A 57,671-nucleotide genomic window follows, 5' to 3' on the forward strand; every position below is an offset into this window, starting at 1 on the left:
TTTGCGGGAATGACATTAATCCCTACAATAATTTATAATTTATTACTTCCCATAATATTATAACCGCAATCTACATAATGGATTTCACCGGTAACACCTTTAGATAATTCACTAAATAAATATACTGCTGCTCCTCCTACATCTTCTTGGGTAGTATTACGTTTTAACGGTGCGGTTGCAGCGTGAGATTTAAGCATAGTACTAAAATCACCTATTGCACTAGATGCTAAAGTTTTGATAGGTCCTGCCGAAATAGCATTTACCCTAATATTATTTTCTCCCATATCGTTTGCTAGATATTTTATACTAGCCTCAAGTGCAGCTTTGGCTACTCCCATAACGTTATAATTAGGTATAACTTTTTCAGCGCCGTAGTAAGTTAATGTTACAATGCTTCCGCCGTTATGCATTAAGGTTTCTGCAGACCTTGAGAGTTCTAAAAGAGAGTAACATGATATATGTAAAGAATTATGAAAATTTTCTAAGCTAGTATCAGCATAACGTCCTTTTAATTCATTTTTATCGGCAAAAGCCATACCGTGAAGTAAGAAATCGAAGCTACCCCATTTCTCTTTTATATCATCAAATAAATTACTAATTGATTTTGGCTTCGTAACATCAAGTTCGCTAACAAAATTACAACCTATTTCCTCAGCAAGTGGTTTAACTCGTTTTTCTAGTACTCCCGATTGATAAGTAAACCATAGCTCTGCTCCGTGTTTTTTAGCAAGCTGTGCAATCGCCCACGATATTGACATATTATTTGCAATACCTGTAATTAAGCCTTTTTTTTCTTGTAGTAATCCTGTAGTCATTTATTTACTCATTATATTAAAACTTGCTGAAATGATAGCATGATGTATTATTTTGTAAACAAATAATCGATAAAAATGAATAAACCTAAAATCATATGTTTACTGCTAGGGATATTAAGCGGTTTAGTTTTTGCTCCGACTTTCTTTATACCGGCATTATTAACGTTATCTTACTTATGTTATATAGTTCAAAAATCCGAAAATTGGCAAGAAGCCACAAAATTTGGTTATTTATTCGGTTTTGGGCATTTTTTAAGTGGAATATATTGGATAAGTATCGGTGTTAGCGTTTATATTGCAGATTTTTGGTGGGCAATTCCTTTTGCGTTATTTGGACTACCTATAGTTTTAGCTTACTTTATATCGGCAAGCTGCACGCTTAGTTTTTTTGCTAAAAATAATAAATATTACCAATTTATATTCTGTTTATGTTGGGTATTATTTGAGTGGGTACGTTCATGGATTTTTACCGGTCTTCCTTGGAATTTGATTGGTTATGCTTTTTCGTTTTCAGATATTTTAATACAGCCTTTAAGTATAATAGGGATATATGGGCTTAGTTTTATAGTTATATATATTTCTACATCAGCTTATCCTTTATTTAGCAAGCAATTTACTCAGTTAAAAATATTACTAGCTAGTTCAGTCCTAGTATTAACCATCATTGTCATTTATGGAGCAGTAAGGCTAAGTAATAACCATACAAATTTCACTGATATAAAAGTACGATTAGTGCAACCTTCAATACCTCAAACCGAAAAATGGAATGAAGAAGAATTTTGGCATAATTTAATGCTACATATTAATTTATCGGAAAATTTGGAACCTACCGATTTAATTATTTGGTCTGAGGCAGCATTAGTAGTACCTGATGATATACCGCAAGTTAAATCAAAATTATTAAAAATGCTAAATTCTACAAATGCTATTTTGATAACAGGAGGAATTTCGGATAATAAAAAACAAGGTGATGAGTTTGAACTTTACTCAGCTATGTATGCTCTTGATAAAAATAATCATAAATTATTTGAATACCATAAATCACATTTAGTACCTTTCGGTGAGTATATGCCCCTTAAAAAGATACTACCGTTTAAAAAATTAACTCATGGTTTAATTGATTATAAAGAAGGAAACGGAGGGCTTGTTTATCTTGAAAAATATAATCTTAAAATTAAACCTTTAATTTGTTATGAATCTATTTTTCCTGATTTTGTACGGACGAATAATGAAATAGCCGATGTAATAATTAATATTACAAATGATGCATGGTATGGTAAATCCAGCGGTCCATATCAGCATTTTCATATTAGTAGAAGTAGAGCCGTAGAGAACGGTTTACCTATGATTAGAGTAGCGAATAACGGTATTTCAGCTATAGTAGATCCTTTTGGTAGAACAATAAAAAAACTAAATCTAAATGAAATAAATGATACTCAAGGTTTAATTCCTAAAAAACTAATCTCTCCCACTATATTCTCGCAATTCGGTAATTTTACTATTTTATTACCTATCGTTTTTATACTTTTAATTAATTATTTATTAGCCTTGATTCTTGATAACCAAAAGTTGAATAGCCTCTATTAATAATTAATTTTTAATTAAAGCTTATTGTTAAAATGAATGATTCAATAAAACATCCAGACAAACTCGCAAGTGAACGTTTAAAAGAACGACGTCTTGCTGTAGGTATTATCCAAAAAGAATTAGGGCAAGCTTTTTCGATATTAGTGCTCTCCAAGTTAAAAAATATGAAGAAGGTTTAAGTAATATACCTATAAGTAGGTTATATGTTTTTGCAAAAGTTTTAAATACGCCTTTAAAATATTTCTTTAATAGTTCTGAAGAAGAAAAGTTAAAAGCTGACAATGAAAATACTCCTAATAATAAAATTGAATATCTATTCAAAGAAATAGAAAGTGATTTCTTAAATAATATTGCTGAAGCAGAAGGGCAATATGAACATGACGTCTCTTTTGATTATAAAGAATTATCAAGGACTATGGAAAGAGCACTTTTATCGTTAACTAGAGCATTTACTACAAATATTAGAAAAATAATCATTGAACGTGTCAGATCAGTATCGATACCTTGTGAATAATATTTAAATTTTCATTGACTTAGCATTACCAAAGTATTAATTTTTGTTAAGGTTTAGTAAATTCTGAACCGTCAACAATTATTAAATATATTGGAGGAAGGTTATGAGTAAAAGTAAGGCTATTGAAAATAACGGTATTAGTAATACCAATAGTCCAAATGGTAAATATATGGCCCCAAGACCGGAAGGAGTAAAACCTACCTGTGTAGTAATTACTTATTCTGTAAGCAAGGATATTAAGGCTGTTCGTGAAGTATTGGATGAGCGAGGTGCAAGTGTTCATTACATAATTGATAAGGATGGGACTCAAAAAGAATATCATAATGATTTAACAGATCAAGCTTTTTATGCAGGCAAGAGTAGTTGGAAAGGAGAAGTAGGTGTTAATAAGTTTGGTATTGGAGTCATGCTTATTAATGATGCAAAAAGTGATTTTCCTGAAGAGCAAATAGGGAAATTAAAAGAATTTCTTAAGGATGTAACAGAAAGATATCCAAATTTAGATTTAAAACATGATTTAGTCGGTCTTGGTGAAGTAACTGTAAACCGAGAAGGCAATGCTCATATAGCTCCTGGATCAAAATTTCCTTGGAAAGAATTAGCTGAAGCTGGTTTTGGTAGATATTTTGAGACTACGCAAGAGCAAAAGAGTAAATTATTATTAAGTCTTGATAGTACTGGAGAAAAAGTTAATACTTTACAGGAAAATTTAAAAGAATATGGTTATGGAGTAGAATCCACAAGTACATTTGATCAATTTACTCAGCAAGCAGTGAGAGTATTTAATGATCGTTATGGTACAGGTTTACCAAACGAAGAGCCACCTGTAAGTTGGACTGAAGCAGGTCAAGATGTTCTATCGCAATTACTAGGGCAAACGGTATTAGAACAAACAGAAAATGCATAGTTTAATAAATGAATTCCTTTTTCATTTTGCAAGCCTTGCTGCATGGGTACTGAATCGTCATTAAGAGGATTAATGGCTTGTTTAGGTCATTCCTGCGTGGATCGATTCCACCCCTGTCATCCCGCGACTTGATCGCGGGATCCAATTTAAAATACTAAAAATTTAGTATTTTAAAGTTACTTTTATGGATGCCGTGGTCAAGCCACGGTATGACACCAAATACATTTTTCGATCCACGCAACAATGTTATGCGGGGATGACATCGAGTAGGTTGCTTGTAGCCGTGCAACAACTTTATGCAATAATAACGTTTCGTAAAAGCGGTCATTACATCGAAGTATAGGCTATCTCAAGTAATTTTTTAGTACTATTTATTGGTATTGACATAATCTAAAAATAGTGCTAAACGTTAAAAATTAAGAGGCTATCTGTAAATAAGTTTTTAATTGGTAATTAAATTATTTTTTACGCAAATTGTAAGACTTTTTTGAAATATAAAGTAATATTCTTTCAAAAATCTTATCAATTTTCACTAAAAAAAGCTCTTTAATTACCAATTAAAAACTTATTTACAGATAGCCTCTAAGGTAGAGTTTTCTTGACTATTTAGCTTCTATTCAAAGAAAGCTAAGTTTTTTATCTTTACTTTATATTTCTACAGTTAAAAATATTTATGATATCTTTAAAGGTTAATAGTTTAATACAAAATTGGCGTTGGCGTAGATAATTTTTTGCGTTTATGTGTTTGCTATATGCAAATTTAAATTTTGAGTATTAAATTATAACTTATAACAGGGTATGAAAATGTTTATCTCTAATATTTTTCAAAAATTTTTTTCTTTTCTTTTTGTTTTATTCATCACAGCTGCAGTTTATGCGGATCAAAAAAAAGTAGCAGTCATTGTTCCACTTGAACATGCCGCAATGACTGAGATTATATCAGGAATTAAAGAGTCGCTAAAAGATATAGATACAGAAATTATAGTTAAAAATGCTCATGCTGATTCTAATATTTTACTTGCCATTATAAAGCAAATAACAGATCAGGATATTGATGTAATAATTCCAATAGGCACGACAGCCAGCCAAACTGTTATTTCTCATATAACAAATAAACCGATTGTTTGTGCTGCTGCTATGATTAATAGTAAAAACCTACCTTTAGTTACTGGTGTTAACGATGAGATAAAAATCACTGACACCATTAGTAAATTACCTTTTTTACAGAATATCACTTTAATTTATAGCAGTAGCGAGAAAGTTATACCTGAAGTAGAAATGTTAAAATTATATGCTGGAAAAAACAATATTTCTCTGCACACGGTAATGATACAAAATTTCAATGATATGCCTGTGGCTGTAAAAAATGCTCCTGAAAATACGCAGAGTTTTATAATTTTGAAAGATCATTTAATAGTCAGTGGGATTAATATTTTAAAGCAAGAAGCATTTAAACGCCGTATTCCGATAATTGCTTCCGATGAAGGTTCGGTAATTAGCGGGGCAACTATTGCGGTCGGAGTACAAGAGAAACAAATAGGCGTAGAAGCAGGTTTAATGGCAAAAAAAATCTTACAAGGAATAGAACCGAAAGATATTCCATTTGGGGATATGAAAGACTTAACTTTATTTATTAACCTTAAATCATTTGTTAAACAAGATATTCTTACTAAAGAAAATTTATCCGTACTTCCTTTCGCGCGTAAAGAACTTGAAGAGTAGTAACATGAACATTTTAGTTACTGCTCTTGAGCAATCCTTAATAATGCTGCCGCTTATTTTAGGGATGTATATAAGTTATCGGATTCTCAAAATTACCGATCTTACCGTAGACGGTACTTATGTACTTGGTGCGGCAGTGTTTGCCCGCAGCCTTTCATTTGGGTTATTTCCTGCATTAATATTTGCCGTAATAGCAGGCGGAATTATAGGCAGTATAGTTAGTGTTATGCAGAAGAATAACCGCATTAACGGGCTTATAGCCGGAATACTTGCAAGTTTTATGCTTTATTCGGTTAACTTACAAATTATGCAGCGTCCTAATATATCGGTTCTTGGTATGCCGAATCTATTATCTATATTAGATCGCGAAAATTGGTTAATACCTTTAGTAATAATCAATTGTCTTATTATATGTTCAGTTATAATTTTATTAAAAGGTAAGCTCGGTTTATTTCTTCGTGCTTTTGGTTTTAATAAAGATTTATTGATTAATTTAGGAAAACCTGCTGAGCTTTACCGTACTATCGGTTTTAGTATAAGTAATTGTTTGGCTGCTTTAACCGGTACTTTATCTGCACAAGTAAATGGTTTCGCCGATATTAATATGGGTTTTGGGGTGGCACTAGTCGGTATTGGTGCAATTGTTATAGGGCGTCATATTTTAATCCATGCTAATAATTTTAATGTGTTTAAAGAGATATTGTCTTGTTTGATAGGTCTATTATTTTACTTTATTGCTCTGGGCTTTTTACTCCGAATTGGAATCGATCCCATAAATCTTAAGCTTATTTTAGGTATAGTATTGTTTATTTCGTTGAGTTCTGTAAAAAGAGAGGCTTTATGAAACCTTATTTATATGCAGAAAATATACAGTTCAAAGTTAAAGAAAGAACCGAACCTATAATTGCTGAAACTACTTTAAATATTGCTAAAGAAGAGTTTGTTGTAATATTGGGTCATAACGGTAGCGGTAAGTCTACTTTAGCTAAAATACTTGCCGGCTATTTAAAACCTACTAGCGGGAAAGTGTGTCTAGATCAAGTCAGAATCGATAAAATACCTAAAGGACAAAAAGCTTCTACATTAGTTACATTAACACAAAAAGCTGAAGAGAGGCTATTTACCGAGCTAACCCTTGAAGAAAATATCATTTTGTGGGAAAGTAGATTCTCTAGTAATGAACGGTTAGCAAGTAGCGAGTTGTTAGAGCTTACAGGTGCGCCTAAACGCTTTTTGCCTTTACTTTCACAGCCATTAGGTAAATTTTCCGGTGGAGAAAAGCAGATTATACTGCTGGCACTTATCATAGCTCATCCACCTAAAATATTATTTCTAGACGAACATACAGCAAATTTAGATCCGAAAGCTTCTTTGGAAGTGATGAAAAAAACAGCAGAGATTATAGAGAAACATAAGATCACTTCCGTTATGATCACGCATAATTTAGAAGATGCTGTAAATTACGGCAAAAGGCTTATAGTCTTAGATAGTGGTAAGGTAGTACTAGACTACCTAAAACCAGCGGGTTTTTCTTTAAAAGAACTTAAAGAGATTTTAAATTAGAATTGAATATCTGCACCTATCTGTCCGGCTAATTCAGTATCGAAAGAATATTCACAGATATAATCTATTAACTCACTTTTTACATTCTCGTTAGTAGTCTGATAAAGAAGCACGAAATTAATAATATCATCCTTATTTTCCCTATTGTAAGGTGTGTCTTCACTTCAGATAACTTTTCTTCTGTTGAAGTTGATGGAGCCGGTACTACTATAGGGGTTGCTACAGGAGTAACTAATGCTGGAGCTGCTACAGGATTATTATCATTAACATTATAATTTAAAACTTTTTCTATTAACTCTGTTCTTGTATCTTCATTAATACTAATCTCAATTAATGTATTAATAATGCCATCTGTATCTTCACCGTTGTTAAGACGTTGCATAACATCTTTGAATAATTTTTCGTGTGTATTTTTTGCAAACCCTTCTTCATCCGGTAAATCATAATTATAATCATTAACATCCATGTCTTTATAATTGTTAGCTGATTTTGCACCCAAGTATTTTTGTATGGTGTTAATTTTGAATTGCTCATTAATATGAGAATTATATTTTTTAATGCATAAATTATCTTTTCTTTATCAACACCTATCTTTACAAGTTCTGCTATACTGTGATCGAATGGATTATGCAATAGAACGCCTTGTCGTCCTATATCAGCACTTTTAGATATTAACTTCTCAAGTAACCATTTATCTCTTGATGTTAGTGCGTGATTAAAAATTGACTCACCACACGCATTAATCTTAAGATTAACGTTATTATTTAAAAAGAAGTCCAGTAACGTTTTATTTTGACCTGATTCATGCTTTAGTAGCAAATAGAACAAAGGTGTGCCGCCATAATTGTCTACTGTATCAATTTCACTGCCGGGTTGTAATAAAATTTGAGTTATTTCGTGCTGTTTAGAATAAGTTGCATAATGTATAGGTATACGTCCCTTGCCATCTTTAGTATTAACATCCACATTTTTTTTAAGTAAAAAGCTTCTTATTTCCTATTGTTACCGCATAATGTATAGGTGAGTATAGATATTTATGCTCAACTTCAAAACTTGTCCCTTTGTCTAATAAAATTTTAGCTATTTCTTTAGTGCTTGCATAAAATAATGCCGTATTTCCTTGCTATCCTTAGCATTGACATTATGACCTTGCTCAATTAATTTTTGAACAATATTTGCATTTCCAGCTGAGGCTGCTATACTAAACGGTGTACGGTTCTTCAGCTTCAATTAAGGTGTCATACATTTCAGGGGTTGGTGCACGTACATTGTCCTCTGCTGCGATTTCTGTAGAAGTAGTGGTTGTTACTGGTACCGGTGCTGCTACCGGAGCTATTACTGGATTATTATCGTTAAATTATAATTAAAAAGTTTTTCTATTAATTTCTCTCTTGTAACATCATCTATATCAGAATAAAATTCAGGATTCATAATTAATCCGTTGATAATTTTATTTTTATCATCCTCATTTTTAATATTTTTCTTCATCTCAGCAAGCTTTTGTTCTGCTTTGAATTCAGGTAGTGCTGAGCGTGCATTAGCGGAATCAGCTAGTATTTTTTTTAATTTCTAGTTTAGATGCATAATCTATAGTTTTTTTCCTTTAGCATCTAAAGCATTAACATTGGCACCTTGTGAAAGTAAAAGTCTAACATTATTTACATTCCCTATACGTTGCTGCATTATGTAAAACCGTACTACCGTTTGGAAGTCTGTAATTAGCATTATTTGTTGGTGGATTCATCATATAAATATTCCTTTATGTTTAAATATTATTTTGTCGTGCGAGCATTATACATAATATTTTGAATTTCTGCAATCTAATAGTTAATTTTAACTATTTATTAGATTTTGGATAAAACCAAACGAGGAGTAAACAGATTAGAAGACCGATATTTAAGAGTAGATTATACTCTGTCATAGAAATACCAAAGATTTTGATGGCGGGTTTCATGCAGGACGTGATTGGCTGCGAGTAGAACATTTGTTTGATGTGTTGTATAGACAAGCCTTTCGGGATATGAAGCATTGATGAACAAAGAGCACTTGGTTGTACTATGCCTCTTTCTACGAAGCTATGATAGGTTGATAATATACAAGAGCTAAGGATAGTTAGGAGAATGAATATTAAATTATACTTACTTAACTGTCGGATGATTAAAGCAGTTAAGCAAATTTTGATTAGGGTTAAATAGGGAAATCGTTCGTAAACGCATAAAGGACAGGGTGTATAATGGAATATATATTCAGCAATATAAGCGGTAGAAAGTGCTATTATAGAAATTGCAATTAGTCCTAAATGTAGAACTTTATAGCTATCTTTTCTGATGTAATTTATAATAGTATTAAATGGCATGGTTTTTTTGTTCTTAATGTCATTGCGAGCGACTGCCAGGAGCGTGGCAATCTCGGGAAGTTTGATGAGATTGCCACGTCGCTTCTCTCCTCGCAATGACGGCGTTTAATTTGATATTTTACAAATAAATAAATTTAGTATATTGTCACTGATTATTAATTAAAGCGCAAGAAAAATCAATGTCAGAAATTTGGGAAGATGCTATTAAGTCAAACGCGTGGCCTTTTGTTGAGGCTAAGAAGATATTAGATAGCTTAAACGGTCAAATTCCTGAGAAGGGGTATGTATTATTTGAAACTGGTTACGGTCCTTCAGGTTTACCTCATATTGGTACTTTTGGTGAAAATGCCCGTATGGTGATGGTACAGAAAGCATTTGAGCAATTATCCGATATTCCGACTAAACTAATTTGCTTTTCCGATGATATGGACGGGCTTCGTAAAGTACCTAGCAATATCCCAAATCCTGAAATGGTGGCACAGTATATGGATATGCCGCTTACTTCTATCCCTGATACATTCGGTGAATATGAAAGTTATGGGCATTATATGAATGCAAAGCTTCGCTCATTCCTTGATAAATTCGGCTTTGAGTATGAATTTTATAGCAGTACTAACTGTTATAAAGCTGGTATGTTTGATGAGATGCTGATAATGGTGCTTGAGAAATATGACGAGATAATGGAGCTAATGCTACCGACTTTTAGAGAAGAGCGCAAGGCTACCTATTCACCTTTCATGCCTATATGTCCGAAAACAGGTAAGGTACTGCAAGTACCTATAGAGAAATGGGATGCTAAAGCAGGCACTGTAACGTATAAAGACAAAGCCGGTAATTATATAGAAGTACCGGTAACGGGAGGGCATTGCAAATTACAGTGGAAGCCGGATTTTGGTATGCGTTGGGCTGCGCTTAAAGTCGATTATGAGATGTACGGCAAAGACCATTTGGCAAATGCTCGTCTTTATTCGGAAATTTGCCGAATCCTAGGAGGAAAGCCGCCGGTGCAGTTATGTTATGAGTTATTCTTAGATGAAAATGGTGAGAAAATATCAAAATCAAAAGGTAATAGTATTAGCATTGATGATTGGCTTAAATATGCTCCTGTTGAAAGTATGGCATTATTTATGTATCAAAATCCGACTAGAGCTAAGCGTTTGTTTTTTGATGTAATTCCTAAAAATGTTGATGAATATATTACTTTTAACAAGAAATATCATTTAGAAGAGGACAGGGCAAAGCGTTTTGCAAATCCCGTTTATCACATCCATCACGGAAATGTACCGAAAATTGAGACTTTTGGAATTACCTATTCGTTGCTTTTAAATCTTACTTCTGTGTGTAATCCTTCAGATAAATCGGTGCTTTGGGGATTTATTAGCAAATATGAGCCACAAGCAACTCCAAATACTAACCCTTATCTTGACCATTTAGCAGAATTTGCTATAAGATATTATAATGACTTTATTAAAGCACATAAATCATATTTATCTCCTTCTGAAAAGCATAAGGTTATTTTGCAGGATATATTAGATATGTTATCTGATATAGCTGATCAAACCGAAGCTGAAGCAATTCAGAAAGCAATATATGATATAGGAATGAAAGCAGGATATGAAAATCTGCGTGATTACTTCAAAGATTTATATCAAATATTGCTTGGACAGAATGAAGGTCCAAGACTTGGGACTTTTATAAAGCTTTACGGGGTGCAGGAAATGAAAAAGCTGGTTGAAGGGCAGTTGTAGCCTATATATCATTCCCGCATGGGTATCTAAGCGTCATTGCGAATGAAGTGAGTGTGGCAATCTCAGGAAGTTGGACGAGATTGCCACGTCGTTTCGCTCCTCGCAATGACGTTAAAATAAAAACTATTAACACATGAATGAAATTTTTTGTAGTACGTTACCTATTTTTTTAATTATGCTGCTTGGTAGTATTATCAAAAATAAATGGTTAACTTCAGAAGAATTTTGGCGTGGTATTGAGAAATTATCGTATTTTGTACTATTTCCTGCCATGTTGTTTAGTTACTTATCTACTGCAGATTTAAGCATTGCACCCATAATTAAATTAGTAGTCGCTCTTATTATATCCACTATTCTTGTATCGATCGGTCTTATAATTTACCAAAAAAAATACAACATAGATAAAGTCCAATTTACTTCCATTTTTCAAGGATCGATTCGTTATAATAGCTACATTTTTTTTGGGGTAAGTAGCCCCTTGCTTGGTTCTAGCGGGCTTTCAATCGTTGCCATTATTTCTTCTTATATGATTATTTTTACCAATATTTTATCGGTAATGATTTTCGCTTATTATATCCCTAATAAATCCGTTACTAATACTATTAGCACTAGTTTTGTTTTAATGATGAAATTAATTGTGCGTAATCCGTTAATTATCGCAAGTTTAGTAGGATTCGTTTTTAATTACTCAAATCTTGAATTACATTTAGGGCTTAAGAAAACGTTAGATAGCCTTTCTAATGCCGCTTTAGCTATCGGTATGCTAAATGTTGGGGCAGGGCTTAATTTTACTATTAGACAAGAGCTTTTACATAATGTAATGTTTACAAGCTTTGTTAAATTAGTTGTATTTCCTCTAGTTAGTGTAGTAGTACTATGGTTAATGTCTATTGACGGATTAGATAGATCGGTAGGAATATTATATAGCTGCCTTCCATGTGCGAGTACGGCTTATGTTTTATCTCGTCAACTTGACGGTGATCCTGATTCTATGGCGTCGATTATAACATTTACTACTTTTTTCTCGGTAGTTACTATATCAATTATTATGTATATAATGGGGTGAATTTACCACGTCATTGCGAGCGACTGAAAGGAGCGTGGCAATCTCAGGAATGTTGCCTGAGATTGCTTCGTCGATGCCTATTGCGTCTGCTCGCAATGACGAAAAACTAAAACAAACAAATAAAACAGGAATTTCTAAAATGGATGAAATGAATAAAATAAATTATGCTGAGGCCCTTGAATATCATGAAAAAGATAAGCCTGGTAAGATCGCTATTTCTGCAACAAAGTCTTTAGTTACTCAGCAAGATTTATCACTTGCTTATTCCCCAGGGGTTGCGGCTCCTTGCCTTGAAATTGCTAAAAATTTAGAGGATGTATATAAATATACTGCTCGCGGTAATTTAGTTGCCGTAATCTCTAACGGTACTGCCGTACTTGGGCTTGGTAATTTAGGAGCTGCCGCTTCAAAACCGGTGATGGAAGGTAAAGCGGTACTATTCAAAAAATTTGCTGATATTGATGCAATTGACTTGGAAGTGAATACGGAAGACCCTGAAGAATTTATTAATGCCGTGAAGTATCTCAGTTATAGTTTTGGGGGTATTAATCTTGAAGATATTAAAGCTCCGGAATGTTTTATTATAGAAGAAAAATTAAAATCTTTAATGGATATACCGGTCTTTCATGACGATCAGCATGGAACAGCGATTATCACCGCCGCAGGGCTAATAAATGCTGCGTATCTTACTAATCGCAAGCTTGAAGACTTAAAAATCGTAGTTAACGGAGCAGGTGCAGCAGCTATTGCTTGCATTGATTTATTAATTGCTCTTGGAGCTGATAAATCAAAGATTATTGTATGTGATACTAAAGGCGTTGTTTACAAAGGACGCCTAGAAGGTATGAATAAATGGAAAGAGCTATATGCAAGTGATACCAAGTTTAGAACTTTAGCGGAAAGCTTAAATAACGCTGATGTATTTATAGGATTATCGGTAAAAGGGGCAGTAACTAAAGATATGGTGAGTAGAATGGCAAGTAATCCGATTATTTTTGCTATGGCTAACCCTGATCCAGAAATTACTCCGGAAGATATAAAACTTGTACGCGATGATGCGATTATAGCAACAGGGCGATCTGATTATAATAATCAGATTAATAATGTTATGGGATTTCCTTATATTTTTAGAGGAGCATTAGATATAAGAGCTAAGACTATTAATACGGAAATGAAAATAGCTGCAGCAAAAGCCATTGCAGGTTTAGCCCGTAGACCTGTACCGGAAGAGGTGTATAAAGCTTATTCAGGGCGTAAGATGGTTTTTGGTAAGGAATATATCATTCCTGTACCGTTTGATCCTCGTTTAATTACCGTAGTAGCAGCGGCGGTTGCCGTTGCTGCAATAGAAAGCGGCGTTGCTAGGGTTAAAGATTTTAGTATAGGTAAATATAAGAAAGAATTAGGTAGCAGATTAAATCCTACTGCTAACTATATGAATTTCTTAGCTGAAAAAATTCATAATGCACCGCTTAAACGCATTGTTTTTGCTGAAGGTGAAGAAGAAGAAGTAATTTCTGCCGCTCTTATGATGCGAGACAAGAAATACGGTCATCCGATTATAATTGGTCGTGTTGAACGAATTGAGGCTATGTTAAAAAAGATAGGTCAAGATATTAGCTTAGACGGAATTCAAATAATGAATGCGGCCTTAAGCGATAGTTTAGAGAAATATACTGATTATTTATATAAAAGACTTCAGAGAAAAGGTTATTTATACCGTGATTGTGCAAAGCTTGTTAAAACTGATAAGAATATTTTCGCTGCTTGTATGTTAGCATGCGGTGACGGTGATGCTCTTCTAACCGGTGTTACGCAAAGTTATATCGATAGTTTAGAAGATATCATGAAAGTCATTTCACCAAAAACTAATCGTAGCATCCTTGGCTATTCAATTATGATTGCTAAAGATAATAATATTATTATTGCCGATAATTGTATTACAGAATATCCAAACAGTTGGGAACTTGCACAAATAGCAACCCAAACTGCAGAAATTGCTAAAAATATGGGAATCACGCCTCGTGTTGCACTTCTTTCTTTTTCAACATTCGGTAATTCTTCTAAGGCAGAAACAGCTCGTATTCGTGAAGCAGTAAATATACTAGATAATTTTAGCAAGGACAAAGAAGAGCTGAGCGGCATGAAGGTAGATTTTGAGTATGACGGAGAGATGTCGGTTAAAGTGGCTTTAGATGGTGATGTACGTAAATTATATAAATTTTGTAGATTATCAGGATCTGCAAATGTATTAATTATGCCTGGTTTAAATTCAGCTGCTATTTCTACTGAGTTGTTACAAGAATTTTCGTCAAACAGCTTTATAGGTCCTATAACAAACGGTTTTGAAAAACCCGTTCAAATACTTCAAGCTGCAGCAACAGCTAATGAAATACTAAAAATAGCAACTTTTGCTTGCGTTGAAGCTATAAAAGAGGTTTAATTACTATATCTTTAAAATCAATTAACTTGTGAGAGGTAAAGTGGCGTCGATTACAGAACTTCATAAAAATATACAAGAAATTACAAAAGATTTACGAAAACATGATCCTCAAATACCTGATACCAGTAAAAAAACGTTAGCTTCTAGAGAAAATTTTGACGATCTAATACATTCTGATTTAGGACAGCCTGTACGAAATAAACCGCTTTCTTTTGATGAAGAGGTAAAGAAAAAAGTTCAAAGCAGACAAATACAGGATTCTTTCGAGCAGCAAACAAAGAGTACAGAAGAAGAAATAGATAATCATGCAAAACGTATAGAAGAATTAAAGCAAAAACAGAAAGAACTAGAAGAGAGGAAAAAGGGGCTTGAAGAAAAAAAAGCTAATTCTAATATTACTAGAGAAGAAAGATGGAAAATCGCTGCAGAATTAGAAGCTATTAATAATCAATTTAAGGCTATAGAAAAAGAACATAATACTATTAATAGTGCTTCCGATAGAGAACAAAAGTTTGATAATAAAAATAAACACTTAACTGCTACAAAAAGAGAGCCGATAGCTGCAGATTTATAGCAACAAGGAGCATTAGCAGCTATAAAACGTATGAAAAAAGAGATAAAGCAGCAGCAAGCAGAAGCTGTTAATCAATCTTCAAAAAATACTCCAACTATGCCTAGCGGTACTATACCGATGCCGCCTCTAATGCCTGGAAGCGGTATTCCTATTCCCCTATCGCCTCCGCCACCACCTATATCAATTCCAAAAACTATAAAAAAAGAGGCAAAGGATGTTGGTAAACAAATGCCTCAAGGAGGAGATCAGCGTAAAGAAGAACTAGCAAAGGCTATGAAAGCACGAAGAGCAAAAATAGAAAAGCAAAACTCAGGAAGAGGAAGGTAATTATTATAGTATCATAATGGCTCTTTTTTCAAATTTTATCATAAAATGAGCTGTTAGTCTTTATGAAGATTTCTAAGAAGATTTAATTTTGGTTATTTTTTGCTGCAAATTATAAGGTTTCTTTGAAATAGGAGTAGCTATTCTTTCAAAAATCTTATTAATTTTCGCTAAAAAATACCTCAAAATAGCAAATCAATTAGAAATCTTCGTAGAGCCTAGCGAATTAGAACGATTTTACAATTTAATTGCAGTTTAGCCCAAATTTTATCTGCAGTATATATAGGATAGCCTGTAATTAATCCTAGGCTAATGCAAGCTCTGTCACCAAGAGATAAGCCAAATTGTTCTGTTTCTTTCTTTAAGCGTCCAATTTCTATAGCTTGATCAAAATCTAAGGCTACAATTTTATTTATGGCAGCTGAGATCATTTCTTTACTTTGAATAAAAGATATGTTCAATTTTTTATCTAGTTCAGCTACTATTTCTGCTATATTTACTGTAGACATAATAGATAACGGTAATAATTCTTCGACCTTGTCACTACCAGTTTCTAAGTTAAATAATGCAAGTAAAGCAGATGAATCTAAAATATATTTATTCATTATTAAATTCCTTTCTTCTTGATTCAATTAAAGAGTCAACTAATGATATGTTATCTTTATTTCTAGATTTTACTAATGCTTGAAATTCTTTAATTTTATTTTTTAGAGGAATCAATGTTAATTCTTTATCAAGTATTAGCATTAACTGATCTCCTGAAGCAAGATGTAATTGATCACGAATTTTTGCAGGAATATTTATCCTGCCATTTTCAGATATAGTAACTTTATATTCTAAGTGCATATTTTTAAAACGGTTAAAAATTGAATATATACCAAATATAAAATATTATAATTAAAACTACAATAGTAAAATAAATATAAAAGATTTCTATATTGAAATTATGCTGTAGTTGTTCCTATTTCAAAAAAATCTTATAATTTGTAGACACAAAGAGTAAAAATAGATTAAATTAATTTTCTTTCACATAGCCTAAATAGTTGGTATCATATGCTGTTGCCACAAAAAGAAAATATTATATGTCTAATTCAGCTTTTTTAGTTGCATTTTTTACAACGATTATCCGTTATTATGATTATGCTCTATTCGGTTTATCGGCTAGTATTCTTGCACAAAATTTCTTACCTAATATAGAGCAGGATAAACAACTACTTGGTTTTTTTGCTATTCTTAGTGCAGCCGTTATAGTACGACCTTTAGGGTCCTTAATTTTTGGATTTATCGGAGATAAATACGGGCGTACTAAATCTATCAAGATATCAATGTGCATGAGTAGCATTGCTACCGGATTAATTGCTATTACTCCTTCCTTTGAGATAATAGGTATTTTTGCTACGGTAATACTAACATTATGTCGAATGGTTTTTTTAGTAAGCCTTGCCGGAGAAGTTGACGGAATAAAGGTTTATGTAGCTGAAAAAACAGGAGATAATCAGAAAAATTTAAATATAGGAATAGTTTCATGTTGTAGCCAAATAGGTGCATTACTTGCAGCTATAGCTTATTATTACGCTAGTAATTCCGATATCCAATATTTATGGCGTTTTAATTTCTTTATTGGTGCAATATTTGGTTTATTTGCTATTTTGATGAGAAATTTTTTTAAAGAAAGTAGCGAGTTTTTAAGAACGTCATCAAAAAGTACCTTGCAGCAAATTATATGGAATAATAAACTATCCGTTATAATAGCATTACTAATAAACGGTGCTATTGGAGGAGTGTATCACTTTTTAGTAATTTTCTTAGGAGTTTTTTTAACAAAAATAGCTCTTATAAATCATCCTGAAATAAGATTTATGAATATAGCTCTTACTACTACCTATGGAATATCAGCTGTTTTTGCAGGGCTGTTTGCCGATAAAATCAACCCTTTAAGACAGATTACATGGGCTTTATTTGTCAGCATTATTGTTGCTTTAGGAATGCAAATAATGTTATACAAACAAATATTTAATATTCTATGTCCCGTTATATTAATAGGACTTGCAGCATTTTATGCAGTACCGCTACAAATTATTGTTCAATCCTTATTTAAGACTAATGTTAAAATGAGGCTTTATAGTCTATCACATTCTTTTGGAGGTATTATTCTATCCTCAACTACTCCTTTCTTTAGTATGTTGTTATGGCAAAATTTTAAGTCACTATCTCTCACTTTAAGCTTTTTCATATTTTTGCTTATAATATTAATGAGTACAGTGTTGGTTTTACGTAGGATGTCATCCTCACAACAGTAAAGTCTTGTTGCATGGCTTGAAAAACCTACTCAATGTCATCCCCGCGAAAGCGGGGATCTAGAAAAATAACTTCAATATTGATATATTTGACAAAATAAACACATAAAAAACTTGTTTTTTTATGTGTTTTACTGGAGTCCCGCCTCCGCGGAAATGACATAAACGAGCCATGCAACAAGACCCAAAAACAAGAATAAAATCAATTGCCTTATATATTTCTTCCGTCTTTACTGCAACCTGTAGGTTTTATGCTAGGACTACTTGAAGATTTGGAGCTTTGCTGTGCTTGTGTCCCAATTTGCTTCGCTTCTTTTGCTAAGTTTTCAAATTTGTCTTTTAAGTTTTTTGTATTGCCTTTTAGCTTTAAATCGTGAGTTATTTCGTTAATATTCAATTTTTCAGGAGTTGGATGATATATAGGCTCTTTAGATTGAGTATGTTTAGAATGTTCTATTGCAAATTTTGTACGAGGTCTTATTAGTTCATTCTCTTTTCCTATACCTTTCTGTTTTTCTTCCTCCCCTTTATCCTATCCCGCCGGTGATGTCCAGTATCTTGTTGTTTTACTATCAAAGCCTTTTTCAAATTTGTTTATTAAATTTTTGGTACTATTCTCTTTAATTTCTTTACCTAGATTTTCAAACTCAAAATTTTTCTGAGGAGTTATATAGTCAGATTGAGTATTTTCATGTTGTTTTTCTACAGTCTGTTTCTTTTCTTCTGTCCAGTATTTTTTGATTTTGCTGTCAGAGTCTGCTTCAAATTTTGCTATTCTATCTTTTATACCGGTAACTGCTCCTGTAGATATTTTAGGTTGATCTTTTGGGTTGATTGCTTAATATGTTTCGGAGATGTATTTTTAGATAATTCATAAGTCAAAGATTCTAAATTAGATAAATTCTTTTGAACTTTTTCTATATTGGAATTTAAATATTCTATTTCGGGTCCTTTATATTCCATTATATTTTTTAATGTGGTATTAATTTCTACAAAAGATGCTTTAATCTCTTTATTAAATTTATCATCATTATTACTTATCTTACTACAATTAGTAGAAATTTCTTGAAGTTTATCTAATATATCATTAATTCTCTCATCTTGTTGAGAAGCCATACTTGCTAAAAATTCACTTCTTCCTAAATTTCTATTAACATTATTTCAATATAGAGGTATGGTAGAGGCTTTAGTATAATCTTGTGGAAATTTATCGATCTCTTCTTTAAACCTCTTTAAGAACTTTATTGTATCATCGAATATAGGATGAGTATTCCAGGAAAGAGCAGGAGGAGTCGGTATTGCTTCCTGCATTGGATGAGTTATTGCCTCAACTTGTTTCGGGGATGTATCTTTAGATAGCTTTTCCTTTTGTAGCTCAGATATATAATCGTCTACTGCTTCTTTTAATTTATCTGAAACGGCACTATTTTGGGCAGGAGGCAGTATTCCGGTGTCATCCCACTCTAAATCAGTATCAGTAGTTAGCATTCCAATATCATCCTGCTCTAAAGCGATATTATCGCTTCTACGCTCCTCACGGGGATCAGTTAGCTTATAGTAATTTTTATTTAGTAAACGAGGAACACGTGAATTGTCGCTCTTTTCATATTCCTTAATTTCTTCAAATATACCTAGTGTCTTATAAATATTATCTATTTCTTCTTGAGTAAGTCTTTCATTGCTTACTTCTTTTTGTTGGATAGATTTTTGTAGTTCTTTTGTTACCGTTAACTTATAGTAGAGCTGCTTTTTCCAAATGTGGTAGATAATTCTTCTTGACTTGAGGCTATTCCTGAATCAATAGAAGAAGATCTAGAAACGGTATTAGATTGAGGATTAATATTTGCCTGTTGTACATAAGATTTGCCGGTATCTATTAATATTTTATCAGTGAATTGTGCTAGTTCATTGAATGAATTTTCTAGTTTTGCAAAAAATTCAGTTGAGGAAGAATGTACTATTACCGGTGATAACTTAGGTATAGAATCTTCAGGTATAGTTTCTAAAGAAGGAGAATATTTACCTGTTTCTTTTTGTAGTACCGATTCATTTTGCTTGATTAAATTTGATATAAATTTATTTGCTAATTCTTCAGATAATATATCAACCTTGTTATTGTTATTACTTCTGGCATATAAGACTAGAGCCTCCTTTATATTTTGCGAGATATTATCGTAACAACATCTTATATTGTAAATCTAATTCGCTTGAATTATTAGTATTACGGAAGTAATTTTTATTTACTGATATACTTTTGCTGAATATATTTTTAGAAGCTTCTATAAGTTCTTTTCCCCCTGTCTCTTCTTTATTTAACTTCTCAAATAAATTTTGTAAACCATCTGAAAAATCCCAGGCCTTATCAAGGTATAAAAATTTACTTCTTATAATCTCTTGCGCTTTTTGATTGGACGCTTGTTGCACTTTTTGTTTCTCTTGCATTACTCCTAGAATAATATTTTTATCTAATGAATTAATTACATCATAAAAATTTTTCATTTCATATAATTTTTCTCTAGGCTCTTTTATTTTTTGTAATCTCTCTCTTAATTCTTGAAATTTATCCCATTCATGTTGTTCAAGAAAAAATCCCTCTATTTTTGTATTTTTAGTATTAGTGCTTTCTCCGCTACTCAGGATTTTATTTCTAGCTGCCTGTAATCTAGATGGTTGATGAGCGTTGATATTATTAATCAAGCCTAAAATTTCTTTTGATGTCTTATTAAATTCTTCATTATTAGTTGGATTTTTGATTGTTTCTTGAACTGCTTCCCTTAACTTGATTATTTCTTCTTTAAGGCTAAGTTCTACTTTTTGTTGACCGTGTGTTATAGCTTGTTCGTTTTTTTGTGAGGTAAGTACTTTTTTATCTTGCTTTATATTTAAGCTCTTGTCCCCTACTTTCTGAACAACTTCTTCCATCAATTGCAATAGATTAATATTGCCCTTTATTTCTAGTTCTTGCTCATTAGTGATCGGTAATGAATTACTTAGTCTTAATAATGCTGAAAAATCTGAAGGGGATATTAGGACATCAAGTTGAGCCTTTGTTTTTCTACCTTTTCCGTCTTCCTTAAAGCCTTCAACTTTACCAATACTAATAGGTAGATTTTTTAAATAAATTTCTTTACTAGCACCCGGTATATTTTTATCATTTGTTACTTTGAAGTTAGCTTGTTGTTGAGAAACATACGGTCCCGGCGTTCTAGGGTCTATTTTGTTTATTAGAGCTGCTATAAAATTAGTTGTACGTGTTATAGCTAGTTTATCTGTTTCTAAAATATTATTTAAATTAGTATTTTTTATTAAATAAAGATTTCTTATTAGCCGGTCTAATTCATTCTTATGTTTCATAATTTCCCTCTATTAATAAAAATAAACCAAAATGTAATACCATTTATGTTCAATTAACAATACTAATAATTAGTATTAATTCAATATTTTAAATCTTGTTGCATTTGTGCTTCAATAATATAATTTTATCATTTATTTTATCGTCTCAATGAGTTTTTTAACTCCCTCGACTGATTTATCAAATAGTGCTTTTTCCTCTGCGGTTAACTGCAGTTCTATTACTTTTAGCACACCTTCTTTACCGATCATAATAGGCACTCCGACATATAAATCATGTACGCCGTACTCACCTTGTAAATGAGCGGCACAAGTTAGAATCTGACGTTTATCTTTTAAATATGACTCAAGCATTTCTATTGCTGAGGCTGCGGGAGCATAATAAGCAGAACCTGTTTTAAGTAATGCAACAATCTCACCGCCGCCGTTTCTAGTACGATCGATTATTTTTTCAATATTTTCATTACTTGATAAGCCCATTTTTATCAAGTCAGGTATTGGCACGCCTGATATTGTAGAATATCTTGCAAGAGGTACCATAGCATCGCCGTGACCGCCGAGAACCATGCTATTAACATTGCTAACCGATACTTTAAACTCTTCAGCAAGAAAAAGATTAAATCTTGATGAGTCAAGTACTCCTGCCATACCGATTACTTTATTGTGAGGCAATCCGCTTGCTTTAAGCATGACATATACCATAACATCAAGTGGATTGGTAATTACTATTACAAAGGCATCAGGAGCGTATTTTTTAACATTTGCTGCAACCGTTTTCATAATACCGGTGTTAATGCTAATTAAATCGTCTCTACTCATCCCTGGTTTTCTTGGTAAACCGGCAGTAATAATTATGGCATCAGATCCTTCAATATCTTTATAGTCGTTTGTGCCTTTTATTTTGATATCAGACCCGGCTATTGTACCGGCTTGCATGAGATCCAATGCTTTTCCTTGCGGTACTCCTTCAGTCACATCAAATAACACGATATCGCCGAGTTCTCTAAGGCTAATTAAGTGAGCAAGTGTACCACCTATGTTACCGCTACCTATTAATGAGATTTTTGGATTTTGTTTCATTACTCCCTCTACAAATATTAAATATGCCTATTACTATATTACAAATAGATTCAAGAAAAAAGAATTTTTAAATTATATTGTTAATTGGTTAATTCATAAAAATTAACCATTCACATTGACTTTATTAAAATAGATTAATATAATGTCGAGTCAACAATACCATGAAACATGGAATTTTAATAAAGTAACTAAAAAAATAATTATGCCTAAAATTGCTAAGTTAATAAATATTTTTAAATCTTGTATAGGAAAGGGGAGTAATGCAAAAGAATGTAAAACCGCTCCAGAAATGTTTCATGATTTACGCATTAGTATTAACAATAGTCTTAATAGTAAAACAGTAAAGACGTTAGTTTTGATACGGTAGATAGCCCAGAAAACAAAAGTACCCTACATTATATAATTGACTTAGCAGACCTTAAAGAGTTACTGCAAAAAATATACAAGATGAGAATGGTGATACTGCTTTAGAGGTTACAGGTAATTTTAAAAAAGCCAAAATGTTACTTGAATATGGTGCTACGGTGAATGACTATAAACAGATGATTGAAGTATTACATTACTGTGGTCGTAACTTAGTAGAAAACAAAATTATTCTTTCACTATTAATGCATAACAATGCTAATACTAATTTTACAAAAGCAAATTTAGTAAGACAATGTAAAGAACCGTATGAAGAGGCAGAGCGGTTAATAAAACAAATTGAAAAAATAGAGAGCTTAATATATCAAAGTAAAGAAGTAGAGACGTTAAGAATATATGTTGACGATTACAGAGCTTAAAAAATAAATATGAAAAAGCAAAGGATAGTAGCCAAGCTGTTTTAAAAATAATATTAGATTATATTAAAAATCAATAGAGTGATGGTTTAAAAGCTCAACTTGTTATTATTGTCAAAATCTAGGGTTAATCGAAAATTATTCGGAAGTAGATCAAGAAAATGCAGTATATAAGTGCTTGGATGAGGCTTTTGATTTGCTTGATCAAGGATTAATAGGAGAGGATGTTCAAAATACAGTAGTTTGATTCATAGCATCAAGCAATTTTTGAAAAGCACTGGTCATTTCTGTTCAGCATTGTATACATGGATCGTTTTATATCATTCCCGCGTAGGTGGAAATCTAGTAAAACCTATAAAAAATTTGTTTTTTAGGTTTATTTTTTTAATAAATACTTCTATATCGATATTTGAAGTTATTGTGCTAGATCCCCGCTTTCGGGCCTTGTTGCGTGGATCAGTTTTTCCGATGTCATCCCGCGACTTGATCGCGGGATCCAGTTAAAAATACTAGAATTATTAGTATTTTTTATTGTTTTTATGGATCCCGTGGTCAAGCCACGGGATGACACAGGGGATTTTACCGGTCTACGCAACAATATTGAGCTAGGAATGCATAGTACGCCTTTTCTGAGTCATGCAACAACGCCTACGTAGCTCATGAAGATTATAGGTATCAACGTAAGCAAGCCTTCGCAGGAATGGATATCCTTATCAACGTTGTATCATCTTATTATAATATTTTGATAAAACTTTCACGCCATATAGCCATAATAGACATACGATAATAAAACTAAACATCAATAAACCGGCTATGTCGTTATGTATGGCGTTCGGGAAAATACTAAAGGATATGAATTGAATAATAGCACCTATTGATTTACCGATTTTAGCACCCATAACATCAACTGCAGCTTTACCTTTGGTCTTCATTTCACTATCGAGCGGAATATATACCATTTCTTTAGTAGCATCAAAAAGTGAATATTTTACGGATTTAGAAAGTACATGCCAAAGTCCGCCGATAAAAACTATAACGACAAGCGGTGCACTATAGCCGAGAGTATTTACGATATTTCCTAGGTGATTTTCAAAAACCGTGAATGAAAAGAACATAACACCTGCTCCAAACATCATAAGCGGTGTTATAATAGCTCCCCAAAACCAGCCGCATATTCTAATTAAACTACTGCCTAAAAACGCACTAACTAACGTGAGTATTCCCGTCCAAAAAAACACTTTACCGTGATAGGCTATAAAATCCTTTGTAGCGGGATAGAGTTGCTTTACTTTGGACATCCATAATCCTTCTATTAGGCTAATACTCATAGAATAGGACATTACAAGAAGACAAATAAAACCGAGATATCTAGAAGTTAATATTACTTTTGCACTGTCGACCAAGCTTAATTTTAATATATCCGTTCTTTGGTTTTTAAATTTAATATTTTTGTCAGCTTCTACGACTGATTTATCAATAAGTTTATGAAGAGCTAGACAAATTAATCCGGATATTAAAATAACCGTAATAAATGATTTTAAAAGAATTTCATTTGTATCGTTTAGATGAGAAAATAAAGGTAATAAGAAATGCTCACTCTTAGCAAAATAAATAATTACGGTTCCTGAGATGAGTAAATTAGTTTGTCCGAATAAAGTAAAAAATGAGTAAAATCTTGGTGCTTCTTCGACTTTAGTAATTTTATTTGCAAGCTGCCAATATAAAAGAGTAAAGACTATAACCGGCCATAACTCTCCCATAATATAAAATAATACCAAACTCCACTGTCCCCAAATTATTAAAAACCATTTTAAGTGAGGAAGAACAGTGATATAGTGCTTAATTAATTCGGGATCGGGATGAAAAAACTCTCTGTACGGAAATAAAATAAAACCAAAAATTGCGAAGAAAAATAAAAAAGTACCGGTAATTATCCTAAAAACTTGCTCTGTTGTCATAATATTACAGAGTTTAGAATAAAAAATAACAAATAAAATTCCCATCGGCATTTCGCCCCAAAGTTTGATAAAACTCAATACTTCCGAGCTAATTAAGGTAACAACAAAACTATCTTTAATACTACGAACTAAGTTTTGATTAAGTAGAATAAAAAACATTAGTAAAGCCATCGGGATGAACTTGGTTAATTCATACGATCTAATCGGCCATACTATATGCCTAAATTTACTGTTTCTGGCTTTATTCCAAATTGTGAAATTAGAATCCACGCTATCCATTGATTTACTATGAGCTTATTTTTTTAGTACCGGATAGTTTTTAAAAATGTTATGTTTTTGCAATGCTTAGAGCTTTATAGGTCATTCCCGCATATGCGGGAATGACCTCAAACGCTTTTTAGACACTGTCCGGCTATATTATTTTTTATGCACCCTAGACTATAATAAAAACTATGTCAAGATTTTTTAAAATAGTCTCATATATTGTTGTTAATTACATTTGTTATACTCAATCGCTGCTTTAATAAACTGAATAAATAACGGATGAGCTTCAAAAGGTTTAGATTTAAATTCCGGATGAAATTGTACTCCTACGAACCAACGCAGTAGCGGTATTTCAATTATTTCTACAATCTCTTCATCTTTTGAAAAACCGCTAAATACTATTCCGTGTTTTTCAAAAATATTTTGAAATTCATTATTAAATTTATATCTATGACGATGTCTCTCATTTATTTCAAGGCTTTTATAAGCATTAGCTGCAATGGTATTTGCGACCAAACTACAAGGATAAGAGCCGAGCCTCATAGTCTTTTTTACATTTTCAATTGTTATTTTTGAGTCTTCACAGTTTTTATTTATTTTCTCGATAATTTTTGTACCGTCTACTTTAAATTCTTCCGTTACTGCATCTTTAATACCGATTAAATTCTGAGCTATTTCGATCGTCGCAAGTTGCATACCGAAACATATTCCAAAAAAAGGTATGTTATTAGTACGGGCATATTTTATTGCTATAATTTTTCCTGTAGTTGCCCGTTCTCCAAATCCACCTGGTACTAAAATCCCATCTATATCTAATAATTTTTTATTAATATTCTCTTCAGTTAGATTTTCAGCATTTATCCATACTAAATCAATTTTGCATTTGTAATAAATACCTGCATGATCAAGTGCCTCGATTACTGATTTATAAGCATCTTTTAATTTATGATATTTAGCTATTATAGCGATTCTTACTTTTGAATCAGAATCTTTTAGCCTATTAATTATATCATGCCATTTATCTAATTTAGATGGCATGATATTAATATTAAAAAATTTTAATACTTTATTATCAAGACCTGAATTATGATATGCAATCGGTACTAAATATATATTTTTTTGATCTATTGCCGTAACAACATACTCAGATTCTATATTACACAATAAAGATATTTTATCTATTTCGCCTTTTGAAATGTTACGTTCTGCACGACACACTAGTATATTAGGTGAAATACCTATAGCGCGTAATGCTTTAACTGAGTGTTGGGTAGGTTTTATTTTTAATTCACGGGCGGTTTTAACATAAGGTAATAATGTTAAATGAATAAATAAACAATTTGCGCTTTTTAATTTGTTACCAATTTGCCTTATAGCTTCAAAAAACGGTAGACCTTCAATATCACCGACTGTACCGCCTATTTCACAAATAATAAAATCAAAACCCTTGGTGTTTGAAAGTATAAAATCTTTTATTATATTTGTAACATGCGGGATGACTTGAACAGTAACGCCGGCGTAATTTCCTAAACGTTCATCTTTAAGTAATTTTGAGTATATCGCACCTGTTGTGATGCTATCAAATTTGCATGCGGAAACTCCGGTAAAACGTTCATAATGTCCAAGATCTAGATCGGTTTCTGCTCCGTCATCGGTTACATATACCTCACCATGTTCGTGAGGATTCATAGTTCCCGGGTCAATGTTAAGATAAGGGTCTAGTTTTCGTACACTTACTCTAAAACCTTTCGCTTGCAATAGCATAGCAAGAGATGCTGCCGTTAGACCTTTACCGAGTGATGAAACAACGCCGCCGGTAACAAAAATGAAATGTACCATTATTATAAACCTGGTTTACTAATATTTTCGTAAAATTTTACTGCTTTTTTTAAGTCTTCTTCCGTATCTACGGAAATAGGAACATTCTCAACTAAACATGTACCTATAGTCATGCCGTTTTCAAGGGCACGTAATTGTTCTAAACGTTCTGTTTTTTCTAAAAAAGTTGGCTTAAGAGATACAAATTTTTCTAAAGCGTTTTTGCGGAAACCATACATGCCTACATGATATAAAAATTCCTCTGCACCGTTTGGAATAAGACTACGCGAAAAATACAATGCTGTCCCCGCCGAGTCAACCGCTACGGTAACATTACTACTAGCTTTCACTGATTCCCTATCTACTTTTACTATCGGTGTAACAATATCGTATTTGCTGTTTTTTAAATATTCTATAATTTTCAAAATAGAGCTAGGTTCAATGAAAGGCATATCTCCCTGTACATTAACTATGTAATTAATGTTTTGATTATTTGGAATTAATTTAAAAGCTTCATAAGTACGATCAGTACCGGTTGGGATAGCACTATCCGTGAATATTACTTTTCCTCCGACTTTTGTAATAACTCTTGCTATCTCTTCCGAGTCGGTCGCAACATATGTATGCTCAAGGCTCGCTTGATTTACTTGTTTGAATACCCGCTCGATTAAAGTTATAGAGCCGATAAGCTGCAGCGGTTTTTGTTTAAGCCTAGTTGAACTTAGCCTTGAGGGGATAATTATAGCCACGTCCTGATGCCGCATAAACTTCCTAAGTTTAAATTAAAAAATAATTGTTGACAGATTAGCCTTTTTCGGCGATAAAGTAAAACATAATTTTTGAATATATGCAATATATTTAAGAGCTCGTAGCTCAGTCGGTAGAGCATTTGACTTTTAATCAAAGGGTCCCGGGTTCAAATCCCGGCGAGCTCACCATACTTCTACACTGTGGGTTTGTAGCTCAGCTGGTTAGAGCACACGCCTGATAAGCGTGAGGTCGGAAGTTCAAGTCTTCTCAAACCCACCATTCAATCCGCTACAACAATAAAATCTGTATTATCATAATTATAAATCAAGGTGATCATTTATTAATATTGCTAAGTTAGGATGATATTGTCAAGCTAAGGTTTAGATTATGAAAAAATACAAATTTACTGAAAAAGAACAAGACATACTAGATTATTTTGAACAAGATGAGCTTTTAGAGTTGCCTAAAAAAGAACTAGAGAGCCAAAAAATATAGCTAAAATTGCCGCAGCTAATTTTTTTAAAAAATCGGAAAGAATTAATATTAGATTGCCGTTATACGATTTAAATCATATAAAAAGAATTGCAGCACAAGAAAGAATGTCTTATCAAACTCTTATTGCTAGTGTTTTACACAAATACGCGTCCGGATATTTAAAATTAGATAAACTGAGTTAATCAATACTTTTTTTATATAAATAACATTTTTTCTCAATGAGTCTTTTTAGAGGTAGAAAAAGGTTAGAGGGTAAATTATCAAGAGCAAACCACTACCAGCTCTCTACTTTATGAGCCTCAAGATGCTGTAATTCATGCTCATTTAAACAATGAGCTTTAAGGCAAATCAAGATGTAATACTTTTGTTCTTTTTCAAAAATATCGTTAGTCACCGCTATCAATTTGTGGATTTTCAATGATCAGATTTGTTTCTTCTAAAACTTCACGGATAGCACATTCTTCAAATGTTTCTCCAAATTCTAAATGTCCACCGACAGGAGCATAACTAGACTCACCATGGGAACTAATATGTTTACCTAATAAAATTTCATTCCTATTATTCAAAGATTAAAATACCAAAGATTAAAATACCGATACCGATGCGTAGGTGGTTAGTCATATCTAACTATTAACTCTGGATTGACTTATTAATATCGTATGTTAGCTTCTAAAGCAAATAAAAAAATATTGCTTATTTAAATACCGTGAGCTATTTGTAGATTATATCTAATATTTACCTGTAGTTATGAATTCTACCAATCAATTACAAAATAATAGCTTAACTAATTCTTGGCTTAAGCTTGGTATTTTATCCTTGGGATTTGCGGGTTTATATTCAATTATTTTGGTGGTACTACGTACCCCGCAATTATCAAGCTTTTTCCCAAATCCTCATATTTTCAAATCTGCTTTAATTATTCATGTTAATTTATCGGTATTGATTTGGTTATTGTCCGTTACGGCTAGTGTTTGGGGGGGTGAAACGTCATTGCGAGGAGAGGCAAAGCCTCGACGCGGCAATCTCATGAAACAATACAAAATTTCTGAGATTACCACGCTCTCTAAGTTCGCTTGCAATGACGTGTTTCGCCTTTACCCCAAACTTGCTTTTCTAGCTACTCTTCTAATCGCCATCTCTCCAATAGCCGGGCATAATCCGGTGATGAATAATTATATACCGATGCTTGAAAATATCATATTTATTGGGGGGTTAAGCTTATTTGGTGTTACGTTGCTATTGTACGCTATAAATATTTTATATTTCTTCGATTGGACGAACTTAAATAGTCTAGTTAATTTTACCGTATTATCGACTATTATAATGTTTATTTTAAGCTTTGTTTGTTTTGGATGGTCTTATAATGGCTTGCAAAACATCATTCAAATTATTCCAATCGAGATAGAATTTTATTATGAATTACTTTTTTGGAGCGGAGGTCATTTACTGCAATTTATATATACTCAAATATTAATATTTATTTGGGTTAGTTTATTTAGAGAGTTAATAGCTAGAGAAGTGAAATGTCAAAAATTCTATCTTTTCTTACTTTATTTAAATTTTATTTTCGGAATTCTTACACTTTTCGGTCATATATTTTATGATATTATCGATGGAGCCTTCAAAGTATTCTATACAAATCATATGAAATATCTAGGCGGCATTGCTCCTGTTTTATGTTTAATAGGTATGGGGGTTGAGTTGGTGTGGGTATTTGTCATCCCGCGGGATGACACGGTTACAATAAATGACAGAGTAATCAAAACCATCTTACTTTGCTCTATTACTTTATTCTTACTTGGCGGGCTTATAGCAATGAATATCACAGGTATAAATGTAGCAATTCCTGCTCATTATCACGGGTCTATAGTAGGGATTAGCATTGCTTGTATGGGGTGTAGTTATTTGGGTATTGGGAGGTATCAACGTCATTGTGAGCGACTAAAAAGAGCGTGGCAATCTCATGAGGTAATACAAAAACTCCCTAGATTACCGCGTCGGCACTTCGTGCCTCCTCGCAATGACAATATTATTAATTTTACATTTTACCTCCTAACATTCGGGCAGATTCTGCACATACTAGGTCTAGCATTCGCCGGTGGTTACGGTGTTATGCGGAAAGACCCAAATAGTGTAATGCCGATTTCAGCTAAGCTATTAATGGGAATGATGGGCGGAGGAGGGGTTATTGCTATAGTAGGCGGCTTGATGTTTGTATATATTTGTGTTAAAGTAATGTTTTTTAAAAGTATAAAACTAGCACATGAGTAAACCAACTAGAGAAGAAGCTAAAGAGGCAGTAAGAACGTTACTAAAATTCATTGGTGAAGATCCAAGCAGAGAAGGGTTGCTTAAAACGCCTGATAGAGTAGTTAATAGCTACGCAGAAATATTTTCCGGTTATGGAAAGGATGTAGCAGAAATATTAAATACCAAGTTTTATGAAACTTGTAATTTTCGAGATTTTATCTTACTGAATATAAAATTTACCTCTTTCTGTGAACATCATATATTACCTTTTAACGGTACAGTAGATATAGCTTATGTTCCTGATAATTGTATTGTCGGCATAAGTAAGCTAGCACGAATAGTAAATATTTTTGCTAGAAGACTACAAATCCAAGAAAAAATGACGGTACAGATAGCAGAAAGCGTGCAGGAGAATTTAAAGCCGCTTGGCGTTGCCGTTAAGATTTCTGCCGTACATAGCTGTATGTCAATGCGTGGCGTAATGCAAGATAATAGCGTTATGAATACCATGCATTATACGGGTATATTTGCCGAACAGCAGAAATATCGTCATGAGTTTTTAAACCTTACTGCTAAAAGGTGATACGTTATTAATATCATTTCTGCGGAAGCGGGAATCCAGTCATTTTGTCATACCGCGAATTGATCGCGGTATCCAGAAAAAAATTTAAAAAAACTGGATCTCGTGGTCAAGCCACGGGATAACCAAATAAATGATTATAAATATAGCAAGAAAGTAAATAAAATATGTTATTATCAAAATATTTTTTACCTGTGTTAAAGGAAGAGCCAAGTGAAGCTCAAGTAACTTCGCATAAATTAATGCTTAGAAGCGGAATGATTAGGCAGCAAGCAGCAGGGATTTATACTTGGCTTCCGCTTGGCTTAAAAGTATTGAAGAATATCGAGAATATAGTACGCTTAAATATGAATAAAGCGGGAGCTTTGGAAGTGCTAATGCCTTGCATTCAGCCGGCACATTTATGGATGGAATCGGGACGTTTTGATAATTACGGTAAAGAAATGCTGAAATTTCAAGATCGCCACGATAATACTTTACTATTCGGTCCTACTAACGAAGATATGATTACGGATATTTTTCGTCATAATATTAAGTCATATAAGGATTTGCCGAAAAATCTTTATCATATCCAATGGAAATTTCGTGATGAGATTAGACCTCGTTTTGGTGTTATGAGAGGACGAGAGTTTTTAATGAAAGATGCTTATTCTTTTGATATAAATGAAGAAAATGCCGTTAAAACCTATAATCAAATGTATAAGGCTTATATCAATGCTTTCAGGGATTTAGGCGTGTTTGCTATCCCTGTTATTGCCGATAACGGTCCGATCGGTGGCAATTTAAGCCATGAGTTTCATATAATCGCTGAAACTGGTGAAAGTACTATTTATTACGATAAAAAATTTAAGACATTAAAAGATAATCCTGATATCGATGTAGAGGAAATTAAAAGTTGGTACGCAGCAGCTGAAGAAAAATATGAAGTAAATAAATTACCTATATCTGAACAAGAAATAACCAGCAGTAAAGGAATAGAAGTCGGGCATATTTTTTATATAGGTTCAAAATATTCGGTTAATATGAATGCACTTATTAATGATGAGTATGGTAAACTAACTCCTATAGAAATGAGTTCTTACGGCATAGGCATTTCAAGGTTAGTTGCTGCTATCATAGAAGCAAATTGCGATGAGAAAGGTATCATATGGCCTTCTAGCGTTGCTCCTTTCAAAGTTTCTCTAATTAATTTAAATATTCATGATAGTAAATGTGTAGAGCTTGCGGAAATGGCTTATAAAGAGCTATCAGATAAAAATATAGAAGTGTTATATGACGATACCGAAGCACGTCCAGGCAGTAAATTTGCAACGCATGATCTTATAGGCTCACCTCATCAAATTATAATTGGTCCTAAAAAAGCCGCAAATAATATTGTTGAATTAAAAGATCGTAAAAGTGGTGTTATAGAAGATATTGAGGTAGGTAGTCTAATGAGTGTATTGTAAAATAAAAAGATATACGTCATTACGAGAAAATTGCATAGCAATTGATGAGGCAATCTCAGGAGTTTATTATTATTTCATGAGATTGCCACGCAGTCTACGGCTGTTCGCAATGACGATTTTGGAGTCATGCAATAAGGCTAATACCCTAAATATAGCAAAAATATTCTTCGTAGGCAATGATAGTATCATATAATGAATAGTAAACCGTCTTTTTAAATAACTAATAAAATCTTGGAGTTATCACAAGATATTTCTTATGAGTTTGGTATTTTAGCCGGTAGCAAGCTTTACTCTCAACCTATAAAACTTAGAAAAAATAATCAAATTAAAACCATCCATTCTTCTTTAGCAATTGAAGGAAATAGTTTAAGCGTAGAGCAGATAACCGATATAATAAAAGGCAAGCGTGTACTCGCACCTGAAAAAGATATTGTAGAAGTAAAAAATGCTATAAAACTATACAATAATCTGACTATATTTAATCCCTTCAAAATTGAATCATTATTAAAAGCACATGGGATATTAATGCAAGGATTAGTAGAAGATAACGGAAAGTGGCGTAAAGGTAATGCCGCTATATTTAAAGGCACAGAGATTATATATTTTGCCCCTACGGTACGCCGTGTATCTTTATTAATGCAGGATTTATTTGAGTTTATAGCACAAGATAAGCAAATTTCTGGAATAGTTAAAGCTTGTATATTTCATTATGAGTTTGAATTTATCCATCCTTTTTCAGACGGTAAAGGACGAATCGGTAGATTATGGCAACAATTATTACTAATGCAAGCTAATAAAATTTTTGAGTATATTTCCGTTGAAAGTTTGATAAGGAATAATCAAAGTGAATATTATAGTGTTTTAAGTAAGTGTGATAAGCTTGGTGAATCGACCTTATTTATCGAGTTTATGCTTGATAAAATAGTTGCAGCATTAAGATTATATAGTAATAATATTACATATGAGGCAAATACGCCTTTATCTAGAATGGAATTTGCTAAGGTTAATTTAATAGATCAATGGTTTTCTAGAAAAGATTATATTACTGTACATAAAAATATTTCTACGGCAACGGCTAGTAGAGATTTGTTATATGGTTTAGAGCGTAAACTTTTAATAAGTAAAGGGGATAAGAATCAAACTTATTATAAGTTTGTGTAGTTTTTTATGTAATTCCCGCTTTCGTGTATTAGTGTTAACTTAAGAGGAGAAAAAACCTCTTATGCCATTTCCGCGAAAGCCGGAATCCAGTACTTTAAAGCTTTTTAAAAGCTCGATTTATCTTGCTTTACCCCTAGATTTCTGCTTTCGCAGGAATAACATCATATCACTGATTCAAAAAGAGATTAACATGAAAAATTTTATAAAATATTTGTTTTTTACCGGTCTATATATAGTAGTGACGATAATAGTTGCTTATATGGTTTTGGCTCAAACTATTCCTAATGATGGGCAGTGTCATATGATGGATAGACCGTTTGTTATTCATTACATCTTAGCAGCAATTATTACCGCTTTACCGACACTAATTTTAATATATAGTAAAAAGAAAAAGTAAATATATGATCGGTAAATTAAGTGGTAAAGTTGATTCCCAAGGCGATGATTACGTTATAATTGACGTAAACGGGGTAGGGTACTTAGTCTATGCTTCAGGTAAAACTTTAGGTAAACTTGCTGAAGGGGAGTTTTATAAACTATTTATCGAAACCCATGTTAGAGAGGAACATATTCATCTTTACGGTTTTTTGACTCTAGAAGAGAAGATTTTTTTTAATTTACTACAATCAGTAAACGGTATAGGTACAAGAATGGCTTTATTTATCTTATCAAGCCTTACGCCTTCAGATATTCAAATTGCTGTAAATAATGAAGATAAAAATATATTTAAAGCAATATCCGGAGTAGGGGCTAAACTTGCTGAACGTATAGTGCTAGAGCTGAAAGGTAAAGTAGCGAAAATATCAAGCGGTTCAGCTATTATTAAAGAGAGCTTAAATATTAAGAATATCACACCCGTTGCAAGTAATGAAGTAATAAAAGCTCTAGTAAATCTAGGATTTTCTAGATTTGAAGCTCAAAACGCTGTTCAAGGCATCATTACCCAAAATCCCGAAATCTCTATTGATGAATTAATCAAAACAGCCCTGAAAAATCGAAATTCTAATTTTTAGTTGATAAAGTAGCAGTTATTTTATATTAATTTTAATTACTAAAATTAATAGGTAAAATATATGTCCAAGTTAATAGAATATTTAGGAAAAATACAGGCTGAAGAAATATTAAAAGAGCTATAGAAAGACCCTGCTACTTTAAGTATTACCGAGGTTAATTTTGTACCACAATCACCGGTATTTGCAGCTGCTGGATACTCTAAAATTCCTGAAGATGCTTTTTAAAATGGGTTATTTAATGCTTTACAAGGAGACACTACTATAACGTATTTAAGCACTGATAGTTTTGCGTGGAGTTTAAAATCAATAAAGTTATTTGCTGAATTTTTTAAAGATCCGCTATGCCGCATTACCGACATTAGTTTTATAAATGTTTTGAATAATGTTAATAAGATAGATGTTCTTTTAGATACCTTAAGAGTAAACGAAACAAAAATAAGCGATTTAGATATAAGTGGGATATTTTTTGATAATAATGTTCCTGCCTGATCCTCATTTGTTAAAAATACTAAACTTGCCGGATTGAATTTTTCATTAAGTACAGAAGTAAGCGAGGAATCAAAGAAAGCCTTATCGGATGCTATATAAAAGAGAATAAAAGCTTAATTGGATGTAATATTTTAGGTTATAAGATAGGAATGAAATCTCAAGATAGACAAGAATTGGACGCACAAATTACAGAAATAACTGATGAAAATAACCTTACTCTAAAAGATGTAGCAGAAGTTTTGAAAAATTATTATGAAAATCCTAATATAATATTATCAAATGAGATATTTGGCCATTATTTCAAGTTATATAAAGGATTAAATCAAAATTACCTTAAAGAAGAATTACAAAACTTAGGCGTCACTGATACAGACAAATTTTTTGAAACCGTAGATAAACTTAGAGAAGGGGTCACTAGTTTCTATGAAGAGGGCTAATATAAAAGTCTAAAATAATTTATAGCATAAAACTATTTTTTGGCTATTATTAGTCATTATATTCGATTTAAAATAATGACTAATATATTATCACCTGAAAAAAGTGAAAATGATCAAGAATTGCCAATAAGGCCGTCATATTTGCAAGAATTTGTCGGTCAACAGCAGATTAAAGAAAATCTTTCGGTATTTATTAAGGCTGCAAAATCTCGAAATGAGCATCTTGATCATACTTTATTTTACGGTCCGCCCGGGCTTGGTAAAACTACGCTTGCTAAAATTATCTCTAACGAAATCGGCGGTAATTTTAAATCCACCTCCGGTCCTGCTATACTTAAGGTAGCTGATCTTGCTGCTATTCTTACCAATCTTGAAAAGAACGATGTATTATTTATTGATGAAATCCACCGCTTAAATACTGCGGTTGAAGAGGTTTTATATCCTGCTATGGAAGATTTTGAGCTTGATATAATTATCGGTGAAGGATCTGCCGCAAGGTCAGTGAAAATAACCTTGCCGAAATTTACCTTAATCGGTGCTACCACACGCCTCGGGCTGCTTAGTAATCCTTTGCGTGATAGGTTCGGTATCCCTATGCGGCTAAATTTTTATAATACCGAGGAATTGAAGAAAGTTCTAAATAGAGCAAGTAAACTACTTGATATTGATTTGACCGATTCGGGTTCTGAAGAAATAGCTAAAAGAAGTAGAGGAACGCCAAGAATTGCATTAAGATTGCTTCGTCGTATAAGAGATTTTGCAGCAGTTGACGGTAAATCAAGAGTAGATAAGGAAATCTCTGATTTTGGGTTAAATCGTTTGGAAGTTGATCGCATAGGACTTGATAGCAATGATTATCGTTATCTAAAATTCATAGCGGATAATTATAACGGCGGTCCTGTCGGAATTGAAACGATTGCAGCTGCCTTATCTGAACAACGTGATGCACTTGAAGAAACCATAGAGCCTTATCTTATACAGATAGGTTTACTACAAAGAACTCCTAGAGGTAGGGTAATCACGATTACCGCTTTTGAGCATTTGAAAATGCCTGTACCGAATCAATCACATCATCAATTTAATATTTTTAACGAGAATGAATAATAATTTAAATGATAACTACACAGCTGCAGATGTTATAAAAAGGCTGATAAAAGATCATGTTAAACCTTACGCAAATAAAATATATTTTTCGATATTTTGTATGGTTGTTGCAGCACTTTGTACGGCAGTGATCGTACATGCGGCTAGACCTATTATTGATAAGGTTTTTTTAACGCATGATAAGAAAATGCTTATAATAATGCCTATAGTGCTTACTGTAACTTTTGTTATAAAAGGAATTTCAGAGTATTATCAGAATTATCTAATAAAATTTGTTGGGCAGAGGGTACTAAACGATTTACAGATAAAAATGTATGAGCATTTGTTATTTGCCGATATTTCTTTTATTCAAAACCAATCTTCAGGACGTTTAATATCTCGTTTTACTAATGATATTTCTTTGATGCGTGGAGCTGTTTCTAACTTACTTGTCGGATGTGCTAAACATTTCCTAACTGTAGTATGTTTAATAGCAACAATGTTTCATTTAGAACCGCTATTATCTTGTGTAGTTTTTCTTGTTTTCCCTTTAGCTGTTTATCCGGTGCAAAGGATGGGTAGAAAGATAAGAAGAATATTTGCACAGTCACAAGAAGAGCTTGGGCATTATACCTCTCGGCTTGATGAAACATTTCAGTCAATTAAGATTATTAAATCTTTTGTAGGCGAACAAATAGAAAGTAATAGAGCATCGTTGATTATTAATAATATTTTAGAGTTCTACAAAAAAACATCTAAGCTAGATGCGATGGTTTCACCGATTATGGAGGGTTTAAGCGGTCTTGCAGTTGGAGGGATGGTATGGTATGGAGGTAATCTAGTCCTGGAGGGGAAAAGTACGCCAGGGGCTCTTTTTGCTTTTTTGGCTTCTTTTGCAGCGGCTTATAGACCGTTTAAAAGTTTGGTATCGTTAAATATTAATTTGCAAGAAGGAATAGCAGCAGCTAAGAGGGTATTTAGTATTTTGGATACCGAGCCTCTTATTAAAGATCATGAAGATTCTAAAGACGTAGATTTATATAATCCACAAATTACTTTTGAAAAACTAGCTTTAAGGTTTGAGAGTAAAATAGCTATAAAATATATAGATTTAAGGCTAGAGCCTCATAAAATTATTGCGTTTGTCGGGCGTTCAGGTAGTGCTAAGACTTCGCTTAGTAATTTATTAGTGCGTTTTTATGATCCAAATGAAGGAAGAATTTTAATTAATAATCATGATATTAAAGATATTAAGCTTACTTCACTTAGAGGTCAGATTTCCTTAGTTACTCAAGATACTCATTTATTTGATACAAGCGTTGCAGAAAATATAGCATACGGTCAGGAAAACGCTACAAGAGAAGAAATAATTAGAGCAGCAAAATATGCCGATGCTCATGAGTTTATTATGCATCTGCCGAATGGTTACGACACGCAGATAGGGGGGCAGGGGACGACTCTTTCAGGCGGTCAGCGTCAGCGTTTATCTATTGCTAGAGCTTTCTTAAAAGATGCCCCTATTTTAATTTGGGATGAAGCAACAAGCAGCTTAGACCAAGCTTCCGAACAGAAAATTCTAGAATCGTTAAAGAAATTACGCCAAGGAAAAACCACTTTAATTATTACGCATCGTTTAAGCAGTATTACCGATCTTGATAATATTATCGTCATGAAAAACGGTGAGATTTGTGAACAAGGAACTCATACACAATTGCTTAAGAATAAAGATGAATATTATAGGTTGTATAATAAGGAGTTAAGAGAAAATGGTTGATTTATAAAGTAAATAGCTTATATTTATTAATTATTATTGCAACACTAATATTTTCGTCATTGCGAGGAAAAATTGAAAATTTTGACGAAGCAATCCAGTAAAAAATGCATAGCATTTTTTTATTATTTTCCTAGATTGTCACGTTGGGACTATGCCCCTCCTCGCAATGACGATTTAATGAAATATCACAATGCGCATTACCAAGATTTTTAAAGACTATCGATTATTTGAAATATTTATTTTAGGAATAGTTAGCGGTATGCCGCTGGTTATAATTTTTTCTACTCTTGCGGTATGGTTAAAAGAATCCGGTATAGATATCGCCGTTATTACTACTTTTGCGGTTGCAAGGTTATCGTATTCGTTAAAAGTATTTTGGTCGCCTCTAGTCGACAATTTTAAAATACCTTTTTTAAGTAGGTGGGGACATCGCAAAAGCTGGCTTATATTATGTAGCTCTTTAATGGCTTTAGTACTAATTGCTATGAGCAAGGAAAATCCTGAAGTTTCTTTAACTTCTTTCTATTTTTTGACTATATTATTAGGCTTTTTATCTAGCACGTTTGATATTGCCGTTGATGCGTTGCGTATAGATAAGTTTGATCAAGAAACACAAAGCATAGCTAGTGCAACCGCTGTATTCGGTTATCGAATCGGTATGCTTATTACAGGGGCAGGTGCTTTGTACCTTGCAGAAATAACTGGAAATAATTGGCAACTAACTTTCTGTGTTATAGCTATAATATTTGTCGTTGCAACGATATTTATAATAACCGTAAACGAAAAAGAATTAGTAAGAGAAAAAATTAATATTATTTCCATTACTTCATGGATTTCTACAGTAATTAATCCTTTCAAGGATTTTTTCAAAAGAGAATTTGCTGCAACTATTTTACTTGCGGTAATATTTTTTAAATTAGGCGATGCTATGCTTGGAGCGGTTGCCTCACCTTTTTATATAGAGCTTGGTTATACAAAAGGCGAAATAGCAATAATAGCTAAACTTTATGGATTGATTGCAACCTTAGTCGGCGGTTTTGTCGGTGGTATTGTAATGTATAGGGTGGGGAATTTTAAAGGTTTGATTATTACCGGTATTGCCCAAAGCTTAACGCATTTTGCATTTATTTGGCTTAATCATCAGCCTCCTTCTTTTGAAGCTTTATTAATTGCTATTACTATAGAGAATTTTGCTGCCGCTATGGGTGCTACTGCTTTAGTCGGATATATAGGTAATTTATGTAATAAAAAATATTCCGCAACACAATATGCTTTACTTAGTAGTGCTAGTAGTTTATGTAACAATACTGTCACTATTTATGCTGGAAAACTCGTAAATATGATGGGCTGGGACGGTTTTTTCCTCTTTACTATAATTTTAGCCTTGCCTGCTTTGTTTATATTAATGTATCTTAATAAAAAGGTTAATGTGTAGTGAGTATTATTTTCATTGTCATTGCGAGCGACCGTAGGAAGCGTGACAATCTAGGAAAATAATAAAAAAATGCTATGCATTTTTTACTGGATTGCTTCGTCAAAATTTTCAATTTTTCCTCGCAATGACGAAAAATCACACTTGGTTTAATTTAAATAATATTTTATTTATTTAAAATGTTTAGGAAATTTTTATTACCTTATATTTTTGTCGTAACATTTTTTTTTGCGCCTATAAGCGAAGCAAAAAAAGCCGTAAAAAATACCCCTAAACCTCCTGTTCAAACTAGTTTAGTAATTGATGCAAAAAGCGGTAAAGTGTTGCAGGCCCATAATTCACAAATTCGTATTTACCCCGCTTCTTTAACTAAGCTAATGACCCTATACTTAATGTTTGAAGCAATTGAAGCCGGTAAGTTACCTTTAGATAAAAAATTACTTGTATCAGCAAAAGCTTCAAAAATGCCACCGTGTAAGCTGGGTTTAAAAGCAGGGGAAACTATAACCGTTCGAGAGGCAATTAATGGATTAATTATAAAATCTGCTAATGATGCTGCTGTAACGGTTGCTGAGGGCATGAAAGGTTCAGAGAAAGCTTTTGCTCATTTAATGAATGTTAAAGCTAAACAGCTCGGTATGAAGAATACCTATTTTAAAAATGCTTCAGGTTGGCATGACCCATTGCAGCAAACTACCGCAAGAGATATGGCTAAACTTGCTATGGCTTTGAAGAGAGATTATCCTAAATTTTATCCGTTATTTGCTAAAACCAGCTTTGTATTTCGTGGAAACGTAGTAAACGGACATAATAGGGTTACTAAAAATTATCAAGGTGCAGAAGGGATGAAAACAGGTTTTCATACACCGGCAGGTTATAATTTAGTAACTACTGCTTCTAGGAACGGTAAATCATTGATTGCCGTTGTTACAGGCGGTAAAAGTGCCGCATCTCGTGATCAAAAGATGATGGGGCTATTAGATCAGCATTTTAATATTAAGCCTATAGTCCCTAAACCTTCAATCAAGCTTGCCTCTAACAATAAATCTACTACAAAAGCTAAATCAAAAATAATAAAGAAAAAGAATATACGTAGTTGATATGTATCGTCATTGTGAGACCACAAAGTGGTCGTGGCAATCTCATGAGGTAAGACAAAAACTCCTGAGATTGCTTCGTCGAAACTTAAGTTGCTCCTCGCAATGACGTTAAAAATCGAGCCATGCAACAATGCCTACGACTATTAACGATTTAATATTCACACATCTTTTAAGGAGTTACTGCCAATTTATACTTTAAATTTATAAGTTTTATATGACAATTAACGCTACATTTATTGTTGTTTATAACTTTATTAGATGAAGATTTTTTAGAGTTTTTAGCTAAAGTTTTACTTTGTGGTTTTTTTAGATTAATATTTTTTAGAAATTTCTCAGTTTCATTAGGTAAATATTCTATTTTTACTTTAGTTATACCTTGATTTTTAAATGCTAAAATTTCAGCCGCTTTTTGAGAAACATCTATTATACGATTTTTCTTAAAAGGACCTCTATCATTAACCATTAAAATTACTGCTTTATTATTGGCTTTGTTGGTAACTTTAACTAAGCAAGGGAGCGGAAGAGTTTTATGTGCAGCAGTTAATAAATTTCTATTAAATCTATCGCCATTAGCTGTTTTTTTACCGTGAAAACCGTCTTTAAGTCCACCGTACCATGATGCATAACCTGTTTCGGTAAAAGATTTAGGGTTGTGAGGTTTGTAAGTCTTCCCTTTTATTTTATAATTTTTACCGACTTTATAATGTCCTTTATAAGTTAGATTATGAGGATCATCTTTTGATAATTCTTTGTAAGAATATTTGTGGGAATAAGGTAATCTTTTTGAGGTATTACAACCGCTTAGACCAAAACAAAAAATTAACAAAAGTAATAAACCCTTTGCATAACTTGCTCCTAAAGGTAATTTGTATACCTTTGATACTTTAAGATTTGGTAAGTCAAATTTCGGGATTCTCCTGTGTTCACGTATTTTTATACGCTGTGCAGGCTCACCACTTATTTGATTTCCAACTTTTGAAATATCTGCGGTATACGTTAATCCGGTACTCGCATCCTCACGTACTAAAGTGTATGCTGCAGTGCTACATGTCGTGTTTCCTTCAAATTTCTCTTTATTAGCTTCATTCTGCAAGAGGTCTAATTTGAATTTATGATTCTTCACTATTATAATTATTTGTGTTAAAGTTATTCATTATTTTAGCGTAACACACAACTTTTTCAACACCTTTTATTTTTGATGCAATAGAAGCAAGCTTTTCTAGCTCTTCTTCTGATCTTGCAACTCCAAATAAATAAACAATATTATCTATAGTGAGAATAGTATAATTAGCAAATTTAATGTCTTTTCTGACTAAATTTTTAGCTTTAATTTGTGTGGTTATCATACTATCTTTAGTATATTGGGCTAAGTCAAAATGATTACTGTTTTTATTTACTTTCAACTCATTAATAACTTCTTTTACGCTTTTTTGATTCCAAGCAATTTCTACGGCTTTTAACGCATCAGATTCTTTTTGAATATTTCCTGTTAATAATACTCTTCCTTGTGATACTTCAACCTTTATTTTAGCACCTAAATCTCTAAAATTATTTTTTACTAAATCAGCTTTAATGCTGGCAGAAATCCTTGAATCATTTAATGTTTCAGATATTGGTTGATCTTTTGAAGCAACAATGCCGGTAGTGGTTGCTGCAGTAAAAATAGCAGGTAAACAAGCAGATAGACTAAAAGAAAGAGCTATAAAAATTAGAACTCGTAATATCATAACAATAGTACCCTACGATTTTTATTAAAAAGCCATCGGTGTTATCTCTGTGAAAGCAGGGATCCTGTGTCATCCTGCGACTTGATCGTGGGATCCAGCTTAAAATACTAATATTATTAGTATTTTAAGCTGGACCCCGTCGTCAAGCCACGGGGTGACACAGTGGATTTTACCGGTCCATGCAACAACACCTACGCGGTAATGACATAAAGTAAAAATAGTAAGGTATTATATATCATATCTTACTATCCGGTAATTTATTCTTTAATAAAAGAGGTAATTGCAGTAAAATAAATATAAAAGTAATAGGTATTACACCGAATACTTTGAATTTTACCCATGTTTCATCTGAGCAATTACGCCAAACTACTTCATTAACTACAGCCATAAAAAAGAAAAAAGCCGCTGTCCTATAGCTTAAGGTTATCCAACTTTCTTCTTTAAGACGTACTATACTCTCTAAAGCATATTTGATAAAAGGATTTTTTCTTATACCGCTCATGAGAAATATTATTCCAAAAATAACATATAATATAGTAGGTTTGATTTTTATATACATTGAATCGCCGCTAATTAAAGTAATGCTTCCCGAAACTAATAAAACAGTCGTAGAAATAATAGAAAGCTTGGATACTTTCTTATCTATAACATAACAAAGGGTAATACAAATAACAGAGGTAATAAGCATATAAAGAGTAGCGTGTTGTATACCGCCTCCATAAAAAAAGCCTGCAAAAAATGCTATTACCGGACCAATTTCTGATAAAAGTTTTAACATATTTAATTTAATTGTTCTCTTTGATAAAATTAATTTGATTCATTTTTTTGTACTGATATTAAGTTATTTTTGGAATATCTTAATTTTATTTGTATGAAAATATTTATCAGTAATATAGTAGTAAAATAAGCCAGTACTTGTAGCCCGTTAGGTCTTGCAATATAACCGGTAACAATATGTAAGATTTTACCTATCATACTTCTATCTGCTACTAACCATGAACTATCCCAAAGTTGATCGGATAAAAACATAATTAGACCGGAAGAGGTTAAAATACCTGCAGCACTTGCTGCAAATCCTCCTGCTATTAGCATTAATAATATGGTAGAGATTTTAAAAATATATTTTTGATTAGCAATCTTAATGAAACCGAAATATATTACTAAACCAAGTAAGAAGCCACTTGTAGCACCTATTATCACTCCTTGCAAGTAAATACTGCTTGATATTGTTTCAACTGAAGATATGCTATATACTAAAATAATAATTTCTGCACCTTCTCGTAATATAGTAGTGGCCACTAAAAAAAACAACATGAAATAACTGGCATTACCTTCATGAATTTTTACTGATAAGTCGTTTATATGTTGCTTTACTTTTATACCGTAACCTTGCATCCATATTATTGTCCAGCTAATCAGAATTGTTATTAGTATCATAATTCCGGAATCGAATAACTCGTCGCCTATTCCGCCAAAAGATAAAGATAATTTACGTGTAAAAAATGCAAAAATTGAAGCAAATACTACTCCAAGCATTACTCCAGCAATAATATAAAGACGAGATTTTTCTATTTGTTTTGTTACGACGAGTATTACACCAAGTAATAAGGATATTTCTAAACATTCACGAAACACTACTAAAGCAATTTTAAACATATTTTTTATCTAATCATTAACAATTATAAAACCCTGAGCCGTATCTTGATGAAAATCTCCAAAAAATTCATATTTTCCGGACTTGAGAGGTGCAAGTATAATATGTATTGACTCATTTGGCATAACTATTTTTTCACGATGTAAATCATGACTTTCAAACTCTTCTACCGTATCATCTTCATTATGAACAATTAACCTTATCTTAGTCGATTTTGGTACTTCAACTATATTCGGAACAAATTTATGATCTTGTATAGCTATCTTTACTTCTAATATATTATCGTTTGTTTTATTATCGGAACTCTTACTTGTAGAGATATAAATAATTACTGCTAAAAATATTAAACCTACTAATATAATAATATTTTTGTTTTTTTTAATAATTTCCATACTATAATTAAAGTTTAAAGTAAGATGCTTATATACTCGTTTAATTTGAGTTTTAAATTTTTAATAATTACAAAATTTATCCTGCAATTTTTATTAATGCTATAAGATATACAATTATTATCATTATGACAAGGATAGATAATAAAATATAATTTTTTTGTCTTTGAATTTTATTTTGTTTCATATTTATTTAATTTTGTTTAAAGTCTCCTAGTTCAAGCAAAAGATATTCATTTACCGGTAACGATTCATGAGAAATAATTTTATTTATGTTAGAACCTAAAGTTTTAAATGTTTTGCCTTTAGCAATAACACTGCGTGTTCCAATCGTTACTTTACCTTGCAAGGCGTAAGAAAAAATTAAAGGATATGTAATATCGCCGATTTTCATATCTATTTGTTGTCCTTTTGCTTTTGAATCATATAGTATTTTACCGTTTGATAAGCGAGTAATTTTAGCATTAAAGCTTACTTTTTCACCACATAATAAAGGAACACGATAAGCTATCTCATCGTCATAAATTTTAACTTCATTACTTTTAACAAAATTTTGCGGTAATATGGATTTTAAAATTACATTAACTTTATAATTATAAGCATCATCGAAGATAATATTATTACTATTATTAACAGCATATTTTGCCGGAATAATAGCTTCTCGTGCTTCTCCTACCATCATACCGATTATTACATTATCTAAGCCAAGCATTACAGGAGCAGAGCCTAAAGTAAAAGTCTTAGTATCTTCAGATATTAAAGTATTGTTCATATCTGATATTTGATAAAATACGGTAACTACATGTCCGCAAGAAGCGGGACCGATATTACCGCTACCGAGCGTATTAATTTTGAACAGTGTTTTTACTAAATCCTTACGTACTTCAATAGTGTAATCATTAGGATTGATAGGTCCATTTAACGGTTGTAAAATATTTTCAAAAAATGCTTTCCCTTCTTCGGTTTTAAGAGCATTTATTACTATTTTTGAAACCGTACGTTCAAATAAGTTGCCGTTTAATGAAATAGGAGGTTCATTATTTATACTAGTTTGGTTTTCATCGGTAGATGAATTATTTGAAGCCGTTTGCTCTACAGTTGTAAGATTATTGTTGTCGGGAGATATTTTTAACTTTACTATATTGTAAAGTATTAGAATTACAATTATTAAAGATAAAAATTTTTGCATATATATATAATATTTTAGTATAACAAAGTTTACTATAACAATCAATTACTTAATAATCAAATGAGAATAAAAATAATTTGATTAATAAAAATAATTGATTTAAATTTAGATGCAGAATTTTATAAATATAGTGGTGAAAAGTGAAAAAATTTATATTTTGTTTTTTATGTTTATGGACATTAAACATATTTGCTGCTTCTAAAACTTACCCTAATAAGCTTAATCATTGTAAAATTACTAGAAATATATTTAATGATTATGAACCGAAAGTTTTTGAAACTACTAATAATTTATTACGTAAAACAGGAAGATTATCAAAATTTTACGGTGAAAGGATATTAATTAAAGGAAAAGTATTAGATCAAAATTGCGTGCCGGTTGTGGATGCTAAAGTTTATTTATGGCAAGCAGGAAGCGGTGGTAAATATCCTTACGAACCTTTAAAAACTAGAGTTGATAAAAGAAGATTTACAAGTAAAAGCGATTCAAGTTTTACCGGTTCCGGTATTGCTACTACTAATAATAAAGGAGAATATTACTTTATTAGCATGTTGCCTTATACATCTTCTCGTTATTTGAGAAGTGCAAATATAAGAATAGAGCATCCTAGTCTTACTACTCTCGAAACACGCTTAGACTTATCTGATCAAAATATGTGTGATAATGAGTGCAGTGAAGTAAATCCGATATTGATCGAACCGCAAGAAAATATGCCGTCTTATTGTTTTGACTTAGTTTTGCAAGGTACGACGCTTAAGAGGTATTGATACAGTACGTCATTGCGAGGAAAATTACGAAGTAATTTGACGAAGCAATCTCAGGATATTTGACGAGATTGTCACGCAGTCTACGACTGCTCGCAATGACGTTTTACCTCTTTCTGCGGTGCTTCTAAAGGCTTTTTTATACCACAACTACATAATGTAAGTGCTAATACGAATAAATAAAATATCTTCATTACTATAAATTATTATATGACCTTAAGAAATTATAATAAATATCTTATATATATTATAGTATTTTTATTATCTATAATAATTTTTATTCCTAAAATTCATGCTAGGCTCTATGAGCAGCATAAGGATAAATTAGCATTTTTAAGAGGTGCAAGCGTTCCTGATAATATAATTTTTTTTGATGAAGAAAAAAATCAATATTCTCTTGATCAGTTTGAAGGAAAGACTATATTGTTAGTGTTTTGGGCTACTTGGAGTGCTCCTTGTGTCAAAGAAATGCCTGACCTTGATATGTTGCAAAAAGATTTTAGGCAATTACCTTTTTCAGTAATTCCGATTTCAGAAGATTATCAAGACATAAAAGTTGTGAAAGAATATTTTAAAAGCTATCAAATAAGATATTTGCCGATTTATCATGATTATAGAAATGAATTATTTAAAGCCTTAGGGGTTGTTAGTTTGCCGACTAGTATATTAATAGACCCAAACGGCAAAATAGTAACTAGCTTTGTCGGCAATACAAATTGGTATGACGAAAAAGTTAGAGGTACTATTTTATCTGCCATTTCCGGAAATTATCCTGAACCTAAAAATAGTTATAACGCGCAATCTCTGAATAAACCGGCTAAGCCTTTGCTGCCAATAAAAAAGGATGCTCTATAATAGTAACTCCAAGTAAATAGACGAAGTTTAATTTGGAAAAGAGCAAGGAGTATATAAGGCGAGGAGTGGAGCTTATACTTAATAGGTGAGTACCGCAGATCTTATAAGACAACATAGCCATTTTTCAAATGAAACGAGTATATTAAATTAAAAATGAGTAAAATTAATGAATGAAGTAAATAAATCAACTATGGCGAATGCTGAATTTGATCAGATAATAACCAAACGACAGATAAGTAAATTAGATCAATTATTTGCTTCGGTTTTTGGTAATTCTAAAGAGGTGATTGCCGTTTTACGCCTTAGCGGTGTTATCGGTAAAGTAAGTACTATGCAATCGGGACTTACGTTAGAATCATTAAATGCACTAATAGAAAAAGCTTTTAAAATAAAGAAATTAAAAGCATTATGTTTAATTATTAATTCTCCCGGCGGTTCTCCGGCACAATCTGAACTTATTGCAAAACGTATTCGTGATCTTGCTGAAGAAAATAAAATAAAAATTTATAGTTTTATTGAAGATATGGCGGCTTCAGGCGGATATTGGCTGGCTTGCAGCGGTGACCGGATATATGCTTTGCCGAGTTCGGTTATCGGTAGTATCGGAGTAGTATCAAGCGGATTCGGTTTTCATGAAGCAATTAATAAACTTGGGATAGAGAGAAGAGTTTATACGGAAGGCAAGAATAAATCAGTATTGGATCCGTTTAAACCTATTAATAAAGATGATCTTAAAATTATCAAAGATTTGCAAAAGCAGGTTTATGAACATTTTATAGAATATGTAAAAACAAGAAGAGCAGGGAAGTTAACTCAGCAAGACGAAATTTTATTTAACGGTGAATTTTGGGCAGGGCAAACGGCGCTTGATTACGGCTTAATTGATGGCATAGGTGATATGTATAGCGTAATGAAAGAAAAATTCGGTGATAATATTAAGTTTCAATATCTGTGTGCTAAGCAACCTTGGCTTAAAAAGAAACTTGGCATGGGAAGTAAGATATTAACCGATAATCTTGCTAATTCTTTAATTGATGCGGTAGAACATAAAATTATTAACGATAAATTTAATATGAAATAATATGACAATAACACAAGTTAAAATTAAAAAACTAGAAAATTTTTCCGGCAGTTTGCCGGAATATGCTACAGAGCATAGTGCGGGGATGGATTTAATAGCCGCAAACGAGCAACCTATAACAATAAAAGCAGCCGCAATACAGCTAATTCCAACAGGCATTGCTATAGCACTACCGGATTCGTTTGAAGCCCAAATAAGACCCCGTTCGGGTCTTGCCGTTAAACACGGTATCACGGTTGCTAATTCACCCGGTACTATTGATGCAGATTATCGAGGTGAAATAAAGGTCATTCTTATTAATCTCGGTAAAGAAGATTTTATTATAGAAAAAGGCATGCGAATTGCACAGATGATAATCGCAAAGTACGAACGTATATTATGGGAAGAAAGTAGTAGTCTTATGGAAACGATGCGTGGTAGCGGTGGCTTTGGTTCTACTGGTGTTTAGTGGGTCTCTATGTCATTCCCGCTTGCGTGGGAATGACATTAACGAGCCATGCAACAACGCTTTTAGTAGCTCGTAATGACTATTAGGTATCCACGCAACAAATCATAAAACTTATGAAAATCACAATAAAATTGTTAACCTCTATATTGTTGTTATTAGCTTTGAAAGTAAATGCTAATTCTGATGCTGTAGATAATGTTAAGCAAGTTTTTACCTATATCGATCAAAAAAATTGGTCACAAGCCGAAGATTTAGCTCTAGAAGTAAATAATAAAATTTTAACAAAAATTGTACTTTCTCAGAAATATTTAGATAATAAATATTCAGATAATAGTTTTGAACATGTAATAAGGTTTTTATGCAATAACCCGGATTGGCCCCAAAATAAGCTGCTTGAAGAAAGAGCAGAAGAATATCTAAATAATAATACAAATAAAAAAGTAATTGTTGATTGGTTTAGTAAACATCCTCCTCTTACCGGCAAAGGTTATAAATTTTATGCGGCAGCTGCAAGTAGTTTAATCAAAGATCAGAAGATATTACTACCTATTATTAAAGAGGCTTGGGTATACGCCAATTTCACTCCTGAAGAAGAAAATGCATATTACAATAAGTGGCATAAATATTTAACTGCGAGTAATCATTTAGAGCGAATAGAAGAACATTTATGGAAAAATGATATTAGATCTGCTGAGCAATCCCTGAAATATGTGGAGCAAGGTTACCGTAATTCTTTTAAAGTCCAAATTGCGATTATAGGTAAATCGCCAAATGCTGAAAAGCTTTTTAAAAGTGTTCCTGAAAAATACTATACTTCCGGTTTATTATATCGTTATTTAGATTTTAAAAAAATGCAAAAGCCGACAAAGGAAATTATTACTTTGTTTAAGAAAGCTAAAAATAACCGTAAACATTTTGCTAAATGGTGTCGTATTCAGTCCTATTATGCTCGTGCATTCATCGATTACAAAGATTTTGCTAATAGCTATAGAATGGCAACGCTTCCTTTTGCTACTTGTCCTGAAACTATAAGGGAGCAGGAGTGGCTTGCGGGCTGGCTTTCTTTAAGTTTTTTAAAAAAGCCTGATCAAGCATTAGTACATTTTAATAAGTTTATTAAAGTTGTGAAGACTCCGATTAGTTTGGCACGTGGGTTTTATTGGCTCGGTCGTACTTATGCAGCAAAAGGCGATAAGCAAATGGCTAGAAAATTTTACGAGCAGGCAGCTAAATATTCTTTTACCTTTTATGGGCAGGTAGCAAATATTGAATTAAATAGGACAAAGTTAGTTTTACCTCCTATTCCCGTAATAACTTCTGAAGAAAGGAAAATTATAGAAAATAAAGAGATTATTAAAGCAATAAGGTTATTGGTTAAATATAATAAAAACTACTTAGCCCTGATATATTCCAAAGCAGCAATGAAAAATACTAAAAATTCTGCAGAAATTCAAATAATTGCGAATATTATTAAAGCCAATAATAATACTAATCATATGGTTGAGGTGGCAAAAATTGCTGCCCAAAATAATGCTTTTATTCCGGATTGTGCTTTTCCAACGCCTTATAATCTAGTAGGTTTGCCTATCCCACCTCATTTAACTTATGGAATAATTAGACAAGAATCGGTTTTTGATCATAAAGCAGTAAGTTATGCAAATGCTATGGGTCTCATGCAACTTATTAAAGGTACTGCTTGTGATACCGCAAGATCCATAAATGTTAAATGTAATGTAGCAGACTTAACTAGAAATCCGGTATATAATATTAAACTTGGTGCGCATCATTTCAAAAAATTATTAGATAATCATAAAGGTTCTTATATTCTATCCATTGCTTCTTACAATGCCGGAAGTCATAATGTAGTAAAATGGATAGATAGGTTTGGTGATCCAAGGGATATAAAAGATACAAGAAAAGTTATTGACTGGATAGAACTTATACCTTATCGAGAAACAAGAGATTACGTTCACAGAGTACTTGAAAATGTTCAGATTTATCGGGTAATCTTAAATAAGAATAGTAGTTTGTACTTTAAGCGTGACTTACATGCTTGTGATATAGCAAAAAGTTAATTGTTTTATTTTGACATATTTAGTAATATAGTAAGTATAACATCGACACTAATTAAAAACTATGAATTAAGGAGGAGAGTATGAAAAAATTAGAGCAACACTTTAAAAAACAGCGCAATGATAACGATATTCAAGTAAAGAAATATAAAAACGATCTTAATGTAATCGGCATTAGATATGACCATAAATTTGCACATGTTGCAGTTCCAAATCATGCTACCGGCGGGTTTGAATATTTTAAATGGGATTGGATGACAAGCATTACGGGTAGTCATTCAGAAATAGTACCAAGATTTAAGAAAATAGTAAGCATTTTAAAAGAAGCTAAAAGTAACCCAGCCCAGTATGAAAACTTAGTATCTCACTTGGATGCTAGTACTAAAAATGCACTTGAGGTTACTATTAAGAGTAATAATATTACTGTACCGACACAAGACACTAATAAGGTAATGTCAGAAATATTATCAGGAATGCAAACATGGCTAGATACAAAAAGTCATATCCCTATGGACCTTAAACAAAAATTCTTAGATTTAGGTTCTAATCATTTAGCACTATTCATAAAAGCTGCTTATAACAAATTTAACAATAAGTGGATAGTTAAAGAGTTTGTTGATAATGCTGTAAAAACTGGAAAAGAAGGTAGAAAATATCTAGCCGATTGTGATTGTAGTGCAACTGACCAGCTATGGACAAAGCTTGTTGAACCTATAATAGAAAACCTTAGAATAAGCGAAAATTCAACTGATAAATCTGAAGATGATGAAATATCAGAGGCTTTGGCGAATAAACTTGGAGCAAAAGTAAAGACTTTAGCACTATCTAATACTCATGAACTACCAGCACAAAAAGAAGCATTAAAGCTTGTATATGATATGAGGAAAGGTAATATAGATAAAGCAGCTGTTGTTAAGAACATTAATTTTTTTGGTCAGGACGATACTGTATTAGGTGGGTCTGTAGAATATAGTGGCCTTACTATTGACCAAATCAAGGCTAAAGCAGTAGAGATTGCCGGTGATGATGCTGCTTTAGAATAGCTTCTTAAGGTTATTCTCATTTTCTATGTCATTTCTGTCCCTAGCTAAAATGGGAATCCAGTGCTTGCCTCTGTCATAGCGTGGCTTGTCCACGATATCTAGAAAAAATAAAATAAAGACTGGATGCCGTGGTCAAGCCACGGCATGACATAGTAGGTTTACCTGTTCATATAACAATACCTATCAATTATATTCATGATTCTTAAAAAGATATCTTTACTAATAATATTATTTTTTTCAATATCAACTTTTTCTGCTGGTCATAGTCTAAAAAATATCTCTATTACTGTTGTTGCTCCGGCAACAGGAGCGGATAATAAAACCTTGTCGGATTTAAAAAATATTAATGGACTAAATTTACAAATTTCTTCTAAGTGTTTTGCTAAAGGTAAGCTACCCTTTCTTGCAAGTAGTGATGAAGTAAGATTTAATTGCCTGCGGGATGCATTATTTGATGAGTCTGATAATATAGTATGGAGTTTACGAGGTGGTTACGGCTCTGCGAGAATAATTCCCGATTTACTAAAGCTATCAAAACCAAATAAAGAGAAATTCTTTATAGGATATAGCGATATAACAGCGTTACATCTTTTTCTATCACAAGAATGGGGATGGAAAACTATTCACGGCAGTAATATAGCCGATCTCTTAAAGCCGGAACAAGATCAAGGTAATTTTACCAAGCTTGCTGAAATATTAAAAGGTAAAGTAAAGCAGGTTACTATAGATAATTTAGTGCCTCTTAACGATATAGCAAAATCAAGTGATCTTGTTAACGGCAAACTAACAGGCGGTAACTTAACTATGGTGCAGACTAGTATAGGAACGAGTTGGCAAATAAAGACTAAGGGCAAAATTCTTTTTTTAGAAGATGTGAATGTAGTTCCTTTTAGATTAGATCGTGAGCTTTTACACTTAAAGCAAGCAGGGTTACTTGAGGATGTTAAGGCTATAATATTTGGTTCATTTGGTAAAGATCTTGATGCCACAATGTTAGTGCTTCGTAATTTTGCAGATAGTTTAGATATACCGGTATTTAAAACAAATAGATTCGGTCATGAAAAAATTAACGATCCGATTATTTATAATACGAATAGTAAGATTATTAAAAGTAAAGAATTTAAGTTAGTGATGGGGTTGTAAGCACTATTGCGAGCAGTTGCTAAGCCGTCACTGAAAGCCTTGTTGCATGGTTTGTTTATGTCATATTCCCGCGTAGGCGGGAATCCTAGGGTAAAGCGCGATAAATCGAGCTTTAAAAAAAGTTTTAAAGTACTGGATGCCTGCCTACACGGGCATGACATTGAGTCTTAAGTTGACACCCATGCACCTGCGCAGGAATGACATAATTAGCCTATCGACTCAAATGCAAATAATCATTATACTTTGATAAATTCAAATCATAAGAAAAGAATTTATTTGTAATATAATGTTCAAGTAATTTTACTAATCCTGCTTTATGTCTATTTAAAGTCTCGATGCTTAAAGCTATTTCCGTTGTGTGCACATAAGGTTCGGTACTAGTGATTTTTACGTAGGCGATAGTAATATTGTTATTTATAACTGGATTCCTGCTTTCGCGAGAATAACACAAAAGGGGCTGGGGATGACATAAAAGGGACAGAGAATTACATTTCGTAAATCCGTTTTCTAGTAACATCAAACTTTCTATGATAAGTTGTGGAGAGAGTCCAAGCTCTATTTCTTTCTTAGTCGGAATAGTACCGGTCTTATAATCTAGTATAGTGATATTGTTTGATTTACTTATTTCAATTCGGTCAGCTATACCGATTATTTTTATATCTTGACCTACAATATTTAGCTGTAACTCCCCTTTAGTTTCAAAATAGATTTCTTTGCAGTTTTTTCGGCGTTCTATATCAAATAAAATAAAAGCTTTGCTGAAAGCCGTGAGTTTTATTTGCCAAGTTTTTTTTGTGTAGCTTGGTAAAATAGTGCTATATAAAATATGATTACCGATATTTATTAAAGCATTTTGTTTATCAAGCAAATTTAAATTAATATATTGTTTGTCGTAATTTTTAGAATATTCCTCTAAAACTTTATGAATCAAATTACCGAAATCCGATATTTTAGGCTCTTCCCATATATGATCTTTTTTACGTAGTCCAAGAATTTTCTTAGCATAAAAACCGTATGGGTTTCTTATTAATGTTTCTATTTCGGTTACTGATAAGGTGGTTGGGAAAGAGGGGCTGTGGATCTCAATACTCCTGTCATACCGTGGCTTGACCACGGTATCCATATAATTACTGGACCCCGTGATCAAGTCACGGGGTGACACAGAACATTTTTCTAGCTTCAAAAATAAATTACTCGGCACTGACAGTTTCCCATCATATTTTTTAGCATTCAGTATAACTATTTGCTTATTTTGTAGAAATAAATTGAAGTAATCTGAATATAGAGTAGGGGCAATTTCATCGTAATCCATATTTAGTATCTGCAAGGCTTTCTTGCTAAGCCATGGGTGAGCTTTAGCACTAAGTGTCCAGTTTTCATTATTAAAATGCGGTAATATAATTAAGTCAAATTCACATAATGCTAAATCTTCAGGCCGTCCTATAATAATACTAGCAGCGTCAGTATTTTTGTAATATTTGATATTAGAAAGTAAAAAAGAAAAAATTTTAGGAAAATCCTTTTTATCCGTTGAATTTATATATTTACTATATGCAGTTAAATTTGTTAAAAACTCAAGTAGTTCTGCTCCTCCTTCTTTTTCCCAAATAGTAGGCAAAAGTTTTTCAGTTATTTCTTTAGTTAAGGTTAGAATAGCTTGTATATTATGTGGAGTATCGGTAAATAAAATATCTATTAAGTTACGGCAATACTCTCTTATATCCTCATTATCAAATTGTAATTGCAATAAATATTTCGGTGAGGATATAAAACGGTTTTTATTAGATAGCATTAACTCTAACTGCTGCACAGTAGGGCAGTTAATTAAAGGATTTTTAAGTAATAAAAATAGAAGTTTTAAATCAAAATTATTACATAATATTTTAATAATGGAAGTTAGTAATTCACCTATATTAGTAAGCCTTAAGTCATTACCTAGTAGATCTTCATATTTGTCTAAAAAATTACAATATACTCTTTTAAGCTTATTATTATTTGTAACGATTGCAATCCGTCTGTCTTTATTACGGCTACATATATAAGATATTTGTTTAGTTTCTTCATAAATGTCATTAGGTTCATAATAAGATATACCATCGCTAATCTGCTTGGAGGCAGGATTATAGTGAACTATGTAATCCTTTAATTCTTCTTCAAATCTTTTTAAAAAAACATTAGGCTTGAATATTCCGGCGAGTATTACCTGCTTATGTCCTGTTTTTATTTTTATTATTTCTTCTTGTAATAGCTTTAATTTATAAACTGCTTTAGTTTGTTTTTGAGTAAACGATATTTCTTCTTGCCATCTTAAAAAGCAATATTCTAGAAATTTATAAATCTTTTGCCAATAGTTAGAATTGTTATAGACTTCAATTAATTTTATATCGATATTATTGATTATAAGATCATTAAACAATTTTCTTAAAAGTTCTGCAGCTTTTAATGATTCATTTTTATTCAAAGGTAATTCTTTATATTCGGTGATAATGGATGATAAAATAAGTAATTCTTCTATTTTAGATATATAATCCGAATCGGTTTTTTTTGAAATAAGAGAATTAAAAGGAATAATGATAGGTAATTTAATTTTATATTTATCGGTTAAAATCTTCTTTAATTCTAGGCATGAGAAATTATTAGGCAATATTATTTGAACTTTTGTATCTTTACCTAATTTATCAATGAGATACTCAGCAAAACTTTTCAAAAAAGAATAATCAGCAGTCATAAATAATAATGTTTTTGACGATAATATAGCAGATCAAAGGTCCGAAATCTTATTTAAAATGATAATATAGTACAATAAATAATATTTGATTATTAGTTTCTTATTAAATATCTTTAAATATATTAATTTAAATTTAATAAATAAGGTATCATATGAAAATTTTTATTATATTATTTACTATATATAGTCTCTATAATATCACGAGCTTATGCTAATAATTTAAACTCACATATAGCTTATTGTGATAATATACAAGTAGAACAACAAGAAGATTTGGTAATACAAAAATTGGTTAAACTATTTGTGACTGAAATGAATTGTATTATTAGCGGCTGTTTACAACAATGGGATGTGCAAGATAATCGGGTAAAATATTCAATTGCTTGGCAAGAACAGTGTGGACCTGTAATTTATGGTCAGTATCAACTAGCAGGCAATGGTAGAGGTTCTACTTTCGTATATGAACGCTCTAAAAATTCCGTATGTTGTTGGCCGCTTGGATATGAATATAATAAAGCGTTTGTAATATGTTCATCTAATGATGTTAAAAACTAATATTTACTTACTAACTTTTACGAATTCTTTAAATAATTCTAAATCTACTCCATTATCGTTAAGATATTCAGGATGCCATTGAACGCCGATAACAAATTTATGTTTCGTTGATTCAATGGCTTCAATTATACCGTCTTCTGCTGTTGCAGATACGATAAGATCATTACCAAGTTGTTTAGCAGCCTGGTGATGAGTCGAATTAACCATAGTTTGTAGCTGATTATTAGCTATTTTAGCAAGTTTAGTATTTGCTTCTATATTAATTGCATGCGAAACGATGTTTTTAGGCGAAGGTTGTGTATGATTAATTACAGTTTCAATATAATCAGGAATATGTTTAATAAGCGTACCCTTAAAAATAACGTTTAATAACTGCATACCTCGGCATATTCCTAAAACCGGAATATCTCTCTCTAATGCTTTCTTTAAAACTAATATCTCAAAATTATCACGTTCTTCATTGGAAACTACTATATCTTCGGCGTATTCCGGCTCATAAAATTTAGGATGTATGTCCTCATCACCGCCTGGCATTACAACACCATCAACAAGTTCCATAAGCTGATTTATTGTATCACTTTGATAAGGTAATAATAGCGGTACACCGCCGGCTGCAATAATCGCATCGGTATAGTTTCTTCGCAAGGCGTACCATGGAAAAGCAGCGTAAGTATATTTTTCACAATTTTGAGCTAAATCAGGTGTAACACCTATTATCGGTTTTTTATACATTTTATTATCATTTTATTATTTTTCTGTCAGCTATGTCATTCTTCATAGTACCGGACAGTTCATAAAGGTCCTGTCATTGTAAGCCAGCATTTATGCTGACGTGGCAATCTCAG

The 57,671-nt window shown here is 32.3% G+C and carries 57 protein-coding genes, 2 tRNA genes and 4 pseudogenes; 36 read left to right on the forward strand and 27 right to left on the reverse strand.

The window, feature by feature from the left end:
- Positions 1 to 32 precede the first annotated feature (32 nt).
- Positions 33 to 815: an enoyl-ACP reductase FabI gene (gene fabI / locus WSW_RS0100645; RefSeq protein WP_016916675.1), complete on the reverse strand. Its 783-nt coding sequence runs from the start codon at positions 813 to 815 to the stop codon at positions 33 to 35.
- 75 nt (positions 816 to 890) lie between these two features.
- Between fabI and lnt the strand changes: the two genes are divergently transcribed.
- From lnt to WSW_RS0100675, 6 genes are all read left to right on the forward strand, one after another.
- On the forward strand, positions 891 to 2,402 hold the full coding sequence (gene lnt, locus WSW_RS0100650) for an apolipoprotein N-acyltransferase (RefSeq protein WP_016916676.1): 1,512 nt from the start codon (positions 891 to 893) through the stop codon (positions 2,400 to 2,402).
- A gap of 32 nt (positions 2,403 to 2,434) precedes the next feature.
- Positions 2,435 to 2,581, forward strand: coding sequence for a hypothetical protein (locus WSW_RS1000000111865; protein ID WP_167316239.1), 147 nt, complete (start codon positions 2,435 to 2,437; stop codon positions 2,579 to 2,581).
- Between the two features lie 438 nt (positions 2,582 to 3,019).
- On the forward strand, positions 3,020 to 3,823 hold the full coding sequence (locus tag WSW_RS0100660; RefSeq protein ID WP_016916677.1) for an N-acetylmuramoyl-L-alanine amidase: 804 nt from the start codon (positions 3,020 to 3,022) through the stop codon (positions 3,821 to 3,823).
- Positions 3,824 to 4,627: 804 nt separating this feature from the next.
- Positions 4,628 to 5,545: an ABC transporter substrate binding protein gene (locus tag WSW_RS0100665; protein ID WP_016916678.1), complete on the forward strand. Its 918-nt coding sequence runs from the start codon at positions 4,628 to 4,630 to the stop codon at positions 5,543 to 5,545.
- A gap of 4 nt (positions 5,546 to 5,549) precedes the next feature.
- A complete protein-coding gene (locus tag WSW_RS0100670) occupies positions 5,550 to 6,389 on the forward strand; it encodes an ABC transporter permease (RefSeq protein WP_016916679.1) in 840 nt (279 codons plus the stop codon).
- Complete coding sequence (locus WSW_RS0100675) at positions 6,386 to 7,108, forward strand: ATP-binding cassette domain-containing protein (protein WP_016916680.1); 723 nt, start codon at positions 6,386 to 6,388, stop codon at positions 7,106 to 7,108. Before WSW_RS0100670 ends, WSW_RS0100675 begins: the two co-directional genes overlap by 4 nt.
- Positions 7,109 to 7,187: 79 nt before the next feature.
- On the opposite strand, the gene WSW_RS0100680 is transcribed toward WSW_RS0100675, so the two are convergent.
- From WSW_RS0100680 to WSW_RS1000000110090, 6 genes and pseudogenes are all read right to left on the reverse strand, one after another.
- Entirely contained in the window at positions 7,188 to 7,607 is a 420-nt protein-coding gene (locus WSW_RS0100680) for a hypothetical protein (RefSeq protein ID WP_029374917.1), read from the reverse strand.
- A gap of 377 nt (positions 7,608 to 7,984) precedes the next feature.
- Positions 7,985 to 8,074 (reverse strand): annotated as a pseudogene (locus tag WSW_RS1000000113745) (ankyrin repeat domain-containing protein); the annotation flags it as partial.
- Between the two features lie 7 nt (positions 8,075 to 8,081).
- Positions 8,082 to 8,222: pseudogene (locus WSW_RS1000000114045) on the reverse strand (hypothetical protein); the annotation flags it as partial.
- A complete protein-coding gene (locus WSW_RS1000000114050; RefSeq protein WP_238528411.1) occupies positions 8,189 to 8,338 on the reverse strand; it encodes an ankyrin repeat domain-containing protein in 150 nt (49 codons plus the stop codon). The gene WSW_RS1000000114050 and the pseudogene WSW_RS1000000114045, both read right to left, overlap by 34 nt.
- A 105-nt stretch (positions 8,339 to 8,443) precedes the next feature.
- Positions 8,444 to 8,596: a hypothetical protein gene (locus tag WSW_RS1000000112605; RefSeq protein WP_004995953.1), complete on the reverse strand. Its 153-nt coding sequence runs from the start codon at positions 8,594 to 8,596 to the stop codon at positions 8,444 to 8,446.
- 349 nt (positions 8,597 to 8,945) lie between these two features.
- Complete coding sequence (locus tag WSW_RS1000000110090) at positions 8,946 to 9,464, reverse strand: disulfide bond formation protein B (protein WP_016916685.1); 519 nt, start codon at positions 9,462 to 9,464, stop codon at positions 8,946 to 8,948.
- Between the two features lie 179 nt (positions 9,465 to 9,643).
- On the opposite strand from WSW_RS1000000110090, the gene WSW_RS0100710 reads away from it, so the two are divergent.
- The 5 genes from WSW_RS0100710 (at position 9,644) to WSW_RS0100730 (ending at position 15,622) form a co-directional block, all read left to right on the forward strand.
- A complete protein-coding gene (locus WSW_RS0100710; RefSeq protein ID WP_016916686.1) occupies positions 9,644 to 11,212 on the forward strand; it encodes a lysine--tRNA ligase in 1,569 nt (522 codons plus the stop codon).
- Between the two features lie 133 nt (positions 11,213 to 11,345).
- A complete protein-coding gene (locus tag WSW_RS0100715; RefSeq protein WP_016916687.1) occupies positions 11,346 to 12,278 on the forward strand; it encodes an AEC family transporter in 933 nt (310 codons plus the stop codon).
- A 139-nt stretch (positions 12,279 to 12,417) separates the two neighbouring features.
- Positions 12,418 to 14,721 carry an NADP-dependent malic enzyme gene (locus WSW_RS0100720; protein ID WP_029374919.1) on the forward strand — a complete coding sequence of 768 codons (2,304 nt, stop codon included), beginning with the start codon at positions 12,418 to 12,420 and terminating at the stop codon, positions 14,719 to 14,721.
- 40 nt (positions 14,722 to 14,761) lie between these two features.
- Entirely contained in the window at positions 14,762 to 15,295 is a 534-nt protein-coding gene (locus WSW_RS0100725) for a hypothetical protein (RefSeq protein WP_016916689.1), read from the forward strand.
- A 30-nt stretch (positions 15,296 to 15,325) separates the two neighbouring features.
- The gene (locus WSW_RS0100730; RefSeq protein WP_016916690.1) at positions 15,326 to 15,622 is read left to right on the forward strand and encodes a hypothetical protein; all 297 of its coding nucleotides are present in this window, start codon (positions 15,326 to 15,328) and stop codon (positions 15,620 to 15,622) included.
- Between the two features lie 215 nt (positions 15,623 to 15,837).
- Here the strand turns inward: WSW_RS0100730 and WSW_RS0100735 are convergent, their stop codons facing one another.
- Positions 15,838 to 16,224 (reverse strand): type II toxin-antitoxin system VapC family toxin, encoded by a 387-nt coding sequence (locus WSW_RS0100735; protein WP_016916691.1) that lies wholly within the window; start codon positions 16,222 to 16,224, stop codon positions 15,838 to 15,840.
- The gene (locus tag WSW_RS0100740) at positions 16,217 to 16,465 is read right to left on the reverse strand and encodes an AbrB/MazE/SpoVT family DNA-binding domain-containing protein (protein ID WP_010977150.1); all 249 of its coding nucleotides are present in this window, start codon (positions 16,463 to 16,465) and stop codon (positions 16,217 to 16,219) included. The genes WSW_RS0100735 and WSW_RS0100740 overlap by 8 nt, the downstream gene beginning before the upstream one ends.
- A gap of 236 nt (positions 16,466 to 16,701) precedes the next feature.
- Here WSW_RS0100740 and WSW_RS0100745 point away from each other — a divergent pair, with 236 nt between their 5' ends.
- Positions 16,702 to 17,919 (forward strand): MFS transporter, encoded by a 1,218-nt coding sequence (locus tag WSW_RS0100745; protein ID WP_016916692.1) that lies wholly within the window; start codon positions 16,702 to 16,704, stop codon positions 17,917 to 17,919.
- A gap of 208 nt (positions 17,920 to 18,127) precedes the next feature.
- Here WSW_RS0100745 and WSW_RS0100750 read toward each other — a convergent pair whose 3' ends face one another.
- From WSW_RS0100750 to WSW_RS0100765, 4 genes and pseudogenes are all read right to left on the reverse strand, one after another.
- Positions 18,128 to 18,313 (reverse strand): hypothetical protein, encoded by a 186-nt coding sequence (locus WSW_RS0100750; protein WP_016916693.1) that lies wholly within the window; start codon positions 18,311 to 18,313, stop codon positions 18,128 to 18,130.
- Between the two features lie 135 nt (positions 18,314 to 18,448).
- Positions 18,449 to 18,798 (reverse strand): annotated as a pseudogene (locus tag WSW_RS1000000113750) (hypothetical protein).
- Between the two features lie 27 nt (positions 18,799 to 18,825).
- Positions 18,826 to 19,032 (reverse strand): annotated as a pseudogene (locus WSW_RS1000000113755) (hypothetical protein); the annotation flags it as partial.
- Positions 19,033 to 19,077: 45 nt separating this feature from the next.
- Positions 19,078 to 19,404 carry a hypothetical protein gene (locus WSW_RS0100765; protein WP_016916695.1) on the reverse strand — a complete coding sequence of 109 codons (327 nt, stop codon included), beginning with the start codon at positions 19,402 to 19,404 and terminating at the stop codon, positions 19,078 to 19,080.
- 375 nt (positions 19,405 to 19,779) lie between these two features.
- On the opposite strand from WSW_RS0100765, the gene WSW_RS1000000111375 reads away from it, so the two are divergent.
- Positions 19,780 to 20,094 (forward strand): hypothetical protein, encoded by a 315-nt coding sequence (locus WSW_RS1000000111375; RefSeq protein WP_016916696.1) that lies wholly within the window; start codon positions 19,780 to 19,782, stop codon positions 20,092 to 20,094.
- On the opposite strand, the gene WSW_RS0100775 is transcribed toward WSW_RS1000000111375, so the two are convergent.
- Positions 20,086 to 21,270 carry a hypothetical protein gene (locus WSW_RS0100775; protein ID WP_016916697.1) on the reverse strand — a complete coding sequence of 395 codons (1,185 nt, stop codon included), beginning with the start codon at positions 21,268 to 21,270 and terminating at the stop codon, positions 20,086 to 20,088. The genes WSW_RS1000000111375 and WSW_RS0100775 overlap by 9 nt on opposite strands.
- 132 nt (positions 21,271 to 21,402) lie before the next feature.
- On the reverse strand, positions 21,403 to 22,347 hold the full coding sequence (mdh, locus tag WSW_RS0100780) for a malate dehydrogenase (protein ID WP_016916698.1): 945 nt from the start codon (positions 22,345 to 22,347) through the stop codon (positions 21,403 to 21,405).
- Positions 22,348 to 22,489: 142 nt separating this feature from the next.
- Here mdh and WSW_RS0100785 point away from each other — a divergent pair, with 142 nt between their 5' ends.
- Positions 22,490 to 22,714, forward strand: a complete 225-nt coding sequence (locus WSW_RS0100785) for a hypothetical protein (protein ID WP_016916699.1) — start codon at positions 22,490 to 22,492, stop codon at positions 22,712 to 22,714.
- 133 nt (positions 22,715 to 22,847) lie between these two features.
- Entirely contained in the window at positions 22,848 to 23,129 is a 282-nt protein-coding gene (locus WSW_RS1000000112615) for a hypothetical protein (RefSeq protein ID WP_016916700.1), read from the forward strand.
- A 710-nt stretch (positions 23,130 to 23,839) separates the two neighbouring features.
- Here the strand turns inward: WSW_RS1000000112615 and tlc2 are convergent.
- The 3 genes from tlc2 to WSW_RS0100810 all read right to left on the reverse strand — a co-directional run bounded on the left by tlc2 (position 23,840) and on the right by WSW_RS0100810 (position 27,930).
- The gene (tlc2, locus tag WSW_RS0100800) at positions 23,840 to 25,363 is read right to left on the reverse strand and encodes a nucleotide exchange transporter Tlc2 (protein ID WP_016916701.1); all 1,524 of its coding nucleotides are present in this window, start codon (positions 25,361 to 25,363) and stop codon (positions 23,840 to 23,842) included.
- 210 nt (positions 25,364 to 25,573) lie between these two features.
- Positions 25,574 to 27,187 (reverse strand): CTP synthase, encoded by a 1,614-nt coding sequence (locus WSW_RS0100805; RefSeq protein WP_016916702.1) that lies wholly within the window; start codon positions 27,185 to 27,187, stop codon positions 25,574 to 25,576.
- Between the two features lie 2 nt (positions 27,188 to 27,189).
- A complete protein-coding gene (locus WSW_RS0100810; RefSeq protein ID WP_016916703.1) occupies positions 27,190 to 27,930 on the reverse strand; it encodes a 3-deoxy-manno-octulosonate cytidylyltransferase in 741 nt (246 codons plus the stop codon).
- A 98-nt stretch (positions 27,931 to 28,028) separates the two neighbouring features.
- Here WSW_RS0100810 and WSW_RS0100815 point away from each other — a divergent pair.
- Positions 28,029 to 28,104, forward strand: a tRNA-Lys gene (locus tag WSW_RS0100815).
- Positions 28,105 to 28,118: 14 nt separating this feature from the next.
- Positions 28,119 to 28,195: transfer RNA gene (locus WSW_RS0100820), tRNA-Ile, on the forward strand.
- Positions 28,196 to 28,797: 602 nt separating this feature from the next.
- Here the strand turns inward: WSW_RS0100820 and WSW_RS1000000114055 are convergent.
- Positions 28,798 to 28,977, reverse strand: a complete 180-nt coding sequence (locus WSW_RS1000000114055) for an NUDIX domain-containing protein (protein WP_238528415.1) — start codon at positions 28,975 to 28,977, stop codon at positions 28,798 to 28,800.
- Positions 28,978 to 29,158: 181 nt separating this feature from the next.
- On the opposite strand from WSW_RS1000000114055, the gene WSW_RS0100835 reads away from it, so the two are divergent.
- The 11 genes from WSW_RS0100835 to WSW_RS0100890 all read left to right on the forward strand — a co-directional run bounded on the left by WSW_RS0100835 (position 29,159) and on the right by WSW_RS0100890 (position 41,178).
- Positions 29,159 to 30,682, forward strand: coding sequence for a cbb3-type cytochrome c oxidase subunit I (locus tag WSW_RS0100835; RefSeq protein WP_016916705.1), 1,524 nt, complete (start codon positions 29,159 to 29,161; stop codon positions 30,680 to 30,682).
- Positions 30,675 to 31,244 (forward strand): GTP cyclohydrolase I FolE, encoded by a 570-nt coding sequence (gene folE, locus WSW_RS0100840; RefSeq protein ID WP_016916706.1) that lies wholly within the window; start codon positions 30,675 to 30,677, stop codon positions 31,242 to 31,244. Before WSW_RS0100835 ends, folE begins: the two co-directional genes overlap by 8 nt.
- Positions 31,245 to 31,408: 164 nt before the next feature.
- On the forward strand, positions 31,409 to 32,689 hold the full coding sequence (gene proS, locus WSW_RS0100845) for a proline--tRNA ligase (RefSeq protein ID WP_014273426.1): 1,281 nt from the start codon (positions 31,409 to 31,411) through the stop codon (positions 32,687 to 32,689).
- 216 nt (positions 32,690 to 32,905) lie between these two features.
- Positions 32,906 to 33,850 (forward strand): Fic family protein, encoded by a 945-nt coding sequence (locus WSW_RS1000000109020; protein WP_238528444.1) that lies wholly within the window; start codon positions 32,906 to 32,908, stop codon positions 33,848 to 33,850.
- A 190-nt stretch (positions 33,851 to 34,040) separates the two neighbouring features.
- Positions 34,041 to 34,247, forward strand: a complete 207-nt coding sequence (locus WSW_RS0100855; RefSeq protein ID WP_004995893.1) for a hypothetical protein — start codon at positions 34,041 to 34,043, stop codon at positions 34,245 to 34,247.
- 4 nt (positions 34,248 to 34,251) lie between these two features.
- Positions 34,252 to 34,863, forward strand: a complete 612-nt coding sequence (ruvA, locus tag WSW_RS0100860) for a Holliday junction branch migration protein RuvA (protein ID WP_016916707.1) — start codon at positions 34,252 to 34,254, stop codon at positions 34,861 to 34,863.
- Positions 34,864 to 35,501: 638 nt separating this feature from the next.
- Positions 35,502 to 35,789 carry a hypothetical protein gene (locus tag WSW_RS0100870; RefSeq protein ID WP_016916708.1) on the forward strand — a complete coding sequence of 96 codons (288 nt, stop codon included), beginning with the start codon at positions 35,502 to 35,504 and terminating at the stop codon, positions 35,787 to 35,789.
- Positions 35,790 to 35,864: 75 nt separating this feature from the next.
- Positions 35,865 to 36,893 carry a Holliday junction branch migration DNA helicase RuvB gene (gene ruvB / locus WSW_RS0100875; protein WP_016916709.1) on the forward strand — a complete coding sequence of 343 codons (1,029 nt, stop codon included), beginning with the start codon at positions 35,865 to 35,867 and terminating at the stop codon, positions 36,891 to 36,893.
- Positions 36,886 to 38,646 (forward strand): ABC transporter ATP-binding protein, encoded by a 1,761-nt coding sequence (locus WSW_RS0100880; RefSeq protein WP_016916710.1) that lies wholly within the window; start codon positions 36,886 to 36,888, stop codon positions 38,644 to 38,646. Before ruvB ends, WSW_RS0100880 begins: the two co-directional genes overlap by 8 nt.
- A gap of 190 nt (positions 38,647 to 38,836) precedes the next feature.
- A complete protein-coding gene (locus tag WSW_RS0100885; RefSeq protein ID WP_016916711.1) occupies positions 38,837 to 40,081 on the forward strand; it encodes an AmpG family muropeptide MFS transporter in 1,245 nt (414 codons plus the stop codon).
- A 176-nt stretch (positions 40,082 to 40,257) separates the two neighbouring features.
- Positions 40,258 to 41,178: a D-alanyl-D-alanine carboxypeptidase family protein gene (locus WSW_RS0100890; RefSeq protein WP_004995869.1), complete on the forward strand. Its 921-nt coding sequence runs from the start codon at positions 40,258 to 40,260 to the stop codon at positions 41,176 to 41,178.
- Positions 41,179 to 41,347: 169 nt separating this feature from the next.
- Here the strand turns inward: WSW_RS0100890 and WSW_RS0100895 are convergent, their stop codons facing one another.
- From WSW_RS0100895 to WSW_RS0100920, 6 genes are all read right to left on the reverse strand, one after another.
- The gene (locus WSW_RS0100895; protein WP_029374922.1) at positions 41,348 to 42,310 is read right to left on the reverse strand and encodes a septal ring lytic transglycosylase RlpA family protein; all 963 of its coding nucleotides are present in this window, start codon (positions 42,308 to 42,310) and stop codon (positions 41,348 to 41,350) included.
- A complete protein-coding gene (locus tag WSW_RS0100900; protein ID WP_016916713.1) occupies positions 42,288 to 42,905 on the reverse strand; it encodes a BON domain-containing protein in 618 nt (205 codons plus the stop codon). The genes WSW_RS0100895 and WSW_RS0100900 overlap by 23 nt, the downstream gene beginning before the upstream one ends.
- Before the next feature lie 235 nt (positions 42,906 to 43,140).
- The gene (locus tag WSW_RS0100905; RefSeq protein WP_004995863.1) at positions 43,141 to 43,683 is read right to left on the reverse strand and encodes a septation protein A; all 543 of its coding nucleotides are present in this window, start codon (positions 43,681 to 43,683) and stop codon (positions 43,141 to 43,143) included.
- 29 nt (positions 43,684 to 43,712) lie between these two features.
- Positions 43,713 to 44,561 (reverse strand): FTR1 family protein, encoded by an 849-nt coding sequence (locus tag WSW_RS0100910; RefSeq protein WP_010977176.1) that lies wholly within the window; start codon positions 44,559 to 44,561, stop codon positions 43,713 to 43,715.
- A 9-nt stretch (positions 44,562 to 44,570) separates the two neighbouring features.
- Positions 44,571 to 44,951 (reverse strand): cupredoxin domain-containing protein, encoded by a 381-nt coding sequence (locus WSW_RS0100915; protein WP_012719649.1) that lies wholly within the window; start codon positions 44,949 to 44,951, stop codon positions 44,571 to 44,573.
- A 190-nt stretch (positions 44,952 to 45,141) separates the two neighbouring features.
- On the reverse strand, positions 45,142 to 46,137 hold the full coding sequence (locus WSW_RS0100920) for an FKBP-type peptidyl-prolyl cis-trans isomerase (RefSeq protein WP_016916714.1): 996 nt from the start codon (positions 46,135 to 46,137) through the stop codon (positions 45,142 to 45,144).
- A gap of 140 nt (positions 46,138 to 46,277) precedes the next feature.
- On the opposite strand from WSW_RS0100920, the gene WSW_RS0100925 reads away from it, so the two are divergent.
- The 7 genes from WSW_RS0100925 to WSW_RS0100955 all read left to right on the forward strand — a co-directional run bounded on the left by WSW_RS0100925 (position 46,278) and on the right by WSW_RS0100955 (position 53,543).
- Positions 46,278 to 46,904 carry a dioxygenase family protein gene (locus WSW_RS0100925; protein WP_016916715.1) on the forward strand — a complete coding sequence of 209 codons (627 nt, stop codon included), beginning with the start codon at positions 46,278 to 46,280 and terminating at the stop codon, positions 46,902 to 46,904.
- 207 nt (positions 46,905 to 47,111) lie between these two features.
- Positions 47,112 to 47,756: a TlpA disulfide reductase family protein gene (locus WSW_RS0100930; protein WP_016916716.1), complete on the forward strand. Its 645-nt coding sequence runs from the start codon at positions 47,112 to 47,114 to the stop codon at positions 47,754 to 47,756.
- A gap of 166 nt (positions 47,757 to 47,922) precedes the next feature.
- A complete protein-coding gene (locus WSW_RS0100935; RefSeq protein WP_016916717.1) occupies positions 47,923 to 48,837 on the forward strand; it encodes a S49 family peptidase in 915 nt (304 codons plus the stop codon).
- A 1-nt stretch (position 48,838) separates the two neighbouring features.
- Positions 48,839 to 49,285 carry a dUTP diphosphatase gene (gene dut / locus WSW_RS0100940; RefSeq protein ID WP_010977182.1) on the forward strand — a complete coding sequence of 149 codons (447 nt, stop codon included), beginning with the start codon at positions 48,839 to 48,841 and terminating at the stop codon, positions 49,283 to 49,285.
- Positions 49,286 to 49,398: 113 nt separating this feature from the next.
- Entirely contained in the window at positions 49,399 to 51,360 is a 1,962-nt protein-coding gene (locus tag WSW_RS0100945) for a lytic transglycosylase domain-containing protein (RefSeq protein ID WP_016916718.1), read from the forward strand.
- Positions 51,361 to 51,440: 80 nt separating this feature from the next.
- Positions 51,441 to 52,400, forward strand: coding sequence for a hypothetical protein (locus WSW_RS0100950; protein WP_016916719.1), 960 nt, complete (start codon positions 51,441 to 51,443; stop codon positions 52,398 to 52,400).
- 195 nt (positions 52,401 to 52,595) lie between these two features.
- Positions 52,596 to 53,543 (forward strand): LD-carboxypeptidase, encoded by a 948-nt coding sequence (locus WSW_RS0100955; RefSeq protein ID WP_016916720.1) that lies wholly within the window; start codon positions 52,596 to 52,598, stop codon positions 53,541 to 53,543.
- Between the two features lie 211 nt (positions 53,544 to 53,754).
- Here WSW_RS0100955 and WSW_RS0100960 read toward each other — a convergent pair whose 3' ends face one another.
- Complete coding sequence (locus WSW_RS0100960; protein WP_016916721.1) at positions 53,755 to 56,271, reverse strand: PD-(D/E)XK nuclease family protein; 2,517 nt, start codon at positions 56,269 to 56,271, stop codon at positions 53,755 to 53,757.
- Between the two features lie 312 nt (positions 56,272 to 56,583).
- Between WSW_RS0100960 and WSW_RS0100965 the strand changes: the two genes are divergently transcribed.
- Positions 56,584 to 56,826: a hypothetical protein gene (locus tag WSW_RS0100965; RefSeq protein WP_238528417.1), complete on the forward strand. Its 243-nt coding sequence runs from the start codon at positions 56,584 to 56,586 to the stop codon at positions 56,824 to 56,826.
- A 3-nt stretch (positions 56,827 to 56,829) separates the two neighbouring features.
- On the opposite strand, the gene WSW_RS0100970 is transcribed toward WSW_RS0100965, so the two are convergent.
- Positions 56,830 to 57,558 (reverse strand): gamma-glutamyl-gamma-aminobutyrate hydrolase family protein, encoded by a 729-nt coding sequence (locus WSW_RS0100970; protein ID WP_010977188.1) that lies wholly within the window; start codon positions 57,556 to 57,558, stop codon positions 56,830 to 56,832.
- Positions 57,559 to 57,671: the final 113 nt, after the last annotated feature.

This window comes from Rickettsia honei RB, from assembly GCF_000263055.1.
Lineage (GTDB): Bacteria > Pseudomonadota > Alphaproteobacteria > Rickettsiales > Rickettsiaceae > Rickettsia > Rickettsia rickettsii.

Bases quoted from the DNA above. Each gene is read 5' to 3' on its own strand.
- WSW_RS0100745 (WP_016916692.1), top strand. From the start codon at position 16,702: ATGTCTAATTCAGCTTTTTTAGTTGCATTTTTTACAACGATTATCCGT.
- WSW_RS0100960 (WP_016916721.1), bottom strand. From the start codon at position 56,271: ATGACTGCTGATTATTCTTTTTTGAAAAGTTTTGCTGAGTATCTCATT.
- WSW_RS0100670 (WP_016916679.1), top strand. From the start codon at position 5,550: ATGAACATTTTAGTTACTGCTCTTGAGCAATCCTTAATAATGCTGCCG.
- WSW_RS0100885 (WP_016916711.1), top strand. From the start codon at position 38,837: ATGCGCATTACCAAGATTTTTAAAGACTATCGATTATTTGAAATATTT.
- fabI (WP_016916675.1), bottom strand. From the start codon at position 815: ATGACTACAGGATTACTACAAGAAAAAAAAGGCTTAATTACAGGTATT.
- WSW_RS0100910 (WP_010977176.1), bottom strand. From the start codon at position 44,561: ATGTTTAAAATTGCTTTAGTAGTGTTTCGTGAATGTTTAGAAATATCC.
- WSW_RS0100955 (WP_016916720.1), top strand. From the start codon at position 52,596: ATGATTCTTAAAAAGATATCTTTACTAATAATATTATTTTTTTCAATA.
- WSW_RS1000000112615 (WP_016916700.1), top strand. From the start codon at position 22,848: ATGTTACTTGAATATGGTGCTACGGTGAATGACTATAAACAGATGATT.
- WSW_RS0100805 (WP_016916702.1), bottom strand. From the start codon at position 27,187: ATGGTACATTTCATTTTTGTTACCGGCGGCGTTGTTTCATCACTCGGT.
- WSW_RS0100740 (WP_010977150.1), bottom strand. From the start codon at position 16,465: ATGCACTTAGAATATAAAGTTACTATATCTGAAAATGGCAGGATAAAT.
- tlc2 (WP_016916701.1), bottom strand. From the start codon at position 25,363: ATGGATAGCGTGGATTCTAATTTCACAATTTGGAATAAAGCCAGAAAC.
- WSW_RS0100765 (WP_016916695.1), bottom strand. From the start codon at position 19,404: ATGCTAACTACTGATACTGATTTAGAGTGGGATGACACCGGAATACTG.
- WSW_RS0100775 (WP_016916697.1), bottom strand. From the start codon at position 21,270: ATGAAACATAAGAATGAATTAGACCGGCTAATAAGAAATCTTTATTTA.
- WSW_RS0100675 (WP_016916680.1), top strand. From the start codon at position 6,386: ATGAAACCTTATTTATATGCAGAAAATATACAGTTCAAAGTTAAAGAA.
- WSW_RS0100785 (WP_016916699.1), top strand. From the start codon at position 22,490: ATGTCGAGTCAACAATACCATGAAACATGGAATTTTAATAAAGTAACT.
- WSW_RS0100950 (WP_016916719.1), top strand. From the start codon at position 51,441: ATGAAAAAATTAGAGCAACACTTTAAAAAACAGCGCAATGATAACGAT.
- WSW_RS0100905 (WP_004995863.1), bottom strand. From the start codon at position 43,683: ATGTTAAAACTTTTATCAGAAATTGGTCCGGTAATAGCATTTTTTGCA.
- WSW_RS0100810 (WP_016916703.1), bottom strand. From the start codon at position 27,930: ATGCGGCATCAGGACGTGGCTATAATTATCCCCTCAAGGCTAAGTTCA.
- WSW_RS0100715 (WP_016916687.1), top strand. From the start codon at position 11,346: ATGAATGAAATTTTTTGTAGTACGTTACCTATTTTTTTAATTATGCTG.
- WSW_RS0100870 (WP_016916708.1), top strand. From the start codon at position 35,502: ATGAAATCTCAAGATAGACAAGAATTGGACGCACAAATTACAGAAATA.
- ruvA (WP_016916707.1), top strand. From the start codon at position 34,252: ATGATCGGTAAATTAAGTGGTAAAGTTGATTCCCAAGGCGATGATTAC.
- WSW_RS0100930 (WP_016916716.1), top strand. From the start codon at position 47,112: ATGACCTTAAGAAATTATAATAAATATCTTATATATATTATAGTATTT.
- lnt (WP_016916676.1), top strand. From the start codon at position 891: ATGAATAAACCTAAAATCATATGTTTACTGCTAGGGATATTAAGCGGT.
- dut (WP_010977182.1), top strand. From the start codon at position 48,839: ATGACAATAACACAAGTTAAAATTAAAAAACTAGAAAATTTTTCCGGC.
- WSW_RS0100720 (WP_029374919.1), top strand. From the start codon at position 12,418: ATGGATGAAATGAATAAAATAAATTATGCTGAGGCCCTTGAATATCAT.
- WSW_RS0100855 (WP_004995893.1), top strand. From the start codon at position 34,041: ATGAAAAATTTTATAAAATATTTGTTTTTTACCGGTCTATATATAGTA.
- WSW_RS0100710 (WP_016916686.1), top strand. From the start codon at position 9,644: ATGTCAGAAATTTGGGAAGATGCTATTAAGTCAAACGCGTGGCCTTTT.
- WSW_RS0100735 (WP_016916691.1), bottom strand. From the start codon at position 16,224: ATGAATAAATATATTTTAGATTCATCTGCTTTACTTGCATTATTTAAC.
- ruvB (WP_016916709.1), top strand. From the start codon at position 35,865: ATGACTAATATATTATCACCTGAAAAAAGTGAAAATGATCAAGAATTG.
- WSW_RS0100900 (WP_016916713.1), bottom strand. From the start codon at position 42,905: ATGATATTACGAGTTCTAATTTTTATAGCTCTTTCTTTTAGTCTATCT.
- mdh (WP_016916698.1), bottom strand. From the start codon at position 22,347: ATGAAACAAAATCCAAAAATCTCATTAATAGGTAGCGGTAACATAGGT.
- WSW_RS0100915 (WP_012719649.1), bottom strand. From the start codon at position 44,951: ATGGAAATTATTAAAAAAAACAAAAATATTATTATATTAGTAGGTTTA.
- folE (WP_016916706.1), top strand. From the start codon at position 30,675: ATGAGTAAACCAACTAGAGAAGAAGCTAAAGAGGCAGTAAGAACGTTA.
- WSW_RS0100920 (WP_016916714.1), bottom strand. From the start codon at position 46,137: ATGCAAAAATTTTTATCTTTAATAATTGTAATTCTAATACTTTACAAT.
- WSW_RS0100835 (WP_016916705.1), top strand. From the start codon at position 29,159: ATGAATTCTACCAATCAATTACAAAATAATAGCTTAACTAATTCTTGG.
- WSW_RS0100730 (WP_016916690.1), top strand. From the start codon at position 15,326: ATGAAAAAAGAGATAAAGCAGCAGCAAGCAGAAGCTGTTAATCAATCT.
- proS (WP_014273426.1), top strand. From the start codon at position 31,409: ATGTTATTATCAAAATATTTTTTACCTGTGTTAAAGGAAGAGCCAAGT.
- WSW_RS0100665 (WP_016916678.1), top strand. From the start codon at position 4,628: ATGTTTATCTCTAATATTTTTCAAAAATTTTTTTCTTTTCTTTTTGTT.
- WSW_RS0100965 (WP_238528417.1), top strand. From the start codon at position 56,584: ATGAATTGTATTATTAGCGGCTGTTTACAACAATGGGATGTGCAAGAT.
- WSW_RS0100660 (WP_016916677.1), top strand. From the start codon at position 3,020: ATGAGTAAAAGTAAGGCTATTGAAAATAACGGTATTAGTAATACCAAT.
- WSW_RS1000000110090 (WP_016916685.1), bottom strand. From the start codon at position 9,464: ATGCCATTTAATACTATTATAAATTACATCAGAAAAGATAGCTATAAA.
- WSW_RS0100970 (WP_010977188.1), bottom strand. From the start codon at position 57,558: ATGTATAAAAAACCGATAATAGGTGTTACACCTGATTTAGCTCAAAAT.
- WSW_RS0100945 (WP_016916718.1), top strand. From the start codon at position 49,399: ATGAAAATCACAATAAAATTGTTAACCTCTATATTGTTGTTATTAGCT.
- WSW_RS0100880 (WP_016916710.1), top strand. From the start codon at position 36,886: ATGAATAATAATTTAAATGATAACTACACAGCTGCAGATGTTATAAAA.
- WSW_RS0100935 (WP_016916717.1), top strand. From the start codon at position 47,923: ATGAATGAAGTAAATAAATCAACTATGGCGAATGCTGAATTTGATCAG.
- WSW_RS1000000112605 (WP_004995953.1), bottom strand. From the start codon at position 8,596: ATGAAGAAAAATATTAAAAATGAGGATGATAAAAATAAAATTATCAAC.
- WSW_RS1000000111865 (WP_167316239.1), top strand. From the start codon at position 2,435: ATGAATGATTCAATAAAACATCCAGACAAACTCGCAAGTGAACGTTTA.
- WSW_RS0100890 (WP_004995869.1), top strand. From the start codon at position 40,258: ATGTTTAGGAAATTTTTATTACCTTATATTTTTGTCGTAACATTTTTT.